Source organism: Enterobacter sp. SENG-6, assembly GCF_001605945.1.
In the GTDB taxonomy this organism is placed as follows: Bacteria; Pseudomonadota; Gammaproteobacteria; order Enterobacterales; family Enterobacteriaceae; genus Enterobacter; species Enterobacter cloacae.
This window is the reverse complement of sequence record NZ_LOMM01000004.1, coordinates 57,672-115,342: the sequence shown is the minus strand read 5'-3', so window position 1 is coordinate 115,342 and position 57,671 is coordinate 57,672. Positions and strand designations below refer to the sequence as shown.

Sequence of the window (57,671 nt, the reverse complement as noted above, 5' to 3'; positions counted from 1 at the left end):
TGTTGTTCACCACAGACAGCGAACTGAAACGCGACCGGTTGCTACAGCATGCGCGTGAACATGGCATTCCTGAGCTGGCGGTACCGCGCGATATTCGTTACCTGAAGCAGCTTCCGGTGCTGGGCAGCGGGAAGCCTGATTTCGTGACCCTGAAGGGCATGGTTGACGAGGCGGAACAGCAAAATGCGTGAGTCAGTACACACTAACACTTCCCTCTGGTCGAAGGGCATGATGGCGGTCATTGCCGCCCAGTTTCTCTCTGCCTTCGGTGACAATGCGTTACTGTTTGCCACCCTGGCATTGCTGAAGGCCGAGTTTTATCCGGACTGGAGCCAGCCCATCCTGCAGATGGTGTTTGTGGGTGCTTACATTATTTTCGCTCCGTTTGTCGGACAGGTGGCGGACAGCTTCCCGAAAGGCCGGGTGATGATGTTTGCGAACGGCCTTAAACTGCTGGGCGCCGCCAGTATTTGTTTTGGTATCAACCCGTTTATCGGCTACACGCTGGTGGGCATTGGCGCAGCGGCGTACTCCCCGGCGAAGTATGGCATCCTGGGGGAACTCACGACCGGCGATAAGCTGGTGAAAGCCAACGGGCTGATGGAGTCCTCTACCATTGCGGCGATCCTGCTCGGCTCTGTCGCAGGGGGCGTACTGGCTGACTGGCATGTGCTGGCGGCGCTGAGCGTGTGTGCAGTGGTGTATGGCGGGGCGGTGGTAGCCAACCTGTTTATTCCAAAATTGCCGGTGGCACGCCCGGGGCAATCCTGGCGCTTTACGCCTATGACAGGCAGTTTCTTCAACGCCTGCCGCGTGCTGTGGCGTAACGGTGAAACGCGCTTCTCCCTGATGGGCACCAGCATGTTCTGGGGCGCAGGCGTCACGCTGCGTTTTCTGCTGGTGCTGTGGGTGCCGGTGGCGCTGGGGATTACTGACAATGCGACACCAACTTATCTTAACGCAATGGTGGCGATTGGGATTGTCGTTGGGGCTGGCGCGGCGGCGAAGCTGGTGACGCTTGAGACCGTTGCACGCTGCATGCCTGCGGGGATCCTGATTGGCGTGGTGGTGCTTATCTTCTCGCTGCAACACGCCTTGCTACCTGCCTACGCGCTGCTTGTCCTGATTGGTATTCTTGGGGGCTTTTTCGTTGTGCCGCTCAATGCGCTGTTGCAGGAACGCGGCAAGCAGACCGTCGGCGCAGGGAATGCCATTGCAGTGCAAAATCTCGGTGAAAACCTGGCGATGCTGTTAATGCTGGGGCTCTATTCGCTGGCCGTTAAAGTCGGTGTGCCGGTGGTGGGGATTGGCGTAGGATTCGGTGCGCTGTTTGCGCTGGCGATTACCGGATTATGGCTCTGGCAGCGTCGCCATTGATAAGAGCGGCCTGACGCCCTCACCACGGCCCTCTCCTACGGGAGAGGGCGCAAACCCTAAAAACGGCAACCAGGTTGCCGTTTGCTTTTATCACGGTGCCGGGTAGGTGTATACCTGATGCACCGCTTCAATCTCTGCTAATACCTCTTCGCTCAGATTCAGATGGAAACTCTCGATATTCGTTTTCAGCTGTTCCATGGTCGTTGCGCCCAGCAGAGTGCTGGCAACAAACGGCTGACGACGCACGAAGGCCAGAGCCATCTGAGCCGGATCAAGACCGTGACGTTTCGCGATATCCACATAGGCCGCCACGGCTTTTTGTGTCTGCTCACCGCTGTAGCGGGTAAAGCGGCTGAACAAGGTGTTACGCGCTCCGGCAGGTTTCGCGCCGTTAAGGTATTTCCCTGTCAACGTACCAAAGCCCAGACATGAATAGGCGAGCAATTCCACCTCTTCGTATTGCGTCACTTCGGCCAGACCCACTTCATAGCTGCGGTTGAGCAGGCTGTATGGGTTCTGGATGGTGACGATGCGGGGCAGGTCATGTTTGTCCGCCAGGTGCAGATAGCGCATCACGCCAAAGGCCGTTTCGTTAGAGACACCGATGTAGCGGATTTTTCCCGCTCGCTGGCATTCGGCCAGGGCTTCCAGCGTTTCCAGTAGCGTAACGGCCGGGGCGCTCTCATTCCAGCTATAACCCAGCTTTCCAAAGCAGTTAGTGGGGCGCTGCGGCCAGTGAACCTGATAGAGATCGAGATAGTCGGTTTGCAGGCGCTTCAGGCTGGCATCCAGCGCGGCGCGGATATTTTTGCGATCGAGGATCTGGTTTGGACGGATCCCGGCATCGTTGTTGCGTGCGGGGCCGCTGACTTTTGACGCAACAACCAGCTTTTCGCGATTCCCGCGTTTGGCGAGCCAGTTGCCGACGTAGGTTTCGGTAAGCCCCTGCGTTTCCGGACGAGGCGGTACAGGGTACATCTCTGCAACATCAATCAGGTTAATGCCCTGGCTGACGGCATAATCGAGTTGTGCATGGGCATCGGCTTCGCTGTTTTGTTCACCAAATGTCATCGTGCCCAACCCCAGTTGGCTTATTTCCAGAGCGCTGTGGGGGATACGGTGATAATGCATAGCCGGCTTCCTTCATTAGAAATACAGACCACGTCAGGAACCTCCCGACAAAGGAATATAAACATGGCAGAGGGGAAGCAAAAGGGGAAGAAAAAAATCAAAAAGGCCAGCAAGCCACTGACCTTTATCTGTTTATCGCTCGATAATCTGCGAAACTTCGTCGCGATTGATCTGCATTTTATTACCCTGCTGGTCATGGTAGCTGACCAGGCCAGTATCATCGTCGACTTCAGGTTTACCGTCGGTCAGGATCATCCGGCCATCTTTCGTCGCCATAACGTAATCGCTGCTACAGCCCGATACCGCAAACGCTAAACCCACTGCTGAAATCAACACTGCCCATTTTTTCATCGTTATCGTCCTCACCTGGCTCGTATCAAATCATAGTGTAGTATTAACCTGATATATCGAAAGGAGAAAGGGGGAAAATCTTAAATCCCCGTCGATTATGTTTGATAGTTCGCAAAATGAGTAAAAAACTATGTTTTCAGTAAGAAATGGCGAGCCAGCAGCGCACCTGTGAAGTTCTTTTTGAGATAAAAGCCGCGCGGCAACGTGAGTATCGGTTCGCCCTTGGCGCCAATAGCCTCGGTGAGGGCTTTGCTGTTGGCCGCTTTCGGACGCAGCTGTAAAACTTCTCCGTGTCGGGCCGTGATGCGCTCTACCTGTCCAAGGACGATCATATCCATCAGCTCTTCCCAGTCCAGCCTTAGCTGCCGCTCTTCATCTTCATCGGGACTCCAGAGCAGCGGCGCGCCTACCCGGCGTTCAGCCAGCGGGATCTGGCGTTCACCCTCAACCGGAACCCAGAGTACGCGCTTGAGTTTATGGCGAACATGGCTGGTTTCCCACGTCACGCCGGTATTCCCGGTTAACGGCGCCACGCAGACAAAGGTGGTTTCAAGGGGCTTTCCCAGACGGTCTATGGGAATGGTTTTTAGCTCAACGCCCAGAGCCGCAAAATCCTGCTCGGGTTTACTCCCCGCACTAGCCCCCAGCCACAGCTCAAGCAACATGCCGATCCAGCCCTTATCCCGTTTCAGATCCTTTGGGATCGGCAACCCTGCCATCGCTGCCAGTTCGCCAAGCGAAAAGCCCGCCAGACGCTGGGCCTGCCCAAGCAGCTGGGCTTCGCTTGTTGGGGGAGAAAGCATGGGTGAGAGCGCAAGCATGACGGCAACCTTTTGATTAAAAAATAAACTAAGAAACTATCCCCTGTGGATAGAGTTTAACTTTTTCTATACGAATATGCCATGTGCATGATTTCTAGGTTTTTTTAGTCATGAAAGACCGTTCTTTATGAAACGAAAAACGGGTTGTTCAATTCTGGTCACTGACAATAAACAGGATCTTACACCATGTTATCCACAGAAAAGTGGGATAACTGGGAATAACCCTGACTACTGTTTCAATTTACAGCCTTGACGTGCGACGAAAATCGAATTTTCACACAAATTGTGCCTAACTTATTGGCACAATCTGTGGATAAAACCGACGCTGTTCGATCTTTCATCAGCATAACGATCATAGGTGTGATGATCATCACGTAATTCCTTCCTGGGGCGCTAAAAACAGAGCTAATTAAATGAATATTATAGGAATGTTTTCAGCGGGTGACACGGTGTAGCGAGGGGCTCTTCAGGTTGTTCATCGGTAATTCCACACTTCTTCACAACTATATCCACAGAAAAGGTGAATAAAATTGCCCTTGTTGTCGCTTATCTGTTTATAACTCTGCGCATATTTGTGAGTTATTCAAATGTTATTAGGTTGCAGGCCTGTAAGAGAGTGGTTTACCGCCTCCCTGTAGTGTGAAACAATCATTCATATATCAGATTTAGTTTGGGGTAGTCCGGTGATTGATGACGATGGCTACCGCCCGAACGTAGGAATAGTAATTTGTAATCGTCAGGGCCAGGTGATGTGGGCCCGGCGATATGGTCAGCACTCCTGGCAGTTTCCGCAAGGCGGGATCAACCCAGGGGAGTCCCCAGAACAAGCGATGTACCGGGAGCTGTTTGAAGAGGTCGGTTTGAGCCGAAAAGATGTTCGCATCCTGGCTTCGACCCGCAACTGGTTGCGTTACAAGTTACCGAAACGTTTGGTGCGTTGGGACACAAAGCCGGTTTGTATCGGCCAGAAACAGAAGTGGTTTCTGTTGCAATTGGTGGGCAACGATTCAGATATCAATATGCAAACCAGCAGTACGCCGGAGTTTGATGGCTGGCGCTGGGTGAGTTACTGGTATCCTGTTCGTCAGGTCGTGTCATTTAAACGCGATGTTTACCGTAGGGTGATGAAAGAGTTCGCAAGTGTTGTCATGCAGCTTCAGGAGATCCCGCCTAAGCCGCAGAGCGCACCTGCCTGGCGACGTAAAAGAGGTTAAGCTACGCAAATCATGCTCACCCGCTTGCGAGAAATAGTCGAGAAAGTGGCCAGTGCGCCTCGTCTGAACGAGGCGCTGAATATTCTGGTCACTGACATCTGTCTTGCGATGGAAACTGAAGTCTGTTCGGTGTATCTGGCCGATCATGACCGACGTTGCTACTACCTGATGGCGACCCGTGGTTTAAAAAAACCACGTGGTCGTACCGTTACGCTCGCCTTTGATGAAGGTATCGTAGGCCTGGTGGGGCGACTGGCTGAACCCATCAACCTTGCCGACGCGCAAAAGCACCCCAGCTTTAAATACATTCCCTCCGTAAAAGAAGAGCGTTTCCGCGCCTTCCTGGGCGTACCGATCATCCAGCGTCGTCAACTGCTTGGCGTACTGGTCGTTCAGCAGCGCGAACTGCGTCAGTATGACGAAAGCGAAGAGTCTTTCCTCGTGACGCTAGCCACGCAGATGGCTGCGATCCTCTCTCAGTCTCAGCTTGCCGCCCTGTTTGGGCAGTACCGTCACACGCGTATTCGTGCGCTGCCGGCCTCGCCTGGCGTGGCGATTGCTGAAGGCTGGATGGACGCCACCCTGCCGCTGATGGAGCAGGTGTACGAAGCCTCAACGCTGGATGAAGCGCTTGAGCGCGAGCGCCTCACCGCGGCGCTGGAAGAGGCGGCCAACGAATTTCGGCGTTACAGCAAACGCTTTGCCGCCGGGGCGCAAAAAGAGACGGCGGCCATTTTTGACCTCTATTCGCACCTGCTCTCCGATGCGCGTCTGCGCCGTGAGCTTTTTGCCGAGGTTGATAAAGGTGCCGTAGCGGAATGGGCCGTTAAAAAGGTCATCGAAAAATTTGCGGAGCAATTTGCCGCACTGACAGACGGTTACCTGAAAGAGCGTGCGGGAGATTTACGTACACTCGGCCAGCGACTGCTGTTCCACCTTGATGACACGATCCAGGGGCCGAATGCCTGGCCAAAACGCTTTGTGCTGGTTGCCGATGAACTGTCCGCGACCACGCTGGCGGAGCTGCCGCAGGACAGGCTGGCAGGTGTAGTGGTGCGCGATGGCGCAGCTAACTCCCATGCGGCTATTATGGTTCGTGCCCTGGGTATCCCCACCGTTATGGGGGCCGATATTCAGCCCTCGGTGCTGCACCGACGCACGCTGGTGGTGGATGGCTATCGCGGTGAGCTCCTGGTCGATCCTGAGCCGGTCCTGCTCCAGGAATACCAGCGCCTTATCAGTGAAGAGAATGAATTAAGCAAGCTGGCGGAAGATGACGTCGACCTGCCTGCACAGCTCAAAAGCGGCGAGCGCATCAAAGTTATGCTCAACGCAGGGTTAAGCCCCGAGCATGAAGAGAAGCTCGGCAGCCGCATTGATGGCATCGGCTTATATCGCACTGAAATCCCGTTCATGCTGCAAAGCGGCTTTCCCTCAGAAGAGGAGCAGGTCGCACAGTATCAGGGCATGTTGCAGATGTTTAACGACAAGCCGGTTACCCTGCGTACCCTGGACGTTGGGGCGGATAAACAGCTGCCGTATATGCCAATCAGTGAAGAAAACCCGTGCCTGGGCTGGCGTGGGATCCGCATTACGCTGGATCAGCCTGAGATCTTCCTGATCCAGGTGCGCGCCATGCTGCGCGCGAATGCGGCGACCGGGAACCTCAGCATTTTACTGCCTATGGTCACCAGCATTGATGAGATCGACGAAGCGCGACGGTTGATCGAACGTGCAGGCCGTGAAGTCGAAGAGATGATCGGTTACGCGATCCCCAAACCGCGGATCGGGGTGATGCTCGAAGTGCCATCCATGGTCTTCATGCTGCCGCAGCTGGCGAACCGGGTCGACTTTATCTCTGTCGGGACCAACGATCTGACGCAGTATATTCTGGCCGTCGATCGTAACAACACGCGTGTTGCCAGTATTTATGACAGCCTGCATCCGGCCATCATTCGGGCGCTGGCGATGATTGCCCGTGAAGCGGAGCAATACGGTATCGATTTGCGGCTGTGTGGCGAAATGGCCGGGGATTCAATGTGCGTTGCGATCCTCATCGGCCTGGGGTATCGCCATCTGTCGATGAACGGCCGCGCTGTCGCACGTGTGAAGTACCTGCTGCGCCATATTGACATCGAGGATGCCCGCGAGCTGGCCGAGCGCAGTCTTGAAGCGCAACTGGCAACAGAAGTGCGTCATCAGGTCGCCGCGTTTATGGAGCGACGTGGCATGGGCGGCCTGATCCGCGGTGGCCGCTGAAGTTTTTATCTCTCTACCTGTAGGCTGAGGGATCCACAATGGTTCATAAACAGAAGCAATAACGCTGCTCTCAGAATGACCACCAGAGCTGTATGTTCCCCCTCACCCCAGCCCTCTCCCAGGAGGAGAGGGAACCGTCCGTGCGTAATTTTTCGGTGGGGATCCCTCTGCCCCGTGGGAGAGGGCAACATCCCACACCATCCTCTATACACATCTTTTACATCTCTGGCGCATCCTCCGCGTCCGCCTTGTGCTATGATTCGCAACTTTGGAGCCTCTGCTGACTGCCGGGGCGCATCTCTACCGCTGTCCACTTTCAGCGGAATAACAACATCTTGTGGTGACAGATGAACAGTGGTTATCTGCATTTTCCGGAATTTGATCCGGTCATTTTCTCAGTAGGACCCGTTTCGCTTCACTGGTACGGTCTGATGTACCTGGTGGGCTTCATTTTTGCTATGTGGCTTGCTGGCCGTCGCGCCAGTCGTCCTGGCAGCGGCTGGACCAAAAACGAAGTCGAAAACCTGCTTTACGCGGGCTTCCTCGGTGTGTTCCTTGGTGGGCGTATTGGCTATGTCCTGTTCTATAACCTCCCGGTATTCCTCAACGATCCGCTCTATCTGTTCCGCGTCTGGGACGGGGGGATGTCCTTCCATGGCGGCCTGATTGGTGTGATTCTGGTGATGGTGATTTTTGCCAAACGCACCAAACGCAACTTCTTCCAGGTATCGGATTTTATCGCGCCATTGATTCCGTTTGGTCTGGGGGCTGGTCGTCTGGGCAACTTTATCAACGGCGAGCTGTGGGGACGTGTCGACCCGAGCGTTTCCTTTACTATGCTGTTCCCGGGCTCGCGCGCGGAAGACCTGGCGCTGCTGCCGTCTCATCCTGAATGGCAATCCATTTTTGATACGTACGGCGTTCTGCCGCGTCACATGTCTCAGCTCTATGAACTGGCGCTGGAAGGCGTGGTGCTGTTTATCATCCTGAATCTGTTTATCCGCAAACCGCGCCCGATGGGGGCTGTCTCCGGCCTGTTCCTGATTGGCTACGGTGCGTTCCGTATCATCGTTGAGTTCTTCCGCCAGCCGGATGCGCAGTTCACCGGCGAGTGGGTACAGTACATCAGCATGGGGCAAATCCTCTCCATTCCGATGATCGTGGCGGGTGCCATTATGATGATTTGGGCGTATCGTCGTCGTCCACAGCAACAACTTTCCTGAGGAACCATGAAACAGTATCTTGAATTGATGAAAAAAGTGCTCGACGAGGGCACGCCGAAAAATGACCGTACCGGAACCGGCACGCTCTCCATTTTTGGCCACCAGATGCGCTTCAACCTGCAAGAAGGCTTCCCCCTGGTGACGACAAAGCGCTGCCACCTGCGCTCGATCATTCATGAACTGCTCTGGTTCCTGCAAGGCGATACCAACGTTGCCTATCTGCACGAAAACAATGTCTCTATCTGGGACGAATGGGCAGATGAAAACGGCAATCTGGGCCCGGTGTACGGCAAGCAGTGGCGTGCGTGGCCAACGCCTGATGGCCGCCATATTGACCAGATCACCACCGTGATGAACCAGCTGAAAAACGACCCGGACTCGCGCCGTATTATCGTTTCTGCCTGGAACGTGGGTGAGCTGGATAAAATGGCGCTGGCACCGTGCCATGCGTTCTTCCAGTTCTATGTGGCTGATGGCAAACTTTCCTGCCAGCTTTACCAGCGCTCTTGCGATGTCTTCCTCGGCCTGCCGTTTAACATCGCCAGCTATGCGCTGTTAGTACATATGATGGCCCAGCAGTGCAATCTGGAAGTGGGCGATTTTGTCTGGACCGGTGGGGATACGCACCTGTACAGTAACCACATGGAACAGACGCATCTCCAGCTGACCCGTGAGCCGCGTGCACTGCCGAAGCTGATTATCAAACGTAAACCGGAATCGATCTTCGATTACCGCTTTGACGACTTCGAGATTGAGGGATACGACCCGCATCCTGGCATCAAAGCGCCTGTCGCAATCTGATACAGCAAATCGTTACATAACCGGCGCATTTACGCGCCGGTTTTTTTTCGTCTGTACTCTGTTTCCCGAGGCGTTGTCCAGTCGGCGTGCAACGCGTTGCAACGGATAACATTCTCTGGATAACGCCTCGTAAAACCCCGAATTGCGGCTCGTCATGTTCACGGCGTTTCGCCACACTCCCGGCATGAAAAAAGAGCACGGCTTTACGCTTATCGAAACTCTGGTTGCCATTTCGCTGGTCATTATCCTCAGCGCGACAGGGCTCGCCGGCTGGGACAACTGGCAACAGCGGCAGAGGTTGTGGCAGGTCGCCTGTCAGGTCCGCGACTATCTGGTGTTTCTGCGAAACGATGCCAATCGTCACAACCGTGACCACCTGATCACGCTTCAGCAGGACGACAGAGGCGCCTGTTTGATGAGCTCTGCAGTGCAGGGCTGTGAGAACAACAGCCCGTATGTGCTCAGACCGTTGTGGCCTGACGTCGTGCTAAGGGAGGTTACGCCTTCATTAGGATTCTATGGATTAAGGGACACGGCGTGGGCAGGGCGGATACGCGTACAGAGCAGGGCAGGAGAATGGATGATTGTCGTCTCAAACGGAGGGCGTATCAGGATGTGCACTGTTGCAGGGGAAAACTCATGCCGATGAACCAGCACGGCTTCTCACTCACAGAGGTGCTGATTGCAATGGCGATCAGCAGCATTCTGTTACTCAGCACGTCGCGTTTTTTACCGGAGCTGCAACGGGCAGTTTTGCTGCAATCCAGGGCGCAGGAGCGTGAAGAAGAGATCTGGCAACGCCTGTTCGCCATTGGCAAGCAGTTACAGCGCGCGGGGTATTGCGCGGGTAATTGTCAGGGGCAGAGCCTGACCATCGGCAGGGAGGGAAGCTGTGTGATTGTCCGGTGGGATGCAAACAGTAACGGCAACTGGGACACCTCAGCATCGGATAACGAAAGTACGGGGTTTCGTCTGGAATCAGGCGCGCTGGAAACCCTGCGTGGCACGACGGGGTGTGAAGGAAAAGGATGGGAGAAGCTTACCGACCCGGCCCGGCTTATGATCCACACATTTGTGGTACGTAAACATGAGCACCCGGGATTTGCGCCAGCATTCTATCTCGAGTTGACCGCCAGCGGGGTGAATGATAAGCACGCTGCCCCTTACCAGGTTCGCTATGGCGTTACGGGGTTTAACTTGTGAACCGCCAGAATGGGATTGCCTCACTGACGCTGGTTCTGCTGTTACTGGTGTTAGGCACACTGATCCTGACCGGCCTTAACCAGCAACTCATAACATTTACCATGCTGGTTGGCGACGAGAGCCGCGCCATCCAGCAGCAGGCAGCCACGCAGTCTGCGCTGGAGTGGGGGCGCGTTCAGCGCTGGTCGTTGCAGCCTGATGTACAGTGCAAACAGAGACAAACGCAACGTGTTTGTTTGCGTGTACTGAATGAGTCGCAGGTGTTACTCATCGCTGGAGATGGAGAGCTGTTGCTCTGGCGTGGCGGGGAGATTGTCAACGGGCACATACGCTTTTTACCTCATGGCTGGAGTGATTTTTGCCCGCTAAAGGAGCGTGCGTTATGTCGGTTGCCGTAAAGAATGAAAAGGGGTTCAGCATGGTCGACGTGTTGCTGGCGATGCTGCTGCTGGTGGCGATCGTCACGGCGCTGTCCGGCTATCACCGGGCGCTGGCTTCCCGCTTTGCCCTGTTTAGCCAGTATCGTCAGCTCTGGCACATCGCCTGGACGCAGTCGCAGATGGATGCTGGTGCGCTGCCAGCAGGCTGGCAGATAAACCGGATGCAGACAACGCAGTCTGGATGTGTCAGCATCACGGTTACACTTATTTCTCCTCTGGGTCGACGCGGTGAGATGACGCGTCTGCATTGCCCGGTTAGCCAGTAGTCGGGAGCGTCTATGTTAAGGGTCTACCACTCAAATCGTCTGGATGTGCTGGAAGCGCTGATGGAATTTATCGTTGAGCGCGAGCGGCTCGACGATCCGTTTGAGCCTGAAATGGTGCTGGTGCAGAGCACCGGTATGGCACAATGGCTGCAGATGTCGCTTTCCCGTAAATTTGGCATCGCGGCGAATATCGATTTTCCGCTTCCCGCGAGCTTTATCTGGGAGATGTTTGTCCGCGTGTTGCCTGACATCCCGGAGCAGAGCGCGTTTAACAAACAGAGCATGAGCTGGAAGCTGATGGCGCTTTTGCCAGATATGCTCACGCATGATGAGTTTGCCATGCTGCGCCACTACCTGCATGACGATACCGACAAACGCAAGCTGTTCCAGCTGGCATCACGTACCGCGGATCTCTATGACCAGTATTTAGTGTATCGTCCGGAATGGCTGACTCGCTGGGAGGCGGGTGAGTTAGTGGAAGGTCTGCCGGAGGCGCAGGTCTGGCAGGCGCCGCTGTGGAAAGCGCTGGTGGAGCATACCGAAAAACTGGGTCAACCCAAGTGGCACCGTGCGAACCTCTACCAACGGTTCATCTCCATACTGGAAAATAGCACTGACCGACCGGCCCGGCTGCCCTCCCGCGTATTTATCTGCGGTATTTCCGCCTTGCCACCCGTCTACCTGGATGCGCTGAAAGCGCTCGGAAAACACACCGACATCCATATTCTGTTTACTAACCCCTGCCGCCATTACTGGGGCGACATTCAGGATGACCGGTGGCTTTCGCGGCTTGTGACGCGCCAGCGGCGACGTCTCTTTGAAGAACGCACGGTGCCCTTGTTTAAAGACAGCGCCTCTGCCGCGCAGCTTTTTGATGAGCAGGGCATTCAGAACCTGCCAAACCCGCTGCTTGCCTCTTGGGGCAAGCTGGGCCGGGACTATATTCATATGCTCTCTGATATCACCTCGTCAGGCGAAGGCGACGTGGATGCGTTTGTTGAAATCACGCCGGACAGCCTGCTGCACAATATCCAGTCCGATATTCTGGATCTGGAAAATCGCGCGGTGATGGGCGTGACGGCCGAAGAATTTGAACGCAGCGACACGAAACGGAGACTGGATCCCGACGATCGCAGTATCACGGTGCATGTTTGCCACAGTGCGCAGCGTGAAGTCGAAGTCCTGCACGATCAGTTGCTCGCCATGCTGCAGGACGATCCTGACCTGACACCGCGTGATATCGTGGTGATGGTGGCGGATATCGACAGCTACAGCCCCTTTATTCAGGCCGTTTTCGGCAGTGCGACGGGAGAGCGCTACCTGCCTTATGCCATCTCTGACCGTCGGGCTCGCCAGTCTCACCCGGCCTTGCAGGCATTCGTTACCCTGCTGTCACTGCCCGACAGCCGCTTCATTTCCGAAGATGTCCTGGCATTGCTCGATGTCCCCGTGCTGGCCGCTCGTTTCAACATTAACGAAGAGGGGTTGCGCTACCTTCGTCAGTGGGTAAACGAGTCTGGCGTACGTTGGGGGATCGATGACGACAACGTACAGGAGTTTGAGCTTCCCCCTACCGGGCAGCACACCTGGCAGTTTGGTCTGACGCGTATGCTGCTGGGGTATGCCATGGAAAGCAGCCAGGGCGAGTGGAACGAGGTCCTGCCTTATGATGAGTCCAGCGGGCTCATCGCGGAGCTTGTCGGGCATTTAGCCTCGCTGCTGATGCAGCTTAACCGCTGGCGACGTGCGCTAATGCAGCCGCGTCCGCTGGAGGAGTGGCTGCCGGTTTGCCGGGAACTGCTCAATGATTTCTTCCTGCCGGACAGTGACACGGAAGCCGCAATGGCGCTGATTGAAACACAGTGGCAGGCGATAGTCGATGAGGGGGTGAACTCCCACTATAACGAAGCGATCCCGCTTGCGCTTCTGCGGGACGAATTGACCCTGCGCCTCGATCAGGAGCGTATCAGCCAGCGCTTCCTTGCCGGGCCGATCAATATCTGCACGCTGATGCCCATGCGTTCCATTCCCTTCAAAGTGGTGTGTCTGCTTGGTATGAATGACGGTGTTTATCCGCGAGCCCTGCCGCCGCTGGGCTTTGATCTCATGAACCCGGCACCGAAGCGGGGCGACCGTAGCCGTCGTGATGATGACCGCTACCTCTTCCTTGAGGCGCTTATTTCCGCGCAGAACAAGCTTTACATCAGCTATATCGGTCGGTCGATTCAGGACAACAGCGAGCGTTTTCCCTCTGTTCTGGTGCAGGAACTGGTGGACTATATCGGACAGAGCCACTACCTGCCGGGGGATGAAGAACGTAACTGCGATGAGAGCGACCAGCGGGTGAAAGCGCATATCACCTGTTGTCACAGCCGTATGCCGTTTGACCCGATGAACTACGTCGCCAGCGAATTGCAGAGCTATGCCCAGGAGTGGCTCCCCGCGGCGAAGAAAGAGGGGAGGGCGCACAGCGATTTCATTCAGGAGCTCGACGCGCGGCCCATTGAAACCCTGACCTTCGAACAACTGCAGCGGTTTTGGGCGCATCCGGTACGCGCCTTCTTCCAGCAGCGGTTGCAGGTAAATTTCCGCTCGGAAGAGAGCGAAATTCCTGACGCAGAACCGTTTACGCTGGAAGGGCTGGAACGTTATCAGTTAAACCTCCAGCTGCTGAATGCGCTGGTGGAGCAGGAAGATGCTGACAAACTGTTCCGCCGCTATCGCGCTGCGGGGCAATTACCGTATGGTGCGTTTGGGGAGATCGTCTGGGAGGCGCAGTGCACAGAGATGAAGGCGCTTGCCGAGCGTGTTATCGAATGCCGACAGCCGGGAACAAGCCTCGAAATCGACCTCAACTGCAACGGTATCCAGCTGACGGGCTGGCTGACGCAGGTTCAACCGGACGGGCTGCTGCGCTGGCGGCCTTCCATGCTGAGCGTTTCACAGGGTTTGCAACTCTGGCTCGAACATCTTGTCTACAGTGCTGGCGGTAACCAGGGTGAAAGCCGGATGTTTGTACGCAAGGAGGCCGAGTGGCGTTTCCCGCCAATGGAGCCGGAGCAGGCGTTACATTACTTATCCTTGTACATTGAAGGTTACCGTCAGGGGATGAACAAGCCGCTGCTGCTGCTGCCTGAAAGTGGCGGGGCGTGGATAAAAGCCTGTTATGACGCGCAGAATGATGCGATGTTAACGGATGACGCTTCACTGCAGAAAGCGCGGAGTAAATTTGTTCAGGCCTGGGAAGGTAACATGATGGTCCGTGGTGAAGGCGATGATGTCTGGTATCAACGGTTATGGCGAACGCTTGAGCCAGAATACTTTGAGACCATCACGGAAGAGGCACAACGTTACCTGTTACCGTTGTTCAAATTTAATCAGTCCTGAGCGCTGTATAAAAATTGCGCAGTAAAGGGTGTTCATTTATGATGCACCTGCTATCACGGACTGATGTACAGAAAGAAAGAGATGCTGGCGTGTCCAGCACGAAGTTTGTTAATGATGTAGCCGTGATAAAGAGGTCGTTAATGCCAGGCAGCACCTTGTTCAAAGCGTTTGTTTTGTTTGTCGCCCTTTGGGCTCCCGTCACTCAGGCAGACTCCGGTTGGCAACCCGTCCAGGAAACTATCCGTAAAAGCGAAAAAGATACCCGTCAGTATCAGGCTGTCCGCCTTGATAACGGGATGACCGTGCTGCTGGTTTCCGATCCGCAGGCGGTGAAATCCCTCTCGGCGCTCGTGGTACCCGTTGGGTCGCTGGAAGATCCCGAAGCGCACCCGGGTCTTGCGCACTATCTGGAACATATGACGCTGATGGGGTCCAAAAAATACCCCCAGCCTGATAGCCTCTCCGAATTTCTGAAAATGCATGGCGGCAGCCACAACGCCAGTACAGCACCGTATCGGACGGCGTTTTATCTGGAAGTCGAAAATGATGCGCTGGAAGGGGCGGTGGATCGTCTCGCCGATGCCATTGCCGCACCGCTGCTGGATAAAAAATATGCTGACCGTGAACGTAATGCCGTCAATGCTGAATTGACCCTGGCCCGCACGCGAGACGGTATGCGCATGGCGCAGGTGAGCGCCGAAACCATCAACCCGGCGCACCCTGGATCCCGTTTTTCCGGGGGTAACCTCGAGACGCTGAGTGACAAACCAAACAGCCCGGTGCTTGATGCGTTGCACGCGTTTCGCGACAAATACTACTCCGCAAACCTGATGAAAGCGGTTATCTACAGCAACAAACCGTTGCCAGAACTGGCTGCCATGGCGGCGCAGACCTTTGGACGGGTACCAAATAAAAACATCGACCTGCCGCAGATAAACGTACCGGTTGTCACCGACGCGCAGAAAGGGATCGTGATCCACTACGTGCCCGCACTGCCGCGCAAGGTGTTACGCGTTGAGTTCCGCATTGATAACAATACCGCACAGTTCCGCAGTAAAACGGATGAACTGGTCACCTATCTTATTGGTAACCGCAGCCCGGGAACGCTTTCTGACTGGCTGCAAAAGCAGGGGCTGGTGGAAGGGATCCGTGCCGACTCCGATCCAGTGGTTAACGGCAACAGCGGTGTGCTGGCGATTTCCGCCACCCTGACCGACAAAGGGCTGGCGCACCGTGATGAGGTGGTCGCGGCTATCTTCAGCTATCTCTCGTTGCTGCGCGATAAAGGCGTCGATAAACGCTACTTTGACGAACTGGCACACGTGCTGGATCTCGATTTCCGCTATCCGTCCATTACCCGCGACATGGACTATGTTGAGTGGCTGGCGGATACCATGATCCGCGTGCCGGTTGAACATACCCTGGACGCGGTCAACATTGCCGACCAGTACGACGCTGAGGCGATAAAAGCGCGCCTGGCAATGATGACCCCACAGAATGCCCGTATCTGGTACATCAGCCCGAACGAGCCGCATAACAAAACGGCCTATTTCGTGGATGCCCCTTACCAGGTGGATAAAATCAGTGAGCAAACATTCGCAAACTGGCAGAAAAAGGCCAGCGAGATCGCGTTGAAGCTGCCGGAGCTGAATCCCTACATCCCGGATGATTTCTCCCTGATTAAAACCGCGAAAGCGTACCCACACCCGCAGCTTATTGTTGATGAGCCGACGTTGCGCGTGGTGTACACCCCAAGCCACTACTTCGCCAGCGAGCCAAAAGCCGATGTCAGCGTTGTTCTTCGCAACCCGAAAGCGATGGATAGCGCCAAAAATCAGGTGATGTTTGCGCTCAATGACTATCTGGCCGGTATCGCACTTGACCAGCTCAGCAACCAGGCCGCCGTAGGTGGGATCAGCTTCTCTACCAACGCCAATAACGGACTGATGGTCAATGCAAACGGCTATACCCAGCGTCTGCCTCAGTTGTTCCAGGCGTTGCTGGAGGGCTATTTCAGCTACACGCCAACGGAAGAGCAGTTTGAGCAGGCGAAGTCCTGGTATGCGCAGATGATGGATTCCGCTGAGAAAGGCAAGGCGTACGATCAGGCGATTATGCCGGCGCAGATGCTGTCGCAAATCCCTTATTTCCAGCGTGAAGATCGCCGGGCGCTGCTGCCATCCATCACATTAAAAGAGGTGCTGGCCTACCGCGACGCGCTGAAAACTAACACGCGTCCGGAGTTTCTTATCGTCGGCAACATGAGCGAGGACCAGGCCAAAACGCTGGCGGAGAACGTACGTCAGCAGCTCGGTTCAAAAGGCGAAGAGTGGTGCCGTAACCAGGACGTGCTGGTTGAGAAAAAACAGAATGTGATTTTTGAAAAAGCAGGTAACAGCACGGATTCCGCGCTGGCCGCCGTGTTTGTTCCTACGGGCTATGATGAATTTGCCAGCTCTGCGCAGAGTGCCGTTCTGGGACAAATTATACAGCCGTGGTTCTACAATCAGCTGCGCACAGAAGAGCAGCTTGGCTACGCGGTCTTTGCATTCTCCATGAACGTTGGCCGCCAGTGGGGGCTGGGTTTCCTGCTGCAGAGCAGCGATAAACAGCCCGCTTATCTCTGGCAGCGTTACCAGGCTTTCTTCCCGCAAGCGGAAGCTAAACTGCGAGCCATGAAGCCGGATGAGTTTGCCCAAATCCAGCAGGCCGTCATCGCACAGGTGATGCAGCCGCCTCAGACGCTGGGTGAAGAAGCATCCCAACTGAGCAAAGATTTCGATCGCGGTAATCTGAAATTTGATTCGCGTGATAAAGTAGTGGCCGAGATAAAACAGCTGACGCCTCAGAAGGTTGCCGACTTCTTCCATCAGGCGGTGGTTAAACCGCAGGGAATAGCCATTCTGTCTCAGGTTTCTGGTAGCCAGAACGGAAAAACGGACTACGTTAACCCGAAAGGCTGGAAAATCTGGAAGAGCGTCAGCGCCCTGCAGCAATCTATGCCCTGGAGTAAGAAAGAATGACCGACACCGCTGAGTCCCTTGATCCCTTACGTTTACCTCTGCAGGGTGAACGATTGATTGAAGCCTCAGCGGGAACGGGAAAAACCTTCACCATTGCCGCGCTTTATCTGCGTCTGTTGCTGGGCCTTGGCGGCCAGGCCGCTTTTCCGCGTCCGTTAAGCGTGGAGGAGCTGCTGGTGGTGACCTTCACCGAGGCCGCCACCGCTGAGCTGCGCGGCCGTATCCGTGCCAATATTCATGAACTGCGTATCGCCTGTCTGCGCGAAAGCACGGATAACCCACTCTACGCGAGCCTGTTGGAAGAGATTGCCGATAAACAGCAGGCCGCACAGTGGCTGCTTCTGGCTGAACGGCAAATGGACGAGGCCTCTGTCTTCACCATCCACGGTTTTTGCCAGCGCATGCTGAGCCTGAATGCGTTTGAATCCGGCATGCTGTTTGAACTGCAGCTTATTGAAGATGAGTCTGAGCTTCGCTACCAGGCCTGTGCTGATTTCTGGCGTCGCCACTGCTATCCGTTACAGCGGGACATCGCCGAAGCGGTACATGCGTTGTGGAAAGGCCCTGAGGAGCTTCTGCGCGCCATTGAGCGCTATCTGCAGGGGGAGGCCCCGGTCATTAAATCTCCACCGCCTGCGGATGAAACGCTGGCCTCGCGCCATGAAAAAATCGTCGCAAAGATTGCTGCCGTTAAGCAAAAATGGATTGAGTCTGTCGGCGAGATCGACGCCATTATCGAAAACTCCGGGATCGACAGGCGCAAGTTTAACCGTGGCAATCAGGGGAAATGGATCGATAAGATCACTGCCTGGGCGCAGGAAGAGACGCGCGGTTACCAGCTCCCGGATGCGCTGGAAAAATTTTCCCGGCGTTTTCTGGTTGAGCGAACCAAAGCCGATGGCATTGTCCCAGAACACCCGCTGTTTGTTGAGATTGAAACCCTGCTGGCAGAGCCATTAACCCTTAACGACCTGATGATCACTCGCGCCATGGCGGAGATCCGTGAAGCGGTGTCGCGTGAGAAACGCCGCCGGGGTGAGCTGGGCTTTGACGATATGCTAAGTCGCCTGGACGCGGCGTTGTGCAGTGAAAATGGCGAGGCGCTTGCCGCCGCCATCCGCACGCGCTTTCCGGTGGCGATGATTGACGAATTTCAGGATACCGATCCCCAGCAGTACCGCATTTTCCGCCGCATCTGGCGACAGCAGCCCAACACGGCACTGTTGCTCATTGGCGATCCCAAACAGGCCATTTATGCCTTCCGTGGCGCGGATATTTTCACTTACATGAAAGCCCGCAGCGAGGTTGAAGCGCACTACACCCTGGACACCAACTGGCGCTCCTCGCCGGGGATGGTGGAGAGCGTCAATGCGCTCTTCAGCCGCATGGATTCGGCGTTTATGTTCAGGGAGATTCCCTTCCAGCCGGTAAAGTTCGCCGCCAGAAATGCTTCGTTGCGCTTTGAATTCAACGGCGTGAACCAGCCCGCCATGAATTTCTGGCTGCTGGACGGCGAGGGGTGCGGCGTTACGGACTATCAACATGCGATGGCTCAGCACTGCGCCGCGCAGATCCGGGACTGGCTCAGCGCAGGTACGCGCGGTGAGGCGTTGCTTTGGAAGGGGGACACATCAGCCCCGGTAAAAGCATCCGATATTACGGTGCTGGTGCGCAGCCGTCAGGAGGCGGCGCTTATCCGTGATGCCCTGACGTCACTGAACATCCCGTCCGTGTATCTCTCTAACCGCGATAGCGTCTTTGAAACGCTGGAAGCGCAGGAGATGCTGTGGGTGCTGCAGGCTGTGCTGGCGCCGGAGCGGGAAAGCACCCTTCGCAGCGCGCTGGCAAGCAGCATGCTGGGACTGAACGCGCGCGATATTGATGCGCTAAATTGCGACGAAGCCGCCTGGGATGCGGTGGTCGAAGAGTTTGTGCAGTACCGCGAGCGCTGGCAAAAACGCGGCGTGATGGCGATGCTGCGTGAACTGATGAGGCAGCGTCACATTGCCGAGAATATGCTCGCCACAGCGGGCGGCGAGCGCCGTCTGACCGATATTTTGCATATCAGCGAACTGTTGCAGGAGGCGGGCACGCAGCTGGAGAGCGAGCATGCCCTGGTGCGCTGGCTGGCGCAGCAAATTGCCGATCCGAACAGTAACTCGTCGAGCCAGCAGATGCGTCTTGAGAGTGATAAGCACCTGGTGCAAATCGTCACCATTCACAAGTCGAAAGGCCTGGAGTATCCGCTGGTCTGGCTGCCTTTTATCGCCAATTATCGGGTGCAGGATCAGGCTTTTTATCACGATCGCGAGTCGTTCGAAGCGGTGCTCGATCTCAGCAAAGCAGAGTCCAGCGTAGAACTGGCCGAGGCCGAGCGCCTGGCGGAAGATTTACGCTTGCTCTATGTGGCCCTGACCCGCTCGGTCTGGCACTGCAGTCTGGGTATCGCTCCGCTATTCCGCCGCCGTGGCGAAAAGGCAGGCGATACCGATTTTCATCTGAGCGCGCTGGGCAGGCTGATTCAGCTTGGTGAGCCAAAAGATGCTGCCGGGCTGCGTCAGTGTATTGAAACACTGTGCGGGGAACATATTGCCCTGCATATCCCGTCGCAACCCGATAACAGTCGCTGGCAGTTGCCAGAACAGCAGACAACCGACCTGCAGGCCCGGCAGATTACGCGAACCGTTGCAGACGACTGGCGCGTGACCAGCTATTCCGGTTTACAGCAGCACGGGCAGAGCATTGCGCAGGATCTGATGCCTAAGCTTGACGTGGATGCCGCAGGTACCGGCAGTGTGCCGGATGAACCGGTGCTGACCCCTCATCAATTTCCGCGCGGCGCGTCACCGGGCACATTTTTACACAGCCTGTTTGAAGAGCTGGATTTCACGCAACCTGTCTCTGAGGAGTGGGTGCTGAAAATGTTGCAAAGCGGCGGCTACGACGCGCAATGGCAGCCGGTGCTCAGCGAATGGATCACCGCTATCCTTCACGCCCCGCTCACGGCACAGGGTGTTTCGCTCAGCCAACTGACCGCCAGAGATAAGCAGGTGGAGATGGAATTTTATCTCCCCATCGCCAGCCCGCTAAGAGCCGAGGCACTGGATGCGCTGATCCGCGAGCACGACCCGCTATCCGCCGGTTGCCCGCCACTTAACTTCCGTCAGGTTCAGGGGATGCTGAAGGGCTTTATCGATCTGGTGTTCCGCCATGAAGGGCGTTACTACCTGTTGGATTACAAATCGAACTGGTTGGGTGAAAACAGCGAAGCCTATACCCAACAGGCGATGGCCTCTGCCATGCAGATGCATCGTTACGATCTGCAGTACCAGCTGTATACCCTGGCGCTGCATCGCTATCTGCGTCATCGCATTGCAAATTACCGCTACGAAGACCATTTTGGCGGGGTGATTTACCTCTTCCTGCGCGGGGTGGATGCCGCCGATCCGCAGTCTGGTATTTTTAGTACGCGCCCGGACGCGGCACTGATTGAGAAAATGGACAGTTTATTTGCCGCAGGCACGGAGGAGTTGGCATGACGATGCAGGAATTACTGCTGGAAGCCGTAGAACAGCGTTTACTGCGCCATCTTGATGTGCAGTTCGCCATCATGGTGGCTGGCGAGCAGCCGGCCGTGATGCTGGCTGCCGCTATCCTGAGCAACGACGCGGGGGAAGGGCATGTCTGCCTGCCGCTTTCGCGCCTGACCATTGATGAGAAAATGCCTGCGGCTCTTCAGTCCTGTTTTGCCCTGCTGGGCGAGTCGGTAGACTGGCAGAGCGTTTTGCTAAGCTCTCCTGCTGTCAGCAGAGCCGATACCCAGACGCCCATGATCCTTATTGGCGACCGGTTGTACCTTAACCGGCTGTGGCGTAATGAACTGACGGTAGCGCGCTTTTTCAGCGAGACAAATGCGCCGCGTCCCTGCGAAGAAGCGCGGCTCCGGCAAACGCTGGATGCCCTGTTTACCTCAGATGAGGCGACAGACTGGCAGAAAGTGGCGGCGGCCGTTGCCTTAACGCGGCGGATCTCGGTGATCTCGGGCGGACCGGGCACGGGTAAAACCACCACCGTGGCAAAACTGCTTGCCGCGCTGATTCAGCTGTCGGGTGAGCAAAAATGCCGTATTCGCCTGGCGGCGCCCACCGGCAAAGCGGCGGCCAGGCTGACGGAGTCGTTAGGTGGCGCGCTGCAAAAACTGCCGCTCACGCAGGAACAGCTTGCGCTTTTCCCCAATGAAGCCAGCACCCTGCACCGGCTACTGGGTGCCCAGCCGGGCAGCCAGCGCCTGCGTTACCACGCCGGAAACCCGCTGCATCTTGACGTGCTGGTGGTGGATGAAGCGTCGATGATCGACCTGACGATGATGTCGCGGCTGATTGACGCCTTACCTCCCCACGCGCGCGTAATTTTCCTTGGCGATCGTGACCAGCTTGCCTCGGTGGAAGCCGGGGCCGTACTGGGCGATATCTGCACGTATGCGAGTCTTGGGTATACCGCGGAACGTGCTGAGGAGTTAGCCCGCCTCACTGGATGTTCGCTCGTAGCCGAAAGTCAGTCTCTCGCGGCGGCGCTGCGAGACAGCCTCTGTCTGCTGCAAAAAAGCTACCGTTTCGGGAGTGATTCCGGCATTGGCCAACTGGCGGCGGCCGTGAACAGAGGGGATCGGCATGCGACCAGTGCCGTTTTTGACGGCAGCTTCAGTGATATTGAGAAGAAATCGCTGCAAACCGGGGAAGAGTATCAGGCGATGCTGGATGATGCCCTGCTGGGCTATCAGCACTTCCTGACGAGCGTGCAGCAGCAACATACGCCTGCGCAGGTCATTGCCGCGTTTGGCGAGTATCAGCTGCTGTGTGCGCTGAGGGAAGGGCCTTTTGGCGTCAGCGGCCTCAACGACAGGCTTGAGCAACTGCTTGCGCAAAAGCGCAAAATCACCCGCACGCCGCATTCACGCTGGTACGAAGGTCGGCCAGTGATGATTTCCCGTAACGATAGCGCGCTGGGGTTGTTTAACGGCGATATTGGCATTGCGCTTGACCGTGGACAGGGGCTGCGCGTCTGGTTCCTGATGCCGGACGGAAGCGTGAAGTCTGTGCAGCCCAGTCGCTTGCCTGAACATGAAACAGCATGGGCGATGACGGTACACAAGTCCCAGGGCTCGGAGTTCAACCATGCGGCGTTGATCCTGCCCACCCAGCTTTCACCCGTGATTACCCGCGAGCTCATCTACACCGCCATCACCCGCGCGCGTCAGCGCTTGTCGCTCTATACCGACGAGCGTGTGCTGGTGCAGGCGATTGCCACCCGTACAGAACGGCGAAGCGGCCTGAGCGCGATATTTGAGTCCCTCTGAATGAGGTGAGAAAGAGAGGCCGGGCCGGCGCAACGCCACCCGGCGAAGGATCTGTTATCCCAGGTCGGCCATCAGCACCTTTGAGCGGCGTTGATAGTTGTACATCTCTTTTTTACTTTCAGGCAGCAAATCAATATCCACAGGCGTAAATCCGCGCTCCTGGAACCAGTGAATGCTGCGCGTGGTCAGGACGAACAGCTTGCTCAGGCCCATCTGGCGCGCCTGAGCCGCCACGCGCTCAAGCAGCATCTCGCCGCGTGAAGAGCTGCGGTAGTCTGGATGGACGGCAACGCAGGCCATTTCGCCGATCTTCTCCTCCGGGAACGGATAGAGCGCGGCGCAGGCGATGGTCAGATTATCGCGCTGGATAATCGTAAATTTGTCGATCTCCATTTCCAGCTGTTCGCGGGAACGGCGTACCAGGATCCCTTGCTGCTCCAGCGGGCGAATTAACTCCAGAATACCGCCGATATCGTTAATGGTGGCGCGGCGGATCTGCTCCGCGCTCTCCATTACAATCTGGGTGCCGATACCGTCGCGGGAGAACAGCTCCTGCAGAAGGGCACCGTCTTCCTGATAGCTGATCAGGTGGCTGCGACGCACGCCGCTGCGGCAGGCTTTCACAGCACCGCGCAGGAAACGGACGGTACCAGAGTAGTAATCTCCCTCGGCTTCCAGCGCTTCCACGCGGGCCTGGGCCTCATTCGGGAAGAGCTCTGGCACGATCACCCCTTCTTCGTTCACGACGCCCTGAGAGGAGCAAAACCCAATCATTTTCTCCGCCTTCAGTTTGATTGCCAGCTGGGTGGCAATCTCTTCTGAAGTGAGGTTAAAGCTCTCGCCGGTTACGGAAACGGCCACCGGCCCCATCAATACAATGGCACCGCTGTCCAGCTGACGATGAATGGCTTCCTCATCAATACGACGAATGCGTCCGCTGTGGCAATAGTCCACCCCGTCGTCCACGCCAAGAGGCTGAGCGATGATGAAATTACCGCTGACGACGTTGATATGCGCCCCCTGAAGCGGCGTGTTGTTCAGGCTCATGGACAGACGCGCGGTGATATCAAGCTGCAGTAGACCCGCTGCCTGTTTCACCAGCTCAAGGGTTTTGGCATCCGTAACGCGGGTATGTTTGTGATAAATCGGCTCGTGATGGTGTGCGGCCAGGTTCGCATCGATCTGCGGACGCGCACCATACACCACCACCAGGCGGATGCCGAGGCTGTGCAGCAGGCCAATGTCATTGACGATGCTGGAAAAGTTTTCATGCTCAATGGCTTCGCCGCCGAGCATGATGACAAACGTTTTTCCCCGATGGGCGTTGATATAGGGAACAGAATGGCGGAATCCCTGGACCAGTTCGGTTCTACGTTCCTTCACCATGGCACAACCCTTAATGAATGTTTATTCGTAATTTCTGTATTTTTATTCGATTGTGGCCGCATGTGCAAGCCTAAATTTTCTGCGACCCACAGAAAATAATAAGTAATCCGTGCGTTAACGTATGATTGTTTACCCTTTTATAGATGACAGTTTATGCGTCATTCGTTAAAGTTTTCGGTCAATTTTGATGTTTTGTCTGTCAATCAGATTTCTTGCTCGGGAGAAGCATGTCGGGATCCAATTCAGCAATAAGCCGCCGCCGTTTGTTAAAAGGGGCAGGGGCGATGTGGCTGCTCAGCGTCAGCCAGGTGGGTCTTGCCGCCACAAGTCAGGTGGTGGCGGTGCGCGTCTGGCCGTCGTCAACCTATACGCGCGTGACGGTGGAATCCAATCGGGTGCTGAAATATAAGCAATTTGCCCTGAGCAACCCTGAGCGTGTGGTGGTAGATCTCGAAGGCGTTAACCTGAACTCCGTTCTGAAGGGGATGGCGGCGCAGATCCGCGGTGACGATCCGTTTATCAAATCGGCGCGCGTTGGGCAGTTTGATCCGCAAACCGTGCGCATGGTGTTTGAACTCAAGCAGAACGTGAAACCGCAGCTGTTCGCCCTTGCGCCTGTGGCATCGTTCAAAGAGCGTCTGGTGATGGATCTCTATCCGGCGAATGCAACGGACATTCAGGATCCGCTCCTGGCGTTACTGGAAGACTACAACCAGGGCAATCTGGAGAAACAGGTTCCGCCTTCGCAAAGTGGTCCGCAGCCCGGAAAAGCAGGGCGCGATCGCCCGATTGTGATCATGCTCGATCCTGGCCACGGCGGAGAAGACTCGGGTGCGGTAGGCAAATACCGGACGCGGGAAAAAGATGTGGTGTTGCAGATTGCCCGCCGTCTGAAGGCGTTAATCGATAGAGAGGGCAACATGCGCGCCTACATGACGCGTAATGAAGACGTCTTTATTCCGTTGAAAGTCCGCGTGGCAAAAGCCCAGAAGCAGCGGGCGGATCTCTTCGTCTCTATCCATGCTGATGCTTTTACCAGCCGTCAGCCGAGTGGATCGTCAGTATTTGCGCTCTCAACCAAAGGGGCAACCAGTACCGCGGCGCGTTACCTCGCGGACACGCAGAACGCCTCGGATCTCATCGGTGGTGTGAGCAAAAGCGGCGACCGCTACGTCGATCACACCATGTTCGACATGGTGCAATCGCTGACCATTACCGACAGCCTGAAGTTTGGTAAAGCGGTACTGGGCAAGCTGGGGCGGGTCAATAAGCTGCACAAAAACAGCGTCGAGCAGGCCGGGTTTGCGGTGCTGAAGGCACCGGATATTCCGTCTATCCTGGTTGAAACGGCGTTTATCAGTAACGTGGAAGAGGAGCGTAAGCTCAAGACGGCCAAATTCCAGCAGGAAGTGGCTGAGTCGATTCTGGCAGGGATCCGGGCGTATTTCTCTGACGGGGCGACGCTGGCACGACGTGGATAATGCTGAACGCCGGGTTAACCCCCGGCAAATTCACAAACGACAGATACAAAAAAACACCCTTAAGGGTGTTTATTGTTTTTAGAAGTATTGGTTGCGGGGGCCGGATTTGAACCGACGACCTTCGGGTTATGAGCCCGACGAGCTACCAGGCTGCTCCACCCCGCGGCACCGTACTGCTTTTACTTCATCAAATTTGATTGGTTGCGGGGGCCGGATTTGAACCGACGACCTTCGGGTTATGAGCCCGACGAGCTACCAGGCTGCTCCACCCCGCGTCACCGTACTGCTTATACTTCATCAAATTTTAATTGGTTGCGGGGGCCGGATTTGAACCGACGACCTTCGGGTTATGAGCCCGACGAGCTACCAGGCTGCTCCACCCCGCGTCCGTGGAAGCGCACTATACTCGGTTAGGTTTGTGATGCAACCCCTTTTTCACATAATTCATTAATTTTGTATGTAAATTGAACGACGTTGAAACCTTTGGACTATTTTTTGCTCAGAATTTGCCAAAGGGCATGTGATTCCGTTTCATTAGAACAGTGGGTTTGTTATCTTCATCACGCGGAAATGGGCAACTTAAAGACGAGATATAATGAAAGGACGTTGGGCAAAGTATCTGATCACGGGCGCAATGGTAGCCATTCTTGCGGCCTGTTCTTCTAAACCGACCGATCGCGGTCAACAGTATAAAGACGGGAAGTTATCCCAGCCTTTCTCTTTAGTTAACCAGCCGGATGCTGTCGGTGCACCGATCAACGCCGGTGATTTCTCCGAGCAGGTTTACCAGATCCGCAATGCGTCGCCGCGCCTGTATGGTGCCCAGAGTAGCGTCTATAACGCGGTGCAGGACTGGCTGCGCGCGGGCGGCGATACGCGCAATATGCGCCAGTTTGGTATCGACGCCTGGCAGATGGAAGGGGCGGACAACTACGGCAACGTGCAGTTTACCGGCTATTACACCCCGGTTATCCAGGCGCGACATACGCGTCAGGGCGAATTCCAGTATCCTATTTATCGTATGCCGCCAAAACGTGGTCGCCTGCCGTCCCGTGCGGAGATCTACGCCGGTGCGCTTAGCGAAAACTACGTCCTGGCTTACAGCAACTCCCTGATGGATAACTTCATCATGGACGTTCAGGGCAGCGGCTACATCGATTTTGGTGACGGTTCTCCGCTGAACTTCTTTAGCTACGCCGGTAAAAACGGCCATGCCTATCGCAGCATTGGTAAAGTGCTGATCGACCGTGGCGAAGTGAAAAAAGAAGATATGTCGATGCAGGCGATCCGCGAGTGGGGCGAAAAACACAGTGAAGCCGAGGTACGCGAGCTGCTGGAGCAGAACCCGTCGTTCGTCTTCTTCAAACCGCAAAACTTTGCGCCGGTGAAAGGGGCGAGCGCCGTGCCGCTGATTGGCCGTGCGTCGGTAGCATCGGATCGTTCCATCATTCCTGCGGGCACCACGCTGCTGGCAGAAGTGCCGCTGCTGGATAATAACGGTAAATTTAACGGCCAGTACGAGCTACGTCTGATGGTGGCACTGGACGTTGGTGGCGCGATTAAAGGCCAGCACTTCGATATTTATCAGGGAATTGGTCCGGATGCCGGTCACCGGGCGGGCTGGTATAACCACTATGGCCGCGTATGGGTGCTGAAGACAGCGCCTGGCGCCGGAAACGTATTCAGCGGCTGATTGTGGTATTCTGAGCGGAATACGGATTACTGTTCAGGGTGAGGAAAAACCTCACCCTTTTTACATCTGAGGTTTTATGTCTGTGGTAATCAGCGACGCCTGGCGCCAGCGTTTTGGCGGTACGGCACGTCTCTATGGTGAAAAAGCCCTGCAGCTGTTTGCGGATGCGCATGTCTGCGTCGTGGGCATTGGTGGTGTGGGCTCGTGGGCGGCAGAAGCGCTGGCGAGAACCGGTATTGGCGCAATCACGCTGATTGATATGGATGACGTGTGCGTCACCAACACCAACCGTCAAATCCATGCCCTGCGTGACAACGTCGGCCTGGCAAAATCTGAGGTCATGGCAGAGCGTATCCGCCTGATCAACCCGGAATGTCGGGTCACGGTGATCGATGATTTTGTGACGGCGGATAATGTCGCAGACTATATGAGTAAAGGCTACAGCTACGTGATTGACGCGATCGATAGCGTGCGTCCAAAAGCGGCGCTTATTGCGTACTGTCGTCGTTACAAGGTGCCACTGGTGACCACCGGTGGCGCAGGCGGACAAATTGATCCCACACAGATCCAGGTGGCCGATCTGGCCAAAACCATTCAGGATCCGCTGGCGGCCAAGCTGCGTGAACGTCTGAAAAGCGATTTTAACGTGGTGAAAAACAGCAAGGGCAAGCTGGGCGTCGACTGTGTTTTCTCGACCGAAGCGCTGGTGTATCCGCAGGCGGACGGCTCGGTGTGTGCAATGAAAAGCACGGCGGAAGGGCCAAAAAGGATGGATTGCGCCTCAGGATTTGGCGCGGCCACTATGGTGACCGCCTCTTTTGGCTTTGTGGCGGTGTCTCACGCACTGAAAAAGATGATGGCGAAGGCGGAACGTCAGGCCTGAGCCTGACGGGCGGCGTCCTGCACCGCTTCACTAAGGGCGACCAGGCCCTGACCGCGTGAGGCGCTCAGCTGCGCGCGCAGCCCTAACTCATCGAACAGAGCCAGCGGCGAGTGCGCCAGTAGCGTCGCCGCGCTTTTCCCTTCGATGGCGGTTAACAGCACCGCCAGCAGACCGCGAACGATACGGCCTTCGCTGTCGCCAAAGAAATGCAGTTTCTCACCGGATACGCTGAACCCAAGCCAGACGCGGTTTTCACAGCCCGCGATCTCTTTTGCCTGCGCTTTGAGATCGTCAGAAAGGGCCGGAAGCTGCTTACCCAGCAGGATCAGTTGACGATATTTATCTTCCCATTGTGTGAGCGGCGCGAAGGTCTGTTTTAACGTTTCTTCTGTGATCACTGTGCCAAACGGATGTCCGGCTAAAGCTGAGCTAGTCATTAATCCACCAGGAGTTCAAGGGCGCGGTCAACCGCGGAAATCAGCGCGTCGACATCGCTTTGGGTATTGTAAGGTGCAAACGAGGCGCGCAGTGTACCACTCACGCCAAGCGCTGCCAGCAGCGGCTGGGCACAGTGCTGCCCGGCACGCAGCGCAATGCCATATCCTGCCAGCAGGGTCACCATGTCGCTATGGTGTACGCCCGCAAAATCAAAGGCTAACAGGCTTGAATCCTGCACGCGGAACGAACGGAAGCCAGGGCGTTTTTTAAGCTCCTCTTCAGCCAGCGTCGCCAGACCCCGGCTCCAGCTCTCCGCCTGGACAATGTCCGTTTCGGCGAGCCATTCGAGCGCGGCGCTCAGGCCAATGACGCCCGCCACGTTTGGCGTACCCGCTTCCAGCCGGTAAGGGACGTCCTGGGTTTTAAAGCCCTCGAAAGAGACTTCCGCGATCATCTTGCCGCCACCGAGCCACGGCGTCATTTTTGCCAGCAGCTCAGGCTTACCGTACAGCGCCCCGATACCGGTTGGTCCGTAGAGCTTATGCCCTGAGAAGGCATAAAAATCGATATCCAGTTTTTGCACATCGGCCGGGAAATGGACCACGCCCTGCGCGCCGTCAACCATCACTATGATGCCGTTGGCATGCGCGATGCGGATAGCCTGCGCCAAATCCGGGCAGCCACCGGTGACGTTGGACATCTGTCCAAGCGCCAGAATGCGGCTGCGCGGTGTAATCAGCTCCGGTAACTGTGCTACGTCCGGCAGGTAATCTGTCCCCAGCGGGAGCTTTACCACCCGTGCCCCTGTTTGCTCTGCCACCATCAGCCATGGGACCAGGTTGGCGTGATGTTCCGCTTCACTGACAATGATCTCGTCTCCGGGCTGAAGCAGTGGGCGGGCATAACACTGGGCCACCATGTTTATGGCTTCGGTGGTACCCCGCGTCCAGACGATATTTTTCCCGCTTTCGGCATTGAGCAGACGAGCAACCTGATCGCGTGCCGCTTCGTAGCGTGCGGTTAAGCGCTGGGCCTCGGCAAACTGGCTACGATGCACATTGCCTGCGCTCAGGCTATAAAACTGCTGCGTTGCCTCAATAACCGCCTGCGGCTTTAAGGCTGTGGCAGCGCTATCGAGATAAATACCGGCATCGGCCAGCGCCGGAAACTGTGCGCGAAACTGCGCAGGGCTGAAAGCGTTCATGGAATTCCTCATTGCATTACTGAGATCGTCGCGCAATTTCAGCGGCAGGGCAAGGAGGTTGATATCTATCAGAATTGTCTGCTTATCCCAACGCCCCTGAAAAAGCAGGTTATGCTAAATAGTGTTAGGCGGATGTTTTAGCCTGTTATAAATCGAGGTTTGAATAGCATTAATTGCTAAAGGAGAAGAATCATGAATAAGACAGCTGCAATCATTTCTGCCTGTGCGTTTACTTTTGCCCTGAGCGCCTGTTCTGGTAACAACTACGTCATGCACACTAACGATGGTCGTTCCATTGTTTCGGAAGGGAAACCGACAACCGATAACGATACCGGGATGATTTCATACAAAGATGCTAACGGGAACAAGCAGCAGATCAACCGCACGGACGTGAAAGAGATGAAAGAGATCGAGCATTAACAGATCGCTAAGCAAAAAAAAGCACCGCAAATTGGCGGTGCTACATTAATCACTATGGACAGACAGGGTAAATGTACAGGAAGTGAAAAATTGGTAGCGTTGCTACCGTGGTCTGAATCGCAGACCAATTGCAAACACAACAACACAACATCACAACCGTAAGCCAAAAGCTCTTCAGAACACGCATTCCAAAAAAAGCTTCTCGTTCCGGCTCAGGAAGTGCCGCCACTATAGGTATTTGCTGGTAGTTCCTCAACGGACAAATTATAATGGCTCAGATAAAAAAAACTAATAGGTTAAACGTTGTTTCCTGTTTGTTAAATCTCGTTAACATCTAAGCCAGATAACCATGTCCAAGCGATTGCCACCCCTAAATGCATTACGTGTTTTTGATGCAGCAGCACGTCATCTAAGCTTCACCCGCGCAGCAGATGAGCTTTTTGTGACACAGGCCGCAGTAAGTCACCAAATCAAGTCCCTGGAGGATTTTCTGGGCCTCAAGCTGTTTCGCCGACGCAACCGTTCGCTGTTGCTGACGGAAGAGGGGCAGAGCTATTTTCAGGATATTAAAGAGATTTTTTCCCAGCTCACGGAAGCCACGCGCAAGCTGCAGGCCAGGAGTGCAAAAGGCGCACTGACGGTCAGTTTATTGCCCAGTTTTGCCATTCAGTGGCTGGTGCCCAGACTCTCAAGCTTTAACTCAGCTTATCCGGGAATTGATGTCAGGATCCAGGCGGTGGATCGTCAGGAAGACAAACTGGCGGACGATGTGGACGTTGCCATTTTTTATGGGCGTGGTAACTGGCCGGGCTTGCGTGTCGAGAAATTATACGCAGAATATCTGCTGCCAGTCTGTTCACCGCTGCTTTTGACAGGCGATAAAGCGTTAAAAACGCCCGCCGATCTGGCACAACATACGCTGTTACACGATGCTTCTCGCCGCGACTGGCAAACTTATACCCGTCAATTAGGTCTTAATCATATAAACGTGCAGCAGGGCCCCATCTTTAGCCACAGTGCGATGGTGCTACAGGCTGCCATTCACGGACAGGGCATTGCGTTGGCGAACAACGTCATGGCGCAGTCCGAAATTGAGGCCGGCCGTCTGGTTTGCCCTTTTAATGATGTACTGGTCAGCAAGAATGCGTTTTATCTGGTTTGTCATGACAGTCAGGCAGAACTGGGTAAAATAGCCGCTTTCCGGCAGTGGATACTGGCGAAAGCGGCGAGCGAGCAAGAAAAATTCCGCTTCAGGTATGAACAATAACTTTTGTGTGCCGGGCACGCATTACTTTAGGACTGAAACATGACCAGCCGATTCATGCTGATTTTTGCCGCGGTGAGTGGCTTTATTTTTGTTGCACTGGGCGCGTTTGGCGCACATGTCTTAAGCAAGTCTTTGGGTGTGGTGGAGATGGGCTGGATCCAGACCGGCCTTGAATACCAGGCGTTCCATACGCTGGCTATTTTTGGGCTGGCGGTAGCGATGCAGCGCCGCATCAGCATCTGGTTTTACTGGAGCAGCGTTTTCCTGGCGCTGGGTACGGTGCTGTTCAGCGGCAGCCTTTACTGCCTTGCGCTCTCGCATTTGCGCCTGTGGGCGTTTGTTACACCTGTCGGCGGCGTCAGCTTCCTGGCAGGGTGGGTATTAATGTTTATCGGAGCTATCCGTCTGAAACGCAAGGGCGTTGTTCATGAATAAGGTTGTTTTATATTGTCGCCCGGGGTTTGAGAAAGAGTGCGCCGCGGAAATTACGGATAAAGCGGCGAAGCGAGAAGTCTTCGGTTTTGCGCGCGTTAAGGATAATGCGGGCTATGTGGTGTTCGAATGCTACCAGCCTGACGATGCGGATAAGCTGGCACGCGAGCTGCCGTTCAGTTCACTGATCTTTGCGCGCCAGATGTTTGTCGCGGGTGAGTTGCTGAAAGATCTCCCGCCAGAAGATCGCATCACCCCGATTGTGGGCATGCTGCAGGGCGTGGTCGAGAAGGGGGGCGATTTGCGCGTTGAAGTGGCCGACACCAACGAAAGCAAAGAGCTGATGAAGTTCTGCCGTAAGTTCACCGTACCGCTGCGCGCGGCGCTGCGTGATGCCGGCGTGCTGACAAACTACGAAACGCCAAAACGTCCGGTCGTGCATATCTTCTTTATTGCCCCGGGCTGCTGCTACGCCGGTTACTCTTATACCAACAACAACTCTCCGTTCTTTATGGGGATCCCACGCCTGAAGTTCCCGGCTGATGCGCCGAGCCGTTCAACCCTGAAGCTGGAAGAGGCGTTTCACGTCTTTATTCCGGCGGATGAGTGGGATGAGCGTCTGGCCAACGGCATGTACGCGGTCGATCTCGGCGCGTGCCCCGGTGGCTGGACCTATCAGCTGGTGAAACGCAACATGTGGGTGTCGTCTGTTGATAACGGCCCGATGGCGCAAAGCCTGATGGACACCGGGCAGGTCACGTGGCTGCGTGAAGACGGTTTCCGCTATCGTCCAACCCGCAATAACATCTCCTGGATGGTGTGCGATATGGTGGAAAAACCAGCGAAAGTGGCGGCACTGATGGCCTCCTGGCTGGTGAACGGCTGGTGTCGTGAGACGATTTTTAACCTCAAGCTGCCAATGAAAAAGCGCTATGAGGAGGTCTCTCAGAACCTGGCCTATATTCAGCAGCAACTGGATGAACACGGCATTAACGTGGAGATCCAGGCGCGTCAGCTGTATCACGATCGCGAAGAGGTGACAGTGCATATTCGTCGCTGGTGGGCGGCCGTGGGCGGGCGTCGCGACGAGCGATAGGCCCCTCACCCTAACCCTCTCCCCAACGGGGAGAGGGGACTTTTAACGCTCTAACCTCAACTGCTGCAAATTCCCGTCCAGCTGTAAATCCGTCTGTAACGTCGCCACATCCCGGCAGATAAAGGCCATTTCTTTATGGGCCTCCAGCTTCTTACGCCATTTTTCCGGAACTTCATCGAGCCGGGCGTAGATCCCTTCCAGGTTCTGAAAATCCGTCAGCAGCTGTGCGGCGCTTTTAGGCCCAATACCGGCAACGCCCGGCACCTTAGAGCTGCTGATCCCCGCCAGCCCCCAGTAGTCAGGAAGTTGCTCAGGCGAGACGCCAAATTCACTGGCAATAAACGGGGCGTCGAGCCAGCGTTTCTGGAAGTAATCACGAATGCGGATAGTGGGTGAGAGCAGCTGGCAGTAGCCTTTATCCGTCGACACAATGGTTGCCTGATGCCCGGCGCTGGCCACTTTGACCGCAAGCGTCGCCGCGAGATCGTCCGCTTCATTGCCCTGGGCGCCCCAGCAGGGCACGCCGCGCTTTTCGAATGCCGAGCGAATCATCGGCATTTCTGAATGCAAATCGTCCGGCATGGGGGCGCGTCCGGCTTTATAGTCTGGCAAACGCTGATGTCGCCAGCCGGAATTACGCGCCTCGTCATCAAATACGGCCACGACATGCGTCGGTTCGCTGTGGCGAATAAGTTGCTCCAGCGCGTGCAGACAGGTGTCCTTACAGGGCGTGCCTTGCACTGCATGGATCCGGCGAATCAGGTTGAGCGCGTCGACGATAAGCAAATGAACAGCCACAGATAATCTCCCTTCTGTCTCATGAAGGAAGGGTAACACTGTCAGCGGTATGAAACTATGCACGGCGGGGAAAACAGGAAGAAGCCTCGCAAAACGAGGCTTCCTGAGAGGCTTAATCGCAGGTCACGATCTTCATTGCCAGACCACCGCGAGAGGTTTCACGGTATTTGGCGTTCATATCTTTACCGGTTTCGTACATGGTTTCGATAACCTTATCGAGGCAGACGCGTGGCTCGCTGGTGCGGCGCAGCGCCATACGTGCGGCGTTCACTGCCTTCACGGAGGCGATCGCGTTACGTTCGATACACGGCACCTGAACCTGTCCGGCAACCGGGTCACAGGTCAGCCCCAGGTTATGCTCCATGCCGATTTCGGCGGCGATGCAGACCTGCGCCGGGCTTGCGCCTAACAGCTCTGCCAGACCCGCAGCGGCCATGGAACAGGCCACGCCCACTTCACCCTGACAGCCCACTTCCGCGCCGGAAATGGAGGCGTTCATCTTATACAGAGAACCAATCGCACTGGCGACCAGCAGGTAGCGCGCCAGCGAGTTGGCGTTCACTTCACGGATAAACTTGTCGTAGTAGGCCAGCACGGCCGGAACGATACCGCAGGCACCGTTGGTTGGCGCCGTGACCACGCGGCCCCCTGCGGCGTTCTCTTCGTTCACCGCCAGGGCGAACATGTTGATCCAGTCTACGACGGCCATTGGGTCGGTGGTCGTTTTATCGGTGCTCACCAGCATACGGCGCAGCGCGGCCGCACGACGCGGTACGCGAAGCTTACCGGGCAGAACGCCTTCGGTGGTGATCCCGCGTTCAATCCCGCCGCGCATCACCTCCCAGACGTTAGCAAAGTGCTGTTCCAGCTCCGCTTTGCTGTGCAGGGCCAGCTCGTTTTTCATCATCAGACCGGAGAGGGAAAGCCCCGTCTCCTGACAGTGACGCTGGAGATCGGCCGCAGTTTTGTACGGATACGGCACGTCAACAGATGAGGTGCTGGTTTGACCAAAGTGGTCTTCGTCGACAATAAACCCGCCGCCGATAGAGTAATAGGTCTGGCTGTAAACCGCAGTGTCGCCGGCCAGCGCGGTAATGCGCATGCCGTTTTCGTGCAGCGACAGGTTGTCCGCATGGAAATTCATGCAATGGTCAACCGGGAATTCCACTTCGTGTTCGCCGTTTGCCAGCAGCAGGCGACCGTGGGTGTTTACGTCCTGGATGAAGCCAGGGATCGCATCAATATCAACGGTATCCGGCAGGTTTCCCGCCAGGCCCATGATAATGGCGATATCGGTATGGTGGCCTTTTCCGGTCAGGGAAAGCGAGCCGTACACATCGACAACCACGCGGGTGATGTCGTGCAAGATGCCGCGTGCAATCAAGTCATCCGTGAACTGCTTACCGGCTTTCATTGGTCCGACAGTGTGAGAGCTGGAAGGACCAATACCGATTTTGAAGATATCGAATACGCTAATCATGATGCGTCCATTGCTTTCAGTCAGAGAGGAAGGAGTGCGCCGTCCGGGGACGGCGCGGGTGATAATCAGAACATGGTGTACAGGGAGTAGAAGATCGCAGAGATAGCGATAAGCCCCATGATGACCACAAAGATGTTGCTCACATGACCGCTGTACTTACGCATAGCAGGGACTTTCTGAATTGCGTACATCGGCATCAGGAACAGAATCATCGCGATAACCGGACCGCCCAGGGTTTCAATCATGCCCAGGATGCTTGGGTTCAGCGTAGCAACGGCCCAGGTGGTAAGCAGCATGAACAGTGCAGTGATTTTGTTCAGCTTGCTGATTTCAATGCTCTTGCCTTTACCGCGCAGAGATTTGATCACCATACCGTTAAAACCTTCACGTGCGCCCAGGTAGTGGCCGAGGAAGGATTTGGTGATGGCGATAATGGCGATGATCGGTGCCATCCACGCAATAATCGGTGCGTTAAAGTGGTTCGCCAGGTAAGACAGAATGGAGATGTTCTGCTCTTTCGCTGCTGCCAGGTCCGCCGGGGAGAGGCTCAGTACGCAGCTGAAGACGAAGAACATTACGGTCAGCACCATCATGATGTGTGCACGTGCCAGGATGCTGGAGCACTTCTTCTCTGCGCCTGCGCCGTACTCTTCACGTTTCGCCACGGCGAAGGAAGAGATGATCGGGGAGTGGTTAAAGGAGAAGACCATTACCGGAATCGCCAGCCACAGGGTCATCATCAGGCCGTTACCGGTTGCAGATGCGCTGCTCAGGGAGAGGGTTTCCAGCGCAGCACCGTTCCACTGTGGGATCAGGTAGCAGGCCAGCACCATCAGTGCGGCAACAAACGGGAACACCAGAACGCTCATCGCTTTAACGATCATCTGCTCGCCGAAGCGCACGATGGTCATCATACCGACGATCAGGATCAGGGACAGAATGGCACGCGGTGGCGGCGTCATCTGCAGCTGGTGCGTCATGAAGCTTTCAACGGTGTTGGTGATCGCCACGCTGTAAACCAGCAGAATCGGGTAAATGGCGAAGAAGTAGAGCAGGGTAATCAGTTTCCCTGCGCCAACGCCGAAATGCTCTTCAACCACTTCGGTGATGTCTTCGCCCGGGTTTTTACCGGACAGCACGAAGCGGGTCAGACCGCGGTGTGCGAAGAAGGTCATCGGGAACGCGATGATGGCCATAATGATCAGCGGGATCAGACCGCCGACGCCTGCGTTGATAGGAAGGAACAGTACACCAGCGCCGATTGCTGTGCCGTAAAGGCCAAGCATCCACATGGTATCCGTTTTGCGCCAACCACTTCGGGATTGAATCGAAGCAACGGTGCTGGTTTGAGTGGTTTCCATCTGTATCTCCTGGAGGAAGCAAATTGTCAGGTTTGTAGTCAAATCCGATGAAAAAATGCCTGACGGTAATATGAAATTCGTTCAGTGACGGTTTTTTAATAATTTTCACCCGTAACTATTGGCGGGCGGAAAGATACATTCTACTTATGAATGTATCAGTGATCGCGATCCCAAATGCAATAATCCACTCATGATGTGGGTATATTTAGACCATTTCTCTGTTAAAAAAACATCAAAGAGAATTTACGGGCGCGAAGGCTATCATTAACAACATATGTCCGGAAAGAGCGCCCCCGAAGATAGGTGTCTTGCGCTGTAAAGATGGTGGGTTTTAGGATTTTCTGATGAGTAATTTGCTTTAAAGCTGATAATTTATGGTTTTAAAATCCAGGTAATCGTTTGCGTAGGCGTGCAGTTTATAAATTTTATAAGCAATGACTATGAATTGATGCGAAAAAAGGCCGGGTAACGACAGAACGCGCCCCGGCCCTCAGAAGAACGATTAACGCCTTATGTGCAGATTTCGTAGCAAGGAATATACGCCGAGCCCGGCAGCTTCATACGGTGTTGGGCGACAAAGCCCTGCAGCATGTCGTCCATGCGGCGCATCATTTCCGGGTCACCGTGGATCTTATACGGGCCAAACTGCTCAATGGCGCGGATCCCCACCTCTTTCACGTTACCCGCCACAATGCCCGAGAAGGCGCGTCGCAGGTCGGCGGCCAGCACTTCTACCGGCTGGTCAGGATAGAGTTTCAGGTTCGCCATATTCTCATGCGAAGGCTCGAACGGGATCTGCAGATCCGGCGCAATACGGATTGACCAGTTAAAGCTGTAGGCATCACCGGTATCGCGACGGTTCTCTTTCACCAGCGGCATCGCTTTTTTCATCTGACGCGCCACTTCTGCCGCATCGTCAATGATAATGCGATAGTGACGACGCGCGGCTTCACCCAGCGTATGCACGATAAACTCGTCCAGCACGCGGAAGTAGTCGGCACTCTCTTTCGGCCCGGTCAGGATCAGCGGCAGAACCTGATCTTTGTTGGCCGGGTTCATCAGGATCCCCAGCAGATAGAGCAGCTCCTCTGCCGTACCCACGCCGCCCGGGAAGATGATGATGCCGTGAGCGATACGGACAAACGCTTCCAGGCGCTTTTCGATATCCGGCATGATAATCAGCTCGTTGACCAGCGGGTTAGGTGGCTCAGCGGCGATGATCGACGGCTCGGTCATGCCGATAAAGCGCCCCTCTTTATAACGCTGCTGGGCATGACCCACGGCGGCACCTTTCATTGGCGCTTCCATCGCGCCTGGGCCACAGCCGGTGCAGATATTCAGCTCACGCAGACCGAGCTGGGTGCCCACCCGACGGGCGTACAGGTATTCGGTTTCGTTAATGGAGTGACCGCCCCAGCAGACGACCATATTCGGTGCTTCGCCAACGTGCAGGGCACGGGCGTTACGCAGAATAGAAAACACCAGGTTGGTGATATGAACCGAGCTTTCCAGGTCAAGATGCTGGAAGCGGCCCGCGTTGTGGATCTGCCCGTTAACAAACAGGATGTCACGCAGCACGGCAAACAGGTTGGCCTGCAGGGAACGAATAATCCGCCCGTCGACGAAGGCCTCTTCCGGCGGGTTGATCACTTCAAGTTTTACGCCGCGCTCGCGGCGCAGCACGTTGATATCAAAGCTTTCGAAGCGGGATAACAGTTCTTTACTGTTGTCTGTCAGGCTTCCGGAGTTCAGTACGGCAAGTGAACAGTTACGAAACAGTTGATAAAGATCGCTGCTGGCCGTGCGTTTAAGCATGTCCACTTCCAGCTGCGACAACATATCCATTGAGCCAAGCGGGCTAATATGTGTAATCAAGTGAGCTCCTTATGGGACGATTATCGTCATTCCCTGCTGATTACAATAGCCCTGCCGCGTGACGTTTCACAACCTAAAGCGCTGCATTACCCGCGCATATTGTGAAAATATTTATATTACTGACGCACCAGTCGGCCCGTCGCAGGCACAAAATCGGTATTGGTGCGCCACGGGTTAATATCCAGCCCGCCACGACGGGTGTAGCGCGCGTACACGCTCAGCGTTTCTGGCTGGCAGAAGCGCTGAATATCGCTGAAGATGCGCTCCACGCACTGCTCGTGGAATTCATTGTGATGGCGGAACGACACCAGATAGCGCAGCAGCTTTTCCCGGTCAATTTTGGGGCCGCGATACTGGATTTGCACAGAACCCCAGTCCGGCTGGTGGGTGATCAGGCAGTTGGACTTCAGCAGATGGCTGACCAGCGTCTCTTCCACGATCTTCCCGCTTGCCGCATTTTCCAGGTACCCGGCGCTGAACTCGTAGTTATCCACCTCGATATCCTGATCGTCGATGCAGGTGCCGTTAAAATGGGCGACAGGTTGGCCTTCCAGTTCATTCAGGCGATACAGGGCAACGGTCACGTTGCCCTGGGCACAGGCGCGTAAATCACGCTCCAGCGTGTGCTGAACCTCTTCCAGGCTGGTGAATTTGGTCTGATTAAAACTGTTGAGATACAGCTTGAAGCTTTTGGATTCCACCAGGTTAAGGCTGGCATGATCCAGCTCAACCTGGCCTACCGCCACCTGCGGCAGACCGCGAGCATTCAGCCAGGAGAGCTCATACAGCGTCCAGATATCACCGCCGACAAACGGCAGCGCGTCTGCACGCAGCCCTAAAGGATCGCGGTTAAGGCTGCGCGGAACGCCCTGCAGCAGGCTGGCATCGTAGGTGTCGCGGTAATCGGTCGATTTACCCAGCGTTAAGCCACTTAACGCCTGATGATTTTCGTAAGACATGTTTCATAGTCACTTTACAGGTACACTTAGGGCTGAGTTTATCCTGTCTTACCAGAAGAGAGAAATCGGTGGATATCGAAACTGCAAATGCCCTTAAGACCTTCACGACCCGTTACTGCGACGCATGGCATGACACCCAGGGCACCTGGCCGCAAAGTGCTGATCTCTATGGTGTGCCTTCGCCCTGCATTATCTCTTCGGTGGACGACTACGTTATCTGGCAGCCGCAGCCCTGGTCTGTCGAGGAGAATGTAAATGCGGTTGAACGGGCAATGGACATTGTGGTACAACCAGCGGTTCACGCGTTCTACACCACGCAGTTTGCAGGGGATATGCCTGCCCGCTTTGGTGAGATTACGCTGACGCTGTTGCAGACCTGGAGCGAAGACGATCTGCAGCGTGTTCAGGAAAACCTGATTGGTCATCTGGTCACGCAAAAACGCCTTAAGCTTTCTCCGACACTCTTTATTGCCACGCTGGACAGTGAACTGGATGTTATTTCCGTCTGCAACCTGTCTGGTGAAGTGATCAAAGAGACAATCGGCACCCGCAATCGCGAGACCCTCGCCCCCTCACTTGCGGATTTCCTTACCCAACTTGAGCCGCTTCTGTAATCCATCATGCTACAGCGCGTGTGAGAGATCTCTTACACGGTTTGTGAGAGATCGCCGCAACGATCAGTATTACCTTACGTAATTAAGAAAAATATTATGATAATTATCAAAGGATTAATAAAATTCTGACGCAGCAAACCCGCTTTTCAGAGGCTGACAACGCTTACAGGGTGGGTTGTAAGACGAAGCGGAATAGCGGATTCTATCTCTGTCGACAGGACGCCGACACGAGAAACGAACATCAGGATGATGGCGCTTCTCACACAGGACACGTCAGGATGGCGCTGCAGGAAGGCTTCAGGATGAAGCAAAGGATCACGCAGGACGCGTAAGGGACACCTCCAGGAAGGAGAACGAGAGCCGCTCAGGATGATCGGTGGGTCAGGATGGCCAGGACGTTTCAGGATGAAACAGACACATCAGGACGATGTGTGCAGGATGCAAACAGTTTACGGATGAACAGGCCTTCGGGCTTCAGGAAAAGTTGTCACGGAAGAGCAGGGAGCATAAATTGTAGCTGGAATGCTGCGAAACGAACCGGGAGCACTGTTTTTACAGTGCTCCCTTTTTTTATTTCTGCTGCCTGCAATGCTATGCTGCGCGCCGTTCATTTTTTCAGTTGAGGTTACTATGACGCAACACGATAGCGTTCGTGCCCGGTTGCACGCCATCGAAGCTCTTTTGCGCCAACATCAGCTGTGGCAGGAGACCGCGCCGCAGCCAGAGGCGTTCGCAAGTACACAGCCGTTCTGCCTGGATACGCTGGCACCGTTTGAGTGGCTCCAGTGGGTGTTAATTCCCCGTATGCATGCGCTGCTGGAGGGTGGTCATCCGCTGCCGCAGGCGTTTGCGGTCTCGCCTTACTATGAAATGGCGCTGGAGGCCACCCACCCGGCGCGTGCTGTCATGCTGGCTGAGCTGGAAAAGCTGGATGCGCTGTTTGTCGGTGATGACGCATGACGCTTGAGATCCTCTATCAGGATGAGTGGCTGGTGGCAGTGAACAAACCGTCGGGATGGCTGGTGCACCGCAGCTGGCTGGATCGTGACGAGAAGGTGGTTGTGATGCAGACCGTGCGCGACCAGATTGGTCAGCATGTGTTTACCGCCCATCGCCTGGACAGACCCACCTCCGGTGTACTGCTGATGGGATTGTCCAGCGAAGCGGGTCGTCTGCTGGCGCAGCAGTTTGAGCAGCATCAGATCCAGAAACGCTACCACGCGATCGTGCGTGGCTGGCTGACAGAAGCCGCCACGCTTGACTATCCTCTGGTGGAAGAACTGGACAAAATCGCCGATAAATTTGCCCGTGATGACAAAGGTCCGCAACCTGCGGTAACCGAGTATCGCGGTATGGCGACGACTGAAATGCCGGTGGCAACCAGCAAATTTCCCACCACTCGCTACAGCCTGGTTGAGCTTTTGCCCAAAACCGGGCGTAAACACCAGCTCCGCCGACACCTGAAGCATTTGCGACATCCGATTATCGGTGACAGCAAGCATGGCGATCTGCGCCAGAACCGCAGTGCGGCTGAACATTTTGGTTGCGATCGTCTGATGCTGCACGCAAGCGAACTGAGCCTGACGCATCCGTTTACCGGCAAACCTCTGACGATCCATGCGGGGCTGGATGATGTCTGGATGCAGGCGCTGTCACAGTTTGGCTGGCTGGGGCAACTCCCCAAAAATGAAAGGGTTGAGTTTGTACCGGGCAACGTTCAGGATGAACGGCAAGCGCAATAATTTAGGGAACATATCATGGCTGAAGTAGGCATTTTTGTCGGCACAATGTACGGCAACTCGCTGCTGGTTGCGGAAGAGGCGGAAGCGATACTCACAAGCCAGGGTCATAAAGCCACGGTTTATGAAGATCCGGAGCTGGCAGACTGGGAAAAGTATAAAGATAAATACATTCTGGTGGTCACCTCCACCACCGGGCAGGGCGATCTGCCGGACAGCATCGTGCCGCTTTTCCAGGGCATTAAAGATATTGGCTACCAGCCGGACGTTCACTACGGCATCATCGCCCTGGGCGACAGCTCTTACGCCAATTTCTGCGGCGGCGGCAAGCAGTTCGACGCACTCCTGCAGGAACAGAGCGCCCAGCGCGTGGGCGACATGCTGCTGATTGACGCCGGAGAACACCCGGAACCAGAAAGCGAATCAAACCCGTGGGTTGAGAACTGGGCCACACTGCTTAAATAACATCCTGCCCGGCGGCGCTTCGCTTGCGCGGGCCTGCGGGTTATTCAGGCCGGGTCAGGCGTTGCCGCCACCCGGCGATAACCTCCGCACCAAACGCCAATTCCGTGAACCATCTTCCATTCTTTTAGGCTTTTGCCACAAACAACCTTTCTCATGCCCCTTAATGTTGTGTTTTTGCACGGTGAGAGAACGTGTCACTCCTTCATATACTTTCCCGGTCACAATAAAACGGCTTCAGGCCGTACCAAAACGACAAACACAAATCTCATTCTGATTACCCTACCGGTGCTGTACAGAGTGAACCAGGCGAAAGCTATGTTTCAGGAGTGCAACAATGAGTACATTAAGCCACGCGGCGAGCAGTGCGGAGAAGCGCACTAACGCTCGCTACTGGATAGTGGTGATGCTGTTTATCGTCACGTCCTTTAACTATGGTGACCGCGCCACGCTGTCGATTGCCGGCTCTGAAATGGCAAAAGACATTGGGCTTGATCCGGTTGGCATGGGGTATGTTTTCTCCGCATTTTCATGGGCCTATGTTATTGGACAGATCCCGGGGGGCTGGCTGCTCGATCGTTTTGGATCCAAGCGCGTTTACTTCTGGTCCATCTTTATCTGGTCGATGTTTACCCTGTTGCAGGGCTTCGTCGATATCTTCAGCGGCTTCGGTATTATCGTCGCGCTCTTTACTCTCCGCTTCCTGGTGGGGTTAGCAGAAGCGCCATCCTTCCCGGGTAATAGCCGCATCGTGGCCGCCTGGTTCCCGGCGCAGGAGAGGGGAACGGCGGTGGCGATTTTTAACTCTGCACAGTATTTCGCGACGGTGATCTTTGCGCCAATCATGGGCTGGCTGACGCATGAAGTGGGCTGGTCACACGTCTTCTTCTTCATGGGCGGATTGGGGATTGTCATCAGCTTTATCTGGCTGAAAGTGATCCACGAGCCGAACCAACATCCGGGCGTGAACAAGAAAGAGCTGGAGTACATTGCGGAAGGCGGGGCGCTGATCAACATGGATCAGAAAAGCCAAAAAGCAAAAGTTCCGTTGAGCCAGAAATGGGCGCAGATCAAGCAGCTTGTCGGTTCGCGCATGATGATCGGCATCTACCTGGGGCAGTACTGCATTAACGCCTTAACCTACTTCTTTATCACCTGGTTCCCGGTCTATCTGGTGCAGGCACGCGGTATGTCGATTCTGAAAGCAGGCTTTGTCGCCTCCGTACCGGCTATCTGCGGCTTTGTGGGGGGCGTACTGGGTGGGGTGATTTCCGACTGGCTGATGCGTCGTACCGGTTCGCTGAACATCGCCCGTAAAACGCCAATTGTGCTCGGCATGTTGCTTTCAATGACCATGGTGTTCTGTAACTACGTCAGCGCGGAGTGGATGATCATCGGCTTTATGGCGATGGCCTTCTTCGGGAAAGGGATTGGTGCGCTGGGCTGGGCAGTGATGGCGGATACCGCGCCAAAAGAGATCAGCGGCCTGAGCGGCGGTCTGTTTAACATGTTCGGCAACATCTCCGGGATTGTCACCCCGATTGCCATTGGCTACATCGTCGGGACCACGGGCTCATTCAACGGTGCGCTGATTTATGTGGGTGTGCACGCCCTGGTGGCGGTCCTGAGCTATCTGGTGCTGGTGGGTGATATCAAACGCATTGAACTCAAACCTGTAGCGGAGCGTGGCTGATGACAACACAATCGAGCCCGGTTATTACCGACATGAAGGTCATCCCGGTGGCCGGCCAGGACAGCATGCTGCTTAATATTGGCGGCGCGCATAACGCCTGGTTTACCCGCAATATCGTGGTGCTGACCGACAGCGCAGGGAACACCGGCGTTGGGGAAGCGCCGGGCGGTGAGGTGATTTTCCAGACGCTGTCAGACGCGATTCCGCAGGTGGTCGGCCAGGAGGTCGCCCGTCTGAATAAAGTGGTCCAGCGTGTTCACAAAGGCAACCAGTCGGCGGACTTTGACACCTTCGGCAAAGGCGCATGGACGTTTGAGTTGCGCGTCAATGCCGTCGCCGCGCTGGAGGCCGCCCTGCTCGATTTGCTCGGTAAGGCGCTGAACGTTCCGGTCTGTGAACTGCTGGGGCCGGGCAAACAGCGTGACGCGGTGACGGTACTCGGCTATCTGTTTTATGTTGGCGATCGGCAAAAAACCGATCTGCCTTATCTGGCGCACTCGCCGGGCCACCATGAGTGGTATCACCTGCGTCACCAGGAGGCGCTCTCCAGTGACGCGGTGGTTCGGCTGGCCGAGGCGGCACAGGACCGCTACGGTTTTAAAGACTTCAAACTCAAAGGCGGGGTATTACCCGGCGAGCAGGAGATTGAAACCGCGCGTGCGCTCAAGAAACGTTTTCCGGATGCCCGCATTACCGTTGACCCTAACGGTGCCTGGCTGCTGGATGAGGCTATCGCCCTGTGCAAAGGACTGGGGGATGTCCTGACCTACGCGGAAGATCCGGTTGGGGCTGAACAAGGCTTCTCGGGTCGCGAGGTGATGGCGGAATTCCGACGTGCCACCGGGCTACCGGTCGCTACGAACATGATCGCCACCAACTGGCGTGAAATGGGCCATGCGGTCATGCTGAATGCGGTCGATATTCCGCTGGCGGACCCGCACTTCTGGACGCTTTCAGGCGCCGTGCGTGTGGCGCAGCTGTGTGATGACTGGGGGCTCACCTGGGGTTGTCACTCCAATAACCATTTCGATATTTCGCTGGCGATGTTTACCCACGTTGGCGCGGCGGCACCGGGTCACCCAACCGCTATCGACACACACTGGATATGGCAGGAGGGTGAGGCCCGTCTGACGAAAAATCCGCTGGAAATTAAAAACGGCACCATCGCGGTACCGGATGCGCCGGGATTGGGCGTGGAGATTGACTGGGATCAGGTCCACAAGGCGCATGAAGCGTATAAAAAACTGCCGGGCGGCGCGCGTAATGACGCCGGGCCGATGCAGTACCTGATCCCTGGCTGGACATTTGACCGTAAGCGCCCAGTTTTTGGACGTCACTGATAAAAGGATTGCACCATGAGCACTTTTACCACCCCTGTTGTTACTTCCATGCAGATCATTCCGGTTGCCGGCCATGACAGCATGCTGATGAACCTGAGCGGCGCACATGCGCCGTTTTTCACCCGCAATATTGTCATTATTAAAGATAACGCCGGGCATACCGGCGTGGGGGAAATCCCGGGCGGTGAGAAGATCCGCAAAACGCTTGAAGACGCCATCCCGCTGGTGGTGGGAAAAACGCTGGGCGAATATAAAAACGTCTTAAATACCGTGCGGAATACCTTTGCCGATCGCGATGCGGGTGGCCGTGGGCTGCAAACGTTTGATCTGCGCACCACCATCCACGTGGTGACCGGTATCGAAGCCGCCATGCTGGATCTGTTAGGTCAACACCTGGGGGTTAACGTTGCTTCCCTGCTGGGTGAGGGGCAGCAACGCAGCGAAGTGGAGATGTTGGGCTATCTGTTCTTTGTTGGCGACCGCAACCTGACGCCGTTGCCATACCAGAGCCAGCCGGACGAGCAATGTGACTGGTACCGACTCCGCCACGATGAAGCGATGACGCCGGATGCGGTGGTGCGCCTGGCGGAGGCCGCGTACGAAAAATATGGTTTTAATGATTTCAAACTGAAGGGCGGCGTGCTGGCCGGAGAAGAAGAGGCCGAAGCTATCTCAGCCCTGGCTAAACGATTCCCGCAGGCGCGCGTCACGCTGGATCCGAACGGGGCCTGGTCGCTTGATGAGGCGATCGCCATCGGCAAGCAGCTGAAAGGCGTGCTGGCCTACGCGGAGGATCCGTGCGGGGCAGAACAAGGTTTCTCTGGCCGTGAAGTGATGGCGGAGTTCCGCCGCGCCACGGGTTTACCTACCGCGACCAACATGATCGCCACCGACTGGCGTCAGATGGGGCACACTTTGTCCCTGCAGTCTGTCGATATTCCGCTGGCTGACCCGCATTTCTGGACGATGCAGGGCTCGGTACGCGTGGCGCAGATGTGCCATGAGTTCGGTCTGACCTGGGGCTCGCACTCCAATAACCACTTTGATATCTCGCTGGCGATGTTCACCCACGTGGCCGCTGCCGCGCCGGGCACGATCACCGCGATCGACACCCACTGGATCTGGCAGGAAGGCAATCAGCGTCTGACGAAAGCGCCGTTTGAAATCAAAGGGGGGATGGTGCAGGTCCCGTCCACACCGGGTCTGGGCGTGGAGCTGGATATGGATCAGGTGATGAAAGCCCATGAGCTGTACCAGAAACATGGGCTGGGTGCGCGCGATGACGCGATGGCGATGCAGTATCTGATCCCAGAGTGGACATTCGACAATAAACGTCCGTGCATGGTACGATAAACGCATTGGGACCGCTCCCATGAGCGGTTCTTTACGTGGTGTATGCTTAACGTAACGACTATGCGTAAGGATGGCTTATGAAAATTGTTATCGCACCGGACTCGTATAAGGAAAGTTTGAGTGCGCTTGAGGTTGCGACAGCGATAGAGCAGGGTTTTCGCGAGATCTTTCCTGAGGCGGTTTACGTCAAACTGCCGGTCGCGGACGGCGGTGAAGGCACCGTCGAAGCGATGATCGCGGCAACGCAGGGACGCATTGTGCATGTTCCGGTGACCGGCCCTCTGGGCCATCGCGTGGAAGGGTTTTACGGGATATCCGGCGACGAGAAGAGCGCCTTTATCGAAATGGCGGCGGCCAGCGGTCTTGAGCTGGTTGCACCTTCGCAGCGCGATCCTCTGAAAACGACCTCCTGGGGCACGGGTGAACTTATCCGTCACGCGCTGGATGCGGGCGTTAAGCATATCATCATCGGCATCGGTGGCAGCGCCACTAATGATGGCGGTGCAGGAATGGTGCAGGCGCTGGGGGCCAGGCTGCTGGACGACCGTGAACAGCCGCTGGGGCAGGGTGGAGGCGAGCTGGGCAAACTTGCCCGTATCGATCTGAGCGGGCTGGACAAACGTCTGGCCGAGTGCCGCATAGAAGTGGCCTGCGATGTGACGAATCCGCTTACCGGTAAGCTGGGCGCATCAGCGGTTTTTGGCCCGCAAAAGGGGGCCACACCCGAGATGATCATTACTCTGGACAATGCGCTTGCGCACTATGCGCGGATCATTGCCCGGGATCTTGATATGGATGTGCTCAACCTGGCGGGCGGCGGCGCGGCAGGTGGAATGGGGGCGGCGCTGTATGCCTTCTGCGGTGCGCAGCTGCGCCAGGGCATTGAGATCGTCACCGATGCGCTACATCTGGCTGACAAGATTGCCGATGCGGATTTGGTGATAACGGGTGAAGGTCGCATCGACAGCCAGACGATCCACGGCAAAGTGCCGGTTGGGGTGGCGAAGGTAGCCAAACGCTTCAACAAGCCGGTTGTCGGGATTGCAGGCAGTCTGACGGCGGACGTTGGCGTCGTGCACGATCACGGCATCGATGCGGTGTTTAGCGTGATTTACACCATCTGCTCGCTGGAAGATGCGCTGGAAAATGCCAGCGAGAACGTCAGGATGGCCGCAAGAAATATCGCGGCGGTACTGAAACTCGGGCAGGGGATGTAGTTCTCCCTCTCCCAGTGTGAGAGGGGTGAGGGTGTAGGCCCGGTAAGCGTCGCGCCACCGGGCATTTACCTCAATTTCCTAACACCTTCATCGCTTCCCGCGTCACGTTATCCATCTCATCCAGCAGCTCAAGGAACTCCGGTTCCAGTTCAGATTCTGGTGTCCCTGCGCGTAGCTGCTGCTCCAGCAACTGGCAGAGGTTTTTCAGGCGGGGCACGCCGCTGTAACCACAGCTACCGTGCAGCTTGTGGATAGCCTGCAGCAGTTCCTCCGGGTTTTCGCCCACCAGCTGTTCTTCTACCTTATTGCGAATTTCCGGCAGAAACGCGACCAGCATCTGTAGCATCTCGCGGGCTAAATCAGGTTTCCCCGCCGCCTGGCGTAACGCAAGCTGCCAGTCAAAAGTGGCGTTCTGATTCACGCTAATCTCAACTGGTTCTGCTGATAAGGTATACGTACCGCCGATATGCCCCGGCTTATAGCGCAGCAGCAGGTTATGCAGTTTCTCTTCGTCGATAGGTTTCGCCAGATAATCGTTCATTCCGGCGCCGAGCAGCTTCTCTTTCTGTCCGGCCATCGCATGTGCGGTCACGGCAATGACCGGCGTTTGCTGTTGATGAGGTAGCTGGCGGATGAGCTCGCAGGCGCGAATGCCATCCATACCCGGCATTTGAATATCCATCAGAATCAAATCGAACTGCATCTGTTTGGCCAGTTCAACCGCCTCAGCACCGCTGGTGCAGAGCTCAACATGCTGAACCTGATCCTCAAGCAGCACGCCAATCAGCTTCAGGTTTGCCGGGTTATCATCCACCGCCATCACGCTCATCGGCAGCCTCTGCTCGTCATTAACCAGTGCCACGGCATGCTCATTCAGGCGGCAGTAGGCCGTCAGAGCAGGCAACAAGCGTGTGGCGGTGAGCGGTTTAAGCAGACAGGCGGCCGCCCCGTCGTTTTTCAACTCTTCGGCATTGATTTGCGCATGGCACGGCAGCGCCAGCAGCAGGTAGTCGGTCATCGACGCGGCTTTCGCCAGCCGTTCCTGCTGCATGGTGAGCTCCCCGGTGAAGGTGACCGGGATCCCCATCAGCAGGATATCGTAATGCTCAACGGTAAGCGCAGAGAAGGTCGGGCTGTAGACCACCTCCAGCGGCGTGGTGCTTAAGATATCCAGCGTGCACTGGGCAGCGGCGGCGTTCGGCTCCACGTAAGCGAGGCGCTTGCCTTTCAGGCAATCCGTCACCGGGCCGTCCGTCAGCACGTTCGGGTTGAGATCCAGGTTGATATGGAACCAGAACGTCGACCCCCGGTTTGGCTGGCTGTGGAAAGAGATATCACCGCCCATTTCTTTAACCAGTTTTTGCGTGATAACCAGCCCCAGGCCCGTACCACCGTGACGCCGTGAAATACTCGCATCCGCCTGACGAAACGCCTGGAACAGACGGGATTGATCCCGTTCGGGAATGCCAATGCCGGTATCGCGGATCTGAACTTCAATCTGTACTTTGTTATTACTGATGGCACGTTTTTCCACCAGAATGTCGATGTTGCCGCTTTCGGTAAATTTGATGGCATTACCGACAAGATTGGTAATGACCTGCTGCAGGCGCAGCGGATCGCCGATGACGTTATCCGGCACGTCGTTTTTAATGTTCAGCGTCAGCTCAAGCCCTTTGTCGTGCGACGAATGCGCCAGCAGCGTAACCACCTCATCAAGCGTACTGCGCAGCGGGAACGGAATGCTCTCCAGAATCAGCTTGCCCGCTTCCAGCTTGGAGAAGTCCAGCACGTCATTAATGATCGCCAGCAGATTGTTAGCCGAACGTTCAATGGTGTGCAGGTGATCGCGCTGGGTGGGGTTAAGCTCGCTCTTCAGGGTCAGGCGGGTAAAGCCAATCACGCCATTGAGCGGCGTACGCAGCTCGTGTGACATATTGGCAAGGAACTCCGATTTAATTCGGGCTGCCTCCTGGGCACGCTTTTTCGCCAGATCCAGCTCGACGTTCTGGATCTCCATCTGTTCCAGCGTTTCGCGCAGATCCGAAGTGGCCTGATCCACGTTATGCTGCATCTCTTCGTGATAGGCCGCCAGCGACATCGCCATCGAGTTGATGCCGTTTTTCAGCATGTCCAGTTCGCCCAGCATGAACCCTTCCACGCGGCTATCGAGCTGGCCACGGCGAATGCGGTCAACGGTGTTGACCATATTGCGGATGGGCCCGGTCACATCGCGCATCAGTCGCCAGCCAAAGATAAGCGCAATGCCGATACAGAACAGCATCATCACGCCGGAGATAAAAATCTCTTTGTACTGCTGCAGTCGCACCGACTTGAGGTCCAGCTCCAGCGCCACATATCCGAGCATATTGCTGCTGGACTTGGCATCGGATTGCGCGGACTCATCGGGTGAATAACTTTCCGAAATAATTGGCGTGCGCAGGATCATAATATCGCCCCGTCGCATCACCGTGAGATGGCGCGGGAACGGCGAACCGTCAGGAATTTTTAACGCTGCCGGATCAAGATGAAAATTAGAGGTGACGAACAGCCGGTTATGCTCGTCATAGACGGAGATCGCACGCACAATATCCGAGTGGCGGCGATGCAACACACTGATTAACTGACCAATCGATTCGCGGTTTTGCAGGTTCATCCCGTATTCGCTGGACACGGCCAGCGGTTCGATGATGCTGGCTCCGGCATCTTCCAGCTGTCGCTGCAGGTCGTTATAGCGGTGCACAACGAAGAAGATGCTCAGCAGCAAACCGATGAGAACGGTGGGGGCGAGGATCAAAATCATCATGCGCGCGCGCAGGCTGTAGTTGGTCATGGCGTTCCGTTATGGGACAATTAAGATAATTATGTATATTTGAGAAAATTCCCGGCGATGGCGCAATTCTACTCTGCAAAGCGACGCGTGACGACGCGTCAGATCATCACTGTCGAAGCCACGGACCTTGACCCTTTTGGTCAGGGCGTCGCGCATCACAATGGTAAGACACTGTTTATAACAGGTTTGCTGCCCACAGAACGAGCAGAAATTACGCTGACGGAAGATAAACGCCAGTACGCACGCGGGAAGGTGAAGCGCCGTCTGACCACCAGCCCGGAGCGCACAGAGCCACGCTGCCCGCATTTTGGCGTCTGCGGAGGCTGCCAGCAACAACATGCCAGCGTAGTTTTACAGCAAAAAAGTAAGAGTAATGCCCTGGCACGCCTGCTCAGGCATGACGTTGACGACATCATTGCCGACCAACCCTGGGGCTATCGTCGTCGCGCGCGGCTGAGCCTAAGCTATCAGCCCAAAAACGAGCGGCTGGATATGGGGTTTCGCAAAGCGGGCTCCAGCGATATCGTCGATATCAGGCAGTGCCCCATTTTGGTGCCCCGTCTTGAGGCATTGCTCCCGGACGTGCACGCATGCCTGTCCGGGCTGGACAGTGTTCGCCACCTCGGGCATGTGGAACTGGTCCTGGCAAACAATGGTCCGCTGATGGTGCTGCGCCATACCGCGCCGCTGTCCAAAAAAGACCGCGAAAAACTGGAACGCTTTTCGCATTCCCACGAGCTGGCGCTTTTTCTCGCCCCACAAAGCGAGATACTGGAGCAGGTTACAGGTGACGCGCCCTGGTATGCGTCAAACGGACTACGCTTAACGTTCAGTCCGCGGGATTTCATCCAGGTTAATGACGGCGTCAATCAGCAGATGATCGAAACCGCGCTGACGTGGCTGGATGTCCAGCCGACCGACCGCGTGCTTGATCTCTTCTGCGGCATGGGCAATTTCACGCTGCCGCTGGCCCGTAAAGCGGCGAGTGTTGTGGGGGTAGAAGGCGTCGACGCGCTGGTGGCGAAAGGCCAGGAGAATGCGCAACAGAACGGCTTGCAAAATGTGACATTCTTTCATCAAAATCTGGAGGAAGATGTCACGCAGCAGCCCTGGGCAAAACAGGGTTTTGACAAAATCCTGCTCGACCCGGCACGGGCAGGCGCACCGGGCGTGATGCAGCATATAATTAAACTCGCCCCGAAACGCGTGGTCTACGTTTCCTGTAACCCGGCAACGCTTGCCCGGGATAGCGAGGCATTACTCAGCGCGGGTTACCAGATTCAGCGTCTGGCAATGCTGGACATGTTCCCGCACACTGGGCATCTGGAATCAATGGTGTTGTTCGAGCACATCTAATTAGTTTGGCTTGTCGACTTCGACAGGCCCTGGTCCCTAAAGGAGAGGACGATGGTTGCGGTAAGAAGTGCACATCTTAATAAAGCTGGTGAGTTTGACCCTCAAAAATGGATCGCAAGTCTGGGAATTTCCAGCCAGCAGTCGTGTGAACGCTTAACCGAAACCTGGGCCTATTGTCAGCGCACCACGCTGGGGCATCCGGACGCCGAGCTGCTGCTGTGGCGCGGCGTGGAGATGGTCGAAATCTTATCCATGCTCAATATGGATATCGAAACGCTGCAGGCCGCGCTTCTGTTCCCGCTTGCCGATGCGGACGTCGTCACGGAAGACGTGCTGCGTGAAAGCGTCGGAAAATCGGTCGTGGCGCTGATCCACGGTGTCCGCGATATGGCGGCCATTCGTCAGCTCAAAGCCGCGCACACCGATTCCGTCTCCTCTGAACAGGTCGATAACGTTCGCCGGATGCTGCTGGCCATGGTGGATGATTTCCGCTGCGTGGTCATCAAGCTTGCCGAGCGTATCGCCCACCTGCGTGAAGTGAAGGACGCGCCGGAAGATGAGCGCGTACTCGCCGCCAAAGAGTGTACAAACATCTATGCGCCGCTGGCGAACCGCTTAGGCATTGGTCAGCTCAAATGGGAGCTGGAAGACTACTGCTTCCGTTATCTGCACCCGGCGGAATATAAGCGCATTGCGAAACTGCTGCATGAACGCCGTATCGACCGCGAACACTATATTGAAGAATTTGTCAGCGGGTTGCGCCAGTCGATGAAGGAAGAGAACGTCCGTGCCGAAGTGTACGGTCGGCCAAAGCATATCTACAGCATCTGGCGCAAAATGCAGAAGAAACACCTCGCCTTTGACGAGCTGTTCGACGTGCGTGCCGTGCGTATTGTGGCGGAGCGTCTGCAGGACTGCTACGCCGCACTGGGGATCGTGCACACGCACTTCCGCCATCTGCCAGATGAGTTCGATGACTATGTCGCCAACCCGAAACCTAACGGCTACCAGTCTATTCATACCGTGGTGCTGGGCCCCGGCGGTAAAACGGTTGAAATTCAGATCCGTACCAAACAGATGCACGAAGACGCCGAGCTGGGTGTCGCCGCGCACTGGAAATACAAAGAGGGCACCTCGGGCGGAGCGCGCACCGGTCACGAAGACCGCATTGCCTGGCTGCGTAAGCTGATTGCGTGGCAGGAGGAGATGGCCGACTCCGGTGAGATGCTCGACGAAGTCCGCAGCCAAGTCTTCGACGACCGGGTGTACGTCTTTACGCCGAAAGGGGACGTTGTTGACCTGCCTGCCGGGTCAACGCCGCTCGACTTTGCCTATCACATCCACAGCGATGTCGGGCACCGCTGCATTGGTGCGAAAATCGGCGGGCGCATTGTGCCGTTCACCTACCAGCTGCAGATGGGCGATCAGATCGAAATCATCACCCAGAAGCAGCCAAACCCGAGCCGCGACTGGCTGAACCCGAACCTGGGGTATGTCACCACCAGCCGCGGACGCTCCAAAATTCACGCCTGGTTCCGTAAACAGGATCGTGACAAGAACATCCTTGCCGGTCGCCAGATCCTGGATGACGAGCTGGAGCATATAGGCATCAGCCTGAAAGAGGCGGAGAAGTTCCTGCTGCCGCGTTACAACTTTAATGAGCTCGATGAGCTGTTAGCGGCCATTGGCGGCGGCGATATTCGTCTCAACCAGATGGTGAATTTCCTGCAGGCGCAGTTCAACAAGCCAAGTGCGGCAGAGCAGGATGCGGCGGCGCTGAAACAGCTGCAGCAGAAAACCTATGCACCGCAGCAGCGCAGCAAAGACAATGGCCGCGTGGTGGTGGAAGGCGTCGGCAATCTGATGCACCACATCGCCCGCTGCTGCCAGCCTATCCCGGGGGACGACATCGTCGGCTTTATCACCCAGGGGCGTGGGATTTCGATTCACCGCTCAGACTGTGACCAGCTTGCTGAGCTGCAGTCGCATGCGCCGGAACGCATCGTTGAAGCCGTCTGGGGTGAAAGCTACTCTGCCGGCTACTCGCTGGTGGTGCGCGTCACCGCCAACGACCGCAGTGGACTGCTGCGCGACATTACGACCATTCTTGCCAATGAGAAGGTCAACGTGCTGGGCGTTGCCAGCCGCAGCGATACCCGCGAGCAGCTTGCCACCATCGATATGACCATCGAAATCTACAACCTGCAGGTGCTGGGCCGCGTGCTTGGCAAACTGAACCAGGTCCCGGATGTGATTGACGCGCGTCGTCTCCACGGCGGTTAAACATCCTCTTCTGTAAGCCGGGTAAGGCAACGCCGCCACCCGGCATTTTTTCATCAGGACAGAACTATGACTCAAATCGACCGCCTGCTCGGCATCATGAAACGCCTGCGCGACCCGGAAAACGGCTGCCCGTGGGATAAAGAGCAGACTTTCGCGACTATCGCCCCGTACACCCTCGAAGAGACCTATGAAGTACTGGACGCCATTTCACGTGAGGACTTTGACGACCTGCGCGGCGAACTCGGTGACCTGCTGTTTCAGGTGGTGTTCTATGCGCAGATGGCGCAGGAAGAGGGACGTTTTAATTTTAACGATATCTGCGCCGCTATTAGCGACAAGCTTGAGCGCCGCCATCCGCATATCTTTGGCGATGCCACGGCGGGCAACAGCGCGGAAGTGCTGGCGCGCTGGGAGCAGATTAAAAGCGCCGAGCGGGCTGAAAAATCCCAACACTCCGCGCTGGATGACATCCCGCTGAGTCTGCCCGCCCTGATGCGTGCCCATAAGATCCAGAAACGCTGCTCGGCAGTAGGGTTTGACTGGCACTCGCTTGGCCCGGTACTGGACAAAGTCCATGAAGAAATCGACGAAGTGATGCACGAAGCGCAGCAGGCCGTGGTGGATGAAGCAAAGCTTGAAGAAGAGATGGGCGATTTGCTGTTCGCCACCGTCAACCTTTCGCGCCACCTGGGTGTAAAAGCGGAAACGGCCCTGCAAAAAGCCAACCTTAAGTTCGAACGACGCTTTCGCGAAGTCGAGCGCATTGTGGCCTCGCGCGGCCTGGAAATGACCGGAATTGATCTCGATGTGATGGAAGAAGTCTGGCAGGAAGTAAAACGCCAGGAATCTGATCTCTAACGGAATTTTGCGATCAAGCGCAATTTGTGTGATTTTTTAAATGACAAGCGCTTGATTTGCGTCAAAAACATTTACCCAAAAGGGGCTATTTTCTCACTCCTTATGTTTGTCATGGCCTGGAATGGAGACGGAGAATGAAAGTTTGTGGCGCTCGCCGTGTTCGGGTATACTACTTTCCCGTCCTGGTTATTCCATCGTTTCACCCTAACTTCTCAGGTTCAGCATGACAACGAACTATATTTTTGTGACCGGCGGGGTCGTATCCTCTCTGGGTAAAGGCATTGCCGCAGCCTCCCTCGCAGCCATTCTTGAAGCCCGTGGCCTCAATGTGACCATGATGAAACTGGATCCGTACATCAACGTCGATCCTGGCACCATGAGCCCAATCCAACACGGGGAAGTGTTCGTTACTGAAGACGGCGCTGAAACCGATCTGGATCTTGGCCACTACGAGCGTTTCATTCGCACCAAAATGACCCGTCGTAACAACTTCACGACTGGCCGTATCTACTCCGACGTTCTGCGTAAAGAGCGCCGTGGTGATTATCTGGGTGCGACCGTTCAGGTTATCCCGCACATCACTAACGCTATCAAAGAACGCATCATTGCGGGTGGCGAAGGCCACGACGTGGTGCTGGTTGAAATCGGCGGTACCGTAGGTGATATCGAATCCCTGCCGTTCCTGGAAGCGATTCGCCAACTGGCGGTTGATATCGGTCGTGAACACGCGCTGTTCATGCACCTGACGCTGGTGCCTTACATGGCAGCCGCAGGTGAAGTGAAAACCAAACCGACTCAGCACTCCGTGAAAGAGCTGCTCTCCATCGGTATTCAGCCTGACATTCTGGTTTGCCGCTCCGATCGCGCGGTTCCGGCAAACGAACGTGCGAAAATTGCATTGTTCTGTAACGTGCCTGAAAAAGCCGTTATTTCAATGAAAGATGTCGATTCCATTTATAAAATCCCGGGCCTGTTGAAATCACAGGGCCTGGACGATTATATTTGTAAACGATTCAGCTTGAACTGTCCGGAAGCTAACCTGTCTGAATGGGAACAGGTTATTTATGAAGAAGCCAATCCGGCTGGTGAAGTGACTATCGGTATGGTCGGCAAGTACATCGAACTGCCGGATGCCTATAAGTCTGTTATCGAAGCGCTGAAACACGGTGGTCTGAAGAACCGCGTCTCCGTGAACATCAAGCTGATTGATTCGCAGGATGTTGAAACACGTGGCGTCGAAATTCTGAAAGATCTGGATGCGATTCTCATCCCTGGCGGCTTCGGCTACCGTGGTGTAGAAGGCAAGATCGCCACTGCACGCTATGCGCGTGAAAACAATATTCCATACCTCGGCATCTGCCTGGGTATGCAGGTTGCGCTGATCGAATTTGCGCGCAACGTAGCGGGAATGGAAAACGCGAACTCTACGGAATTTGTGCCAGACTGTAAGTACCCTGTAGTGGCGCTTATCACTGAATGGCGCGACGAAGACGGTAACGTCGAAGTCCGTACCGAGAAGAGCGATCTGGGTGGCACTATGCGTCTTGGCGCACAGGCCTGCCAGCTGTCTGACGATAGCGTGGTTCGTAAGCTGTATGGCGAACCGGTCATCACCGAGCGTCATCGTCACCGCTATGAAGTCAACAACATGTTGTTGAAACAAATTGAAGCTGCGGGTCTGCGTGTTGCGGGCCGCTCCGGGGATGATCAGTTAGTCGAGATCATCGAAGTGCCAAACCACCCATGGTTTGTCGCCTGCCAATTCCACCCGGAATTTACTTCAACGCCACGTGACGGGCATCCGCTGTTTGCAGGTTTCGTGAAAGCCGCCAGCGAGTATCAGAAGCGTCAGGCGAAGTAAAAAAGTTAGAACGGCAACGCGTACCCCCGGTACGCGTTGTTTGTCTGGAGTTTTAGTTTAACTTGTACTGAGGAAAATCTAATGTCCAAAATCGTTAAAGTCATCGGTCGTGAAATCATCGACTCCCGTGGTAACCCGACCGTTGAAGCCGAAGTTCATCTGGAAGGTGGTTTCGTCGGTATGGCAGCTGCTCCATCAGGTGCTTCTACTGGTTCCCGCGAAGCGCTGGAACTGCGCGATGGCGACAAATCCCGTTTCATGGGCAAAGGCGTACTGAAAGCTGTTGGCGCTGTAAACGGTCCTATTGCTCAGGCAATCATTGGCAAAGACGCTAAAGACCAGGCTGGCATCGACAAGATCATGATCGATCTGGACGGTACTGAAAACAAATCTAACTTCGGTGCGAACGCAATCCTGGCGGTTTCCCTGGCGAACGCCAA

General features: G+C 55.7%; 46 protein-coding genes, 3 tRNA genes and 1 pseudogene (2 of these 50 cut by a window edge). 34 read left to right on the top strand and 16 right to left on the bottom strand.

The genetic code is table 11. The features are described from left to right. Window positions 1-191, top strand: the 3' portion of a protein-coding gene (gene aas / locus AX755_RS02870; protein WP_038420521.1) for a bifunctional acyl-ACP--phospholipid O-acyltransferase/long-chain-fatty-acid--ACP ligase. It extends 1,969 nt beyond the left edge of the window; 191 of the gene's 2,160 nt are visible here — the last part of the coding sequence; the start codon falls outside the window, past its left edge; the stop codon is at window positions 189-191. After that, window positions 184-1,377: a lysophospholipid transporter LplT gene (lplT, locus tag AX755_RS02865; protein ID WP_062856242.1), complete on the top strand. Its 1,194-nt coding sequence runs from the start codon at window positions 184-186 to the stop codon at window positions 1,375-1,377. The genes aas and lplT overlap by 8 nt, the downstream gene beginning before the upstream one ends. A gap of 90 nt (window positions 1,378-1,467) precedes the next feature. Here lplT and AX755_RS02860 read toward each other — a convergent pair whose 3' ends face one another. The 4 genes and pseudogenes from AX755_RS02860 to AX755_RS25670 all read right to left on the bottom strand — a co-directional run. Further along, the gene (locus tag AX755_RS02860; protein ID WP_013098556.1) at window positions 1,468-2,508 is read right to left on the bottom strand and encodes an NADP(H)-dependent aldo-keto reductase; all 1,041 of its coding nucleotides are present in this window, start codon (window positions 2,506-2,508) and stop codon (window positions 1,468-1,470) included. A 132-nt stretch (window positions 2,509-2,640) separates the two neighbouring features. Further along, a complete protein-coding gene (locus tag AX755_RS02855) occupies window positions 2,641-2,859 on the bottom strand; it encodes a YgdI/YgdR family lipoprotein (RefSeq protein WP_013098555.1) in 219 nt (72 codons plus the stop codon). 128 nt (window positions 2,860-2,987) lie between these two features. Continuing rightward, window positions 2,988-3,680: a DNA mismatch repair endonuclease MutH gene (mutH, locus tag AX755_RS02850; RefSeq protein ID WP_013098554.1), complete on the bottom strand. Its 693-nt coding sequence runs from the start codon at window positions 3,678-3,680 to the stop codon at window positions 2,988-2,990. A gap of 154 nt (window positions 3,681-3,834) precedes the next feature. Further along, window positions 3,835-3,921: pseudogene (locus AX755_RS25670) on the bottom strand (hypothetical protein); the annotation flags it as partial. Between the two features lie 442 nt (window positions 3,922-4,363). On the opposite strand from AX755_RS25670, the gene rppH reads away from it, so the two are divergent. From rppH to recD, 12 genes are all read left to right on the top strand, one after another. Then, window positions 4,364-4,894: an RNA pyrophosphohydrolase gene (rppH, locus tag AX755_RS02845; RefSeq protein WP_013098553.1), complete on the top strand. Its 531-nt coding sequence runs from the start codon at window positions 4,364-4,366 to the stop codon at window positions 4,892-4,894. A gap of 12 nt (window positions 4,895-4,906) precedes the next feature. After that, window positions 4,907-7,153 carry a phosphoenolpyruvate--protein phosphotransferase gene (gene ptsP, locus AX755_RS02840; RefSeq protein ID WP_020689338.1) on the top strand — a complete coding sequence of 749 codons (2,247 nt, stop codon included), beginning with the start codon at window positions 4,907-4,909 and terminating at the stop codon, window positions 7,151-7,153. A 347-nt stretch (window positions 7,154-7,500) separates the two neighbouring features. Next, a complete protein-coding gene (lgt, locus tag AX755_RS02835; protein WP_013098551.1) occupies window positions 7,501-8,376 on the top strand; it encodes a prolipoprotein diacylglyceryl transferase in 876 nt (291 codons plus the stop codon). A gap of 6 nt (window positions 8,377-8,382) precedes the next feature. Then, window positions 8,383-9,177: a thymidylate synthase gene (thyA, locus tag AX755_RS02830; protein WP_062856241.1), complete on the top strand. Its 795-nt coding sequence runs from the start codon at window positions 8,383-8,385 to the stop codon at window positions 9,175-9,177. 184 nt (window positions 9,178-9,361) lie between these two features. Further along, the gene (locus AX755_RS02825; protein ID WP_047351683.1) at window positions 9,362-9,826 is read left to right on the top strand and encodes a prepilin peptidase-dependent protein; all 465 of its coding nucleotides are present in this window, start codon (window positions 9,362-9,364) and stop codon (window positions 9,824-9,826) included. Further along, window positions 9,817-10,380: a prepilin peptidase-dependent protein gene (locus tag AX755_RS02820; protein ID WP_029883213.1), complete on the top strand. Its 564-nt coding sequence runs from the start codon at window positions 9,817-9,819 to the stop codon at window positions 10,378-10,380. Before AX755_RS02825 ends, AX755_RS02820 begins: the two co-directional genes overlap by 10 nt. Further along, window positions 10,377-10,778 (top strand): DUF2509 family protein, encoded by a 402-nt coding sequence (locus AX755_RS02815; protein ID WP_029883212.1) that lies wholly within the window; start codon window positions 10,377-10,379, stop codon window positions 10,776-10,778. The genes AX755_RS02820 and AX755_RS02815 overlap by 4 nt, the downstream gene beginning before the upstream one ends. After that, on the top strand, window positions 10,763-11,086 hold the full coding sequence (locus AX755_RS02810; protein ID WP_038420517.1) for a prepilin-type N-terminal cleavage/methylation domain-containing protein: 324 nt from the start codon (window positions 10,763-10,765) through the stop codon (window positions 11,084-11,086). The genes AX755_RS02815 and AX755_RS02810 overlap by 16 nt, the downstream gene beginning before the upstream one ends. A gap of 12 nt (window positions 11,087-11,098) precedes the next feature. Next, window positions 11,099-14,473, top strand: coding sequence for an exodeoxyribonuclease V subunit gamma (recC, locus tag AX755_RS02805; protein ID WP_062856240.1), 3,375 nt, complete (start codon window positions 11,099-11,101; stop codon window positions 14,471-14,473). 140 nt (window positions 14,474-14,613) lie between these two features. After that, complete coding sequence (gene ptrA / locus AX755_RS02800; protein WP_062856239.1) at window positions 14,614-17,496, top strand: pitrilysin; 2,883 nt, start codon at window positions 14,614-14,616, stop codon at window positions 17,494-17,496. After that, the gene (gene recB, locus AX755_RS02795; RefSeq protein ID WP_062856238.1) at window positions 17,493-21,035 is read left to right on the top strand and encodes an exodeoxyribonuclease V subunit beta; all 3,543 of its coding nucleotides are present in this window, start codon (window positions 17,493-17,495) and stop codon (window positions 21,033-21,035) included. Before ptrA ends, recB begins: the two co-directional genes overlap by 4 nt. Next, window positions 21,032-22,852, top strand: coding sequence for an exodeoxyribonuclease V subunit alpha (recD, locus tag AX755_RS02790; RefSeq protein WP_062856237.1), 1,821 nt, complete (start codon window positions 21,032-21,034; stop codon window positions 22,850-22,852). Before recB ends, recD begins: the two co-directional genes overlap by 4 nt. A 54-nt stretch (window positions 22,853-22,906) precedes the next feature. On the opposite strand, the gene argA is transcribed toward recD, so the two are convergent. Then, window positions 22,907-24,238 carry an amino-acid N-acetyltransferase gene (gene argA / locus AX755_RS02785; protein ID WP_013098542.1) on the bottom strand — a complete coding sequence of 444 codons (1,332 nt, stop codon included), beginning with the start codon at window positions 24,236-24,238 and terminating at the stop codon, window positions 22,907-22,909. A gap of 227 nt (window positions 24,239-24,465) precedes the next feature. On the opposite strand from argA, the gene amiC reads away from it, so the two are divergent. Then, entirely contained in the window at window positions 24,466-25,719 is a 1,254-nt protein-coding gene (gene amiC / locus AX755_RS02780; protein WP_062856236.1) for an N-acetylmuramoyl-L-alanine amidase AmiC, read from the top strand. Window positions 25,720-25,807: 88 nt separating this feature from the next. Here amiC and AX755_RS02775 read toward each other — a convergent pair. From AX755_RS02775 to AX755_RS02765, 3 genes are all read right to left on the bottom strand, one after another. After that, window positions 25,808-25,884: transfer RNA gene (locus AX755_RS02775), tRNA-Met, on the bottom strand. Window positions 25,885-25,917: 33 nt separating this feature from the next. Continuing rightward, window positions 25,918-25,994, bottom strand: a tRNA-Met gene (locus tag AX755_RS02770). Window positions 25,995-26,028: 34 nt separating this feature from the next. Next, window positions 26,029-26,105, bottom strand: a tRNA-Met gene (locus AX755_RS02765). A gap of 209 nt (window positions 26,106-26,314) precedes the next feature. Between AX755_RS02765 and mltA the strand changes: the two genes are divergently transcribed. Next, the gene (mltA, locus tag AX755_RS02760; protein ID WP_013098540.1) at window positions 26,315-27,412 is read left to right on the top strand and encodes a murein transglycosylase A; all 1,098 of its coding nucleotides are present in this window, start codon (window positions 26,315-26,317) and stop codon (window positions 27,410-27,412) included. A gap of 76 nt (window positions 27,413-27,488) precedes the next feature. Beyond that, a complete protein-coding gene (gene tcdA / locus AX755_RS02755) occupies window positions 27,489-28,295 on the top strand; it encodes a tRNA cyclic N6-threonylcarbamoyladenosine(37) synthase TcdA (protein ID WP_014833111.1) in 807 nt (268 codons plus the stop codon). Here the strand turns inward: tcdA and csdE are convergent. Further along, complete coding sequence (gene csdE, locus AX755_RS02750; protein ID WP_023622033.1) at window positions 28,286-28,732, bottom strand: cysteine desulfurase sulfur acceptor subunit CsdE; 447 nt, start codon at window positions 28,730-28,732, stop codon at window positions 28,286-28,288. The genes tcdA and csdE overlap by 10 nt on opposite strands. Beyond that, window positions 28,732-29,937, bottom strand: a complete 1,206-nt coding sequence (gene csdA, locus AX755_RS02745) for a cysteine desulfurase CsdA (RefSeq protein ID WP_062856235.1) — start codon at window positions 29,935-29,937, stop codon at window positions 28,732-28,734. Before csdA ends, csdE begins: the two co-directional genes overlap by 1 nt. A 192-nt stretch (window positions 29,938-30,129) precedes the next feature. On the opposite strand from csdA, the gene AX755_RS02740 reads away from it, so the two are divergent. From AX755_RS02740 to rlmM, 4 genes are all read left to right on the top strand, one after another. Continuing rightward, on the top strand, window positions 30,130-30,357 hold the full coding sequence (locus AX755_RS02740; RefSeq protein ID WP_008499648.1) for a YgdI/YgdR family lipoprotein: 228 nt from the start codon (window positions 30,130-30,132) through the stop codon (window positions 30,355-30,357). Window positions 30,358-30,706: 349 nt separating this feature from the next. Beyond that, on the top strand, window positions 30,707-31,624 hold the full coding sequence (gcvA, locus tag AX755_RS02735; protein WP_023622031.1) for a glycine cleavage system transcriptional regulator GcvA: 918 nt from the start codon (window positions 30,707-30,709) through the stop codon (window positions 31,622-31,624). 39 nt (window positions 31,625-31,663) lie between these two features. Next, entirely contained in the window at window positions 31,664-32,059 is a 396-nt protein-coding gene (locus AX755_RS02730) for a DUF423 domain-containing protein (RefSeq protein WP_003862756.1), read from the top strand. Further along, entirely contained in the window at window positions 32,052-33,152 is a 1,101-nt protein-coding gene (gene rlmM, locus AX755_RS02725; RefSeq protein WP_013098534.1) for a 23S rRNA (cytidine(2498)-2'-O)-methyltransferase RlmM, read from the top strand. Before AX755_RS02730 ends, rlmM begins: the two co-directional genes overlap by 8 nt. A 42-nt stretch (window positions 33,153-33,194) precedes the next feature. Here the strand turns inward: rlmM and xni are convergent, their stop codons facing one another. The 5 genes from xni to queF form a co-directional block, all read right to left on the bottom strand. Further along, window positions 33,195-33,950, bottom strand: coding sequence for a flap endonuclease Xni (xni, locus tag AX755_RS02720; RefSeq protein WP_044157526.1), 756 nt, complete (start codon window positions 33,948-33,950; stop codon window positions 33,195-33,197). A 112-nt stretch (window positions 33,951-34,062) separates the two neighbouring features. Further along, window positions 34,063-35,430 carry an L-serine ammonia-lyase gene (locus AX755_RS02715; protein ID WP_020689323.1) on the bottom strand — a complete coding sequence of 456 codons (1,368 nt, stop codon included), beginning with the start codon at window positions 35,428-35,430 and terminating at the stop codon, window positions 34,063-34,065. A 65-nt stretch (window positions 35,431-35,495) separates the two neighbouring features. Then, entirely contained in the window at window positions 35,496-36,791 is a 1,296-nt protein-coding gene (locus AX755_RS02710) for an HAAAP family serine/threonine permease (protein WP_062856234.1), read from the bottom strand. A 510-nt stretch (window positions 36,792-37,301) separates the two neighbouring features. Beyond that, window positions 37,302-38,666: a nucleotide 5'-monophosphate nucleosidase PpnN gene (gene ppnN, locus AX755_RS02705; RefSeq protein WP_013098530.1), complete on the bottom strand. Its 1,365-nt coding sequence runs from the start codon at window positions 38,664-38,666 to the stop codon at window positions 37,302-37,304. A 116-nt stretch (window positions 38,667-38,782) separates the two neighbouring features. After that, complete coding sequence (gene queF, locus AX755_RS02700) at window positions 38,783-39,625, bottom strand: NADPH-dependent 7-cyano-7-deazaguanine reductase QueF (RefSeq protein WP_013098529.1); 843 nt, start codon at window positions 39,623-39,625, stop codon at window positions 38,783-38,785. Window positions 39,626-39,693: 68 nt separating this feature from the next. On the opposite strand from queF, the gene syd reads away from it, so the two are divergent. The 8 genes from syd to AX755_RS02660 all read left to right on the top strand — a co-directional run bounded on the left by syd (window position 39,694) and on the right by AX755_RS02660 (window position 48,043). Continuing rightward, window positions 39,694-40,239, top strand: coding sequence for a SecY-interacting protein (gene syd / locus AX755_RS02695; protein ID WP_062856233.1), 546 nt, complete (start codon window positions 39,694-39,696; stop codon window positions 40,237-40,239). A gap of 630 nt (window positions 40,240-40,869) precedes the next feature. Then, window positions 40,870-41,199 carry a YqcC family protein gene (locus AX755_RS02690; RefSeq protein ID WP_062856249.1) on the top strand — a complete coding sequence of 110 codons (330 nt, stop codon included), beginning with the start codon at window positions 40,870-40,872 and terminating at the stop codon, window positions 41,197-41,199. Next, window positions 41,196-41,981 carry a tRNA pseudouridine(65) synthase TruC gene (gene truC / locus AX755_RS02685; protein WP_013098526.1) on the top strand — a complete coding sequence of 262 codons (786 nt, stop codon included), beginning with the start codon at window positions 41,196-41,198 and terminating at the stop codon, window positions 41,979-41,981. The genes AX755_RS02690 and truC overlap by 4 nt, the downstream gene beginning before the upstream one ends. 15 nt (window positions 41,982-41,996) lie before the next feature. Further along, window positions 41,997-42,443, top strand: coding sequence for a flavodoxin (locus tag AX755_RS02680; RefSeq protein WP_013098525.1), 447 nt, complete (start codon window positions 41,997-41,999; stop codon window positions 42,441-42,443). A 334-nt stretch (window positions 42,444-42,777) separates the two neighbouring features. Then, a complete protein-coding gene (gene gudP, locus AX755_RS02675; RefSeq protein ID WP_013098524.1) occupies window positions 42,778-44,133 on the top strand; it encodes a galactarate/glucarate/glycerate transporter GudP in 1,356 nt (451 codons plus the stop codon). Next, complete coding sequence (locus AX755_RS02670; RefSeq protein WP_038420508.1) at window positions 44,133-45,473, top strand: enolase C-terminal domain-like protein; 1,341 nt, start codon at window positions 44,133-44,135, stop codon at window positions 45,471-45,473. Before gudP ends, AX755_RS02670 begins: the two co-directional genes overlap by 1 nt. 15 nt (window positions 45,474-45,488) lie before the next feature. Continuing rightward, on the top strand, window positions 45,489-46,826 hold the full coding sequence (gene gudD / locus AX755_RS02665) for a glucarate dehydratase (RefSeq protein ID WP_029882847.1): 1,338 nt from the start codon (window positions 45,489-45,491) through the stop codon (window positions 46,824-46,826). A gap of 77 nt (window positions 46,827-46,903) precedes the next feature. Beyond that, window positions 46,904-48,043 carry a glycerate kinase gene (locus tag AX755_RS02660; RefSeq protein WP_062856232.1) on the top strand — a complete coding sequence of 380 codons (1,140 nt, stop codon included), beginning with the start codon at window positions 46,904-46,906 and terminating at the stop codon, window positions 48,041-48,043. A gap of 70 nt (window positions 48,044-48,113) precedes the next feature. Here the strand turns inward: AX755_RS02660 and barA are convergent, their stop codons facing one another. Next, window positions 48,114-50,873, bottom strand: coding sequence for a two-component sensor histidine kinase BarA (gene barA, locus AX755_RS02655; RefSeq protein ID WP_023620554.1), 2,760 nt, complete (start codon window positions 50,871-50,873; stop codon window positions 48,114-48,116). 57 nt (window positions 50,874-50,930) lie between these two features. On the opposite strand from barA, the gene rlmD reads away from it, so the two are divergent. The 5 genes from rlmD to eno form a co-directional block, all read left to right on the top strand. Further along, window positions 50,931-52,229, top strand: coding sequence for a 23S rRNA (uracil(1939)-C(5))-methyltransferase RlmD (gene rlmD, locus AX755_RS02650; RefSeq protein WP_062856231.1), 1,299 nt, complete (start codon window positions 50,931-50,933; stop codon window positions 52,227-52,229). 51 nt (window positions 52,230-52,280) lie between these two features. After that, complete coding sequence (gene relA, locus AX755_RS02645; RefSeq protein WP_013098518.1) at window positions 52,281-54,512, top strand: GTP diphosphokinase; 2,232 nt, start codon at window positions 52,281-52,283, stop codon at window positions 54,510-54,512. Window positions 54,513-54,578: 66 nt separating this feature from the next. Then, window positions 54,579-55,370, top strand: coding sequence for a nucleoside triphosphate pyrophosphohydrolase (mazG, locus tag AX755_RS02640; RefSeq protein ID WP_058679587.1), 792 nt, complete (start codon window positions 54,579-54,581; stop codon window positions 55,368-55,370). Window positions 55,371-55,593: 223 nt separating this feature from the next. Continuing rightward, window positions 55,594-57,231 carry a glutamine hydrolyzing CTP synthase gene (gene pyrG, locus AX755_RS02635; protein ID WP_013098516.1) on the top strand — a complete coding sequence of 546 codons (1,638 nt, stop codon included), beginning with the start codon at window positions 55,594-55,596 and terminating at the stop codon, window positions 57,229-57,231. 81 nt (window positions 57,232-57,312) lie between these two features. Continuing rightward, window positions 57,313-57,671: the start of a phosphopyruvate hydratase gene (gene eno, locus AX755_RS02630; RefSeq protein ID WP_013098515.1), read on the top strand. It continues 940 nt past the right edge of the window; the window shows 359 of its 1,299 coding nt (coding positions 1-359); the start codon lies at window positions 57,313-57,315; the stop codon falls past the right edge of the window.

Bases quoted from the DNA above. Each gene is read 5' to 3' on its own strand.
- ptsP (WP_020689338.1), top strand. From the start codon at position 4,907: ATGCTCACCCGCTTGCGAGAAATAGTCGAGAAAGTGGCCAGTGCGCCT.
- AX755_RS02715 (WP_020689323.1), bottom strand. From the start codon at position 35,430: ATGATTAGCGTATTCGATATCTTCAAAATCGGTATTGGTCCTTCCAGC.
- tcdA (WP_014833111.1), top strand. From the start codon at position 27,489: ATGTCTGTGGTAATCAGCGACGCCTGGCGCCAGCGTTTTGGCGGTACG.
- lgt (WP_013098551.1), top strand. From the start codon at position 7,501: ATGAACAGTGGTTATCTGCATTTTCCGGAATTTGATCCGGTCATTTTC.
- gudP (WP_013098524.1), top strand. From the start codon at position 42,778: ATGAGTACATTAAGCCACGCGGCGAGCAGTGCGGAGAAGCGCACTAAC.
- csdE (WP_023622033.1), bottom strand. From the start codon at position 28,732: ATGACTAGCTCAGCTTTAGCCGGACATCCGTTTGGCACAGTGATCACA.
- lplT (WP_062856242.1), top strand. From the start codon at position 184: ATGCGTGAGTCAGTACACACTAACACTTCCCTCTGGTCGAAGGGCATG.
- AX755_RS02860 (WP_013098556.1), bottom strand. From the start codon at position 2,508: ATGCATTATCACCGTATCCCCCACAGCGCTCTGGAAATAAGCCAACTG.
- mutH (WP_013098554.1), bottom strand. From the start codon at position 3,680: ATGCTTGCGCTCTCACCCATGCTTTCTCCCCCAACAAGCGAAGCCCAG.
- pyrG (WP_013098516.1), top strand. From the start codon at position 55,594: ATGACAACGAACTATATTTTTGTGACCGGCGGGGTCGTATCCTCTCTG.
- csdA (WP_062856235.1), bottom strand. From the start codon at position 29,937: ATGAACGCTTTCAGCCCTGCGCAGTTTCGCGCACAGTTTCCGGCGCTG.
- AX755_RS02825 (WP_047351683.1), top strand. From the start codon at position 9,362: ATGAAAAAAGAGCACGGCTTTACGCTTATCGAAACTCTGGTTGCCATT.
- AX755_RS02855 (WP_013098555.1), bottom strand. From the start codon at position 2,859: ATGAAAAAATGGGCAGTGTTGATTTCAGCAGTGGGTTTAGCGTTTGCG.
- mazG (WP_058679587.1), top strand. From the start codon at position 54,579: ATGACTCAAATCGACCGCCTGCTCGGCATCATGAAACGCCTGCGCGAC.
- AX755_RS02730 (WP_003862756.1), top strand. From the start codon at position 31,664: ATGACCAGCCGATTCATGCTGATTTTTGCCGCGGTGAGTGGCTTTATT.
- argA (WP_013098542.1), bottom strand. From the start codon at position 24,238: ATGGTGAAGGAACGTAGAACCGAACTGGTCCAGGGATTCCGCCATTCT.
- AX755_RS02820 (WP_029883213.1), top strand. From the start codon at position 9,817: ATGCCGATGAACCAGCACGGCTTCTCACTCACAGAGGTGCTGATTGCA.
- rlmD (WP_062856231.1), top strand. From the start codon at position 50,931: ATGGCGCAATTCTACTCTGCAAAGCGACGCGTGACGACGCGTCAGATC.
- amiC (WP_062856236.1), top strand. From the start codon at position 24,466: ATGTCGGGATCCAATTCAGCAATAAGCCGCCGCCGTTTGTTAAAAGGG.
- AX755_RS02660 (WP_062856232.1), top strand. From the start codon at position 46,904: ATGAAAATTGTTATCGCACCGGACTCGTATAAGGAAAGTTTGAGTGCG.
- thyA (WP_062856241.1), top strand. From the start codon at position 8,383: ATGAAACAGTATCTTGAATTGATGAAAAAAGTGCTCGACGAGGGCACG.
- AX755_RS02670 (WP_038420508.1), top strand. From the start codon at position 44,133: ATGACAACACAATCGAGCCCGGTTATTACCGACATGAAGGTCATCCCG.
- AX755_RS02680 (WP_013098525.1), top strand. From the start codon at position 41,997: ATGGCTGAAGTAGGCATTTTTGTCGGCACAATGTACGGCAACTCGCTG.
- gcvA (WP_023622031.1), top strand. From the start codon at position 30,707: ATGTCCAAGCGATTGCCACCCCTAAATGCATTACGTGTTTTTGATGCA.
- AX755_RS02710 (WP_062856234.1), bottom strand. From the start codon at position 36,791: ATGGAAACCACTCAAACCAGCACCGTTGCTTCGATTCAATCCCGAAGT.
- AX755_RS02690 (WP_062856249.1), top strand. From the start codon at position 40,870: ATGACGCAACACGATAGCGTTCGTGCCCGGTTGCACGCCATCGAAGCT.
- AX755_RS02810 (WP_038420517.1), top strand. From the start codon at position 10,763: ATGTCGGTTGCCGTAAAGAATGAAAAGGGGTTCAGCATGGTCGACGTG.
- mltA (WP_013098540.1), top strand. From the start codon at position 26,315: ATGAAAGGACGTTGGGCAAAGTATCTGATCACGGGCGCAATGGTAGCC.
- ptrA (WP_062856239.1), top strand. From the start codon at position 14,614: ATGCCAGGCAGCACCTTGTTCAAAGCGTTTGTTTTGTTTGTCGCCCTT.
- gudD (WP_029882847.1), top strand. From the start codon at position 45,489: ATGAGCACTTTTACCACCCCTGTTGTTACTTCCATGCAGATCATTCCG.
- queF (WP_013098529.1), bottom strand. From the start codon at position 39,625: ATGTCTTACGAAAATCATCAGGCGTTAAGTGGCTTAACGCTGGGTAAA.
- AX755_RS02740 (WP_008499648.1), top strand. From the start codon at position 30,130: ATGAATAAGACAGCTGCAATCATTTCTGCCTGTGCGTTTACTTTTGCC.
- recD (WP_062856237.1), top strand. From the start codon at position 21,032: ATGACGATGCAGGAATTACTGCTGGAAGCCGTAGAACAGCGTTTACTG.
- truC (WP_013098526.1), top strand. From the start codon at position 41,196: ATGACGCTTGAGATCCTCTATCAGGATGAGTGGCTGGTGGCAGTGAAC.
- barA (WP_023620554.1), bottom strand. From the start codon at position 50,873: ATGACCAACTACAGCCTGCGCGCGCGCATGATGATTTTGATCCTCGCC.
- recC (WP_062856240.1), top strand. From the start codon at position 11,099: ATGTTAAGGGTCTACCACTCAAATCGTCTGGATGTGCTGGAAGCGCTG.
- relA (WP_013098518.1), top strand. From the start codon at position 52,281: ATGGTTGCGGTAAGAAGTGCACATCTTAATAAAGCTGGTGAGTTTGAC.
- rlmM (WP_013098534.1), top strand. From the start codon at position 32,052: ATGAATAAGGTTGTTTTATATTGTCGCCCGGGGTTTGAGAAAGAGTGC.
- recB (WP_062856238.1), top strand. From the start codon at position 17,493: ATGACCGACACCGCTGAGTCCCTTGATCCCTTACGTTTACCTCTGCAG.